Origin of the sequence: Stenotrophomonas sp. pho (assembly GCF_006228405.1) — a bacterium.
GTDB classification, from domain to species: domain Bacteria; phylum Pseudomonadota; class Gammaproteobacteria; order Xanthomonadales; family Xanthomonadaceae; genus Stenotrophomonas; species Stenotrophomonas sepilia.
Genome location: NZ_CP029759.1, coordinates 3,796,568 through 3,854,238, shown reverse-complemented (window position 1 = coordinate 3,854,238; position 57,671 = coordinate 3,796,568). Strand labels below are relative to the sequence as shown.

Genomic DNA, 57,671 nt, shown 5'->3' with positions numbered 1-57,671 from the left:
TGTATATTTCGCTCCCATCATTCCCGTCGTGTGCGTGGCAGGCCGGTCCGGTTACCACTCCCCGCTGGTGAGCGTTGCCTGCTGGCGCTTTCGGCCTGTATCAGCGCGATTTGAGATTCCTTCCCCTAAGAGCCTTTCCGTCATGTTGCTGAGCCGAATCCGACCCTTTGCACTGTCGCTGGCGATCGCCGCGACCGTGGCTGCCTGCGGCGGCCAACCCCAGGCCCCCGAGCAGGGCCCGGGTGACGTCACTGTGGTCACGCTGAAGTCCGAGACCGTGGGCCTGACCCGCGAACTGCCGGGCCGTACCAACGCCTACCTGGTCGCCGAAGTGCGCCCGCAGGTCAATGGCATCGTTGCCAAGCGCCTGTTCACCGAAGGTGGCATGGTCAAGGCCGGCGAGCCGCTGTACCAGATCGAGGACGCCAGCTACCGCGCCCAGGCCAACAGTGCCCGCGCCCAGCTGGCCCGCGCCGAGGCCACCGCCAACGCCGCCCGGCTGAGCGCCAAGCGCATCACCGAGCTGGCCAAGGTCGATGCGGTCAGCCAGCAGGACCTGGAAAATGCCGTGGCCGCGCAGAAGCAGGCCGAGGCGGATGTCGGTGCCGCGAAGGCATCGCTGGACGCAGCCAACGTCACCCTGGGCTACGCCCGCATCACCGCGCCGATCAGCGGCCGCATCGGCAAGTCCAGCGTCACCCAGGGTGCGCTGGTCAGTGCCGGCCAGGCCAATGCACTGGCTACCGTGCAGCAGCTGGACCCGATCTATGTCGACCTGACCCAGTCTTCGGCCGAGCTGCTGCAGCTGCGCCGCGAACTGGCCGCCGGCCGCCTGCAGGACAACCAGACCCTGCCGGTCAGCATCCTGATGGAAGACGGCAGCACCTTCGAGCACAAGGGCACGCTGGAGTTCTCCGAAGTCAGCGTCGATCCGACCACCGGCAGCTTCGGCCTGCGCGTGAAGGTGGACAACCCGGACGGCCTGCTGATGCCGGGCATGTACGTGCGTGCGGTGATCGGCGGCGGCGTGCGCAGTGATGCCGTGCTGGTGCCGATGCAGGGCATCGCCCGCGATCCGAAGGGCGATACCACGGCGATGGTGGTCGGCAAGGACAACAAGGTCGAAGTGCGCCCGGTCAAGGTCAGTCGCACGGTCGGCGACAAGTGGCTGGTCGAGGACGGCCTGAAGGCCGGTGACAAGGTCATCGTCGAAGGCCTGCAGAAGATCGGCCCCGGCATGCCGGTCAAGGCCACCGAAAAGGGCGACGCACCGGCCAAGCCGGCGGCCGATGCCCAGCCTGCCGCCCCGGCCGGCGACGCGAAGTAAGCGGAGAACCCCATGGCACGCTTTTTCATCGATCGACCCATCTTCGCGTGGGTGATCGCCATCATCATCATGCTCGCCGGCGGCCTGGCCCTGTTCAAGCTGCCGGTCTCGATGTACCCCAACGTCGCACCGCCGGCGGTGGAAATCAGCGCCACCTACCCGGGTGCATCGGCCAAGGTGGTCGAAGACTCGGTGACGCAGATCATCGAGCAGAACATGAAGGGCCTTGATGGCCTGATCTACTTCTCCTCCAACAGCTCGTCCAACGGCCAGGCCACCATCACCCTGACCTTCGAGAGCGGCACCAACCCGGACATCGCCCAGGTGCAGGTGCAGAACAAGCTGCAGCTGGCCATGCCGCTGCTGCCGCAGGAAGTGCAGCGGCAGGGCATCAACGTGGCCAAGTCCAGCTCGGGCTTCCTGAACGTCATCGCGTTCGTGTCCGAGAACGGCAGCATGGACGCCAACGACATCGCCGACTACGTCGGTTCCAATGTCGTCGACCGCCTCAGCCGCGTGCCGGGCGTGGGCAACATCCAGGTATTCGGTGGCAAGTACGCCATGCGCATCTGGTTGGACCCGAACAAGCTGCATACCTATGGCCTGTCCGTCGCGGAAGTGACTGCGGCGATCAAGGCGCAGAATGCCCAGGTGGCGATCGGCCAGCTCGGCGGTGCGCCGTCGGTGAAGGGCCAGCAGCTCAACGCCACCATCAACGCGCAGTCGCGCCTGCAGACCCCGGAACAGTTCCGCAACATCATCGTGCGCGGCGCGCAGGACGGTGCCGAGCTGCGCCTGGGTGATGTCGCCCGCGTCGAACTGGGTGCCGAGTCCTACGACTTCGTCACCCGCTACAACGGCCAGCCGGCCAGCGGCCTGGCGGTCACACTGGCCACCGGCGCCAATGCGCTGGATACCGCTGCCGGCGTGGATGCTGCGCTGGACGACATGAAGAGCTTCTTCCCGGCCGGATTGAAGGCCGAGATCCCGTACGACACCACCCCCTTCGTGCGCGTGTCGATCAAGGGCGTGGTGCAGACCCTGCTCGAAGCGATCGTGCTGGTGTTCGTGGTGATGTACCTGTTCCTGCAGAACTTCCGCGCCACCCTGATCCCGACCATCGCCGTGCCGGTGGTGCTGCTGGGTACCTTCGGCGTGCTGGCGATGCTGGGCTTTTCGGTGAACATGCTGACCATGTTCGCGATGGTGCTGGCGATCGGCCTGCTGGTGGACGACGCCATCGTGGTGGTGGAGAACGTCGAGCGCATCATGTCCGAGGAAGGACTGTCGCCGCTTGAAGCGACCCGCAAGTCGATGGGCCAGATCACCGGTGCGCTGGTGGGTATCGGCCTGGTGCTGTCGGCGGTGTTCGTGCCGATGGCCTTCATGAGCGGATCCACCGGCGTGATCTATCGGCAGTTCTCGGCCACGATTGTCTCTGCAATGGCGCTGTCGGTACTGGTGGCGATCGTGCTGACGCCGGCACTGTGCGCGACCATGCTCAAGCCGTTGAAGAAGGGCGAGCATCATGTTGCCCATCGCGGCCTGGCCGGTCGCTTCTTCAACGGTTTCAACCGCGGCTTCGACCGCACCAGCGAAAGTTACCAGCGTGGTGTGCGCGGCATCATCCATCGTCCGTGGCGCTTCATGGGCATCGTGGCGGCACTGTTCGTGCTGATGGGCGTGCTGTTCGTGCGCCTGCCCAGCTCGTTCCTGCCCAACGAAGACCAGGGCGTGCTGATGGCGCTGGTGCAGGCCCCGGTCGGCGCCACCCAGGAGCGCACGCTGGAATCGATCGCGGCACTGGAAAACCACTTCCTGCAGAACGAGAAGGATGCGGTGGATTCGGTGTTCTCCGTGCAGGGCTTCAGCTTCGCCGGCATGGGCCAGAACGCCGGCATGGCGTTCGTCAAGCTGAAGGACTGGAGCGAGCGTGACGCCAACAATGGCGTGATGCCGATCACCGGTCGTGCGATGGCAGCCCTGGGCCAGATCAAGGATGCCTTCATCTTCGCCTTCCCGCCGCCGGCCATTCCGGAACTGGGTACCGCCTCGGGCTATACCTTCTTCCTGAAGGACAACAGCGGCCAGGGCCACGAGGCACTGGTGGCCGCACGCAACCAGCTGCTCGGCCTGGCCGCCGGCAGCAAGAAGCTGGCCAACGTGCGCCCGAACGGCCAGGAGGACACGCCGCAGTTCCGCATCGACATCGACGCGGCCAAGGCGACCTCGCTGGGGCTGTCGATCGACCAGATCAACGGCACGCTGGCCGCTGCGTGGGGCAGCTCGTACATCGACGATTTCGTCGATCGTGGCCGCGTCAAGCGCGTGTTCGTGCAGGCCGACCAGCCGTTCCGCATGATCCCGGAGGACTTCGACCTCTGGTCCGTGAAGAACGACAAGGGCGAGATGGTGCCGTTCAGCGCGTTCGCCACCAAGCACTGGGATTACGGTTCGCCGCGCCTGGAGCGCTACAACGGTGTGTCGGCGATGGAAATCCAGGGCGAACCGGCCCCGGGTGTTGCCTCCGGCGATGCCATGGCCGAGATCGAGCAACTGGCCAAGCAGCTGCCCGCGGGCTTCGGCATCGAGTGGACGGCGATGTCCTACCAGGAACGCCAGGCGGGCTCGCAGACGCCGTTGCTGTACACGCTGTCGCTGATGATCGTGTTCCTGTGCCTGGCCGCGATGTACGAAAGCTGGAGCGTGCCGACGGCGGTGCTGCTGGCGGCCCCGCTGGGTATCCTCGGCGCAGTGCTGGCCAATACCTTCAAGGGCCTGGAGCGCGACATCTATTTCCAGGTGGCGATGCTGACCACGGTAGGCCTGACCAGCAAGAACGCGATCCTGATCGTCGAGTTCGCCAAGGAAAACCTGGAGAAGGGCGCGGGCCTGATCGAGGCGATCATGCATGCGGTGCGCGACCGCCTGCGCCCGATCGTGATGACCTCGCTGGCCTTCGGCATGGGCGTGGTACCGCTGGCGATCTCCACCGGTGCCGGCTCCGGCGCCAAGCAGGCGATCGGCACCGGCGTGCTCGGCGGCATGATCGTCGGCACCGTGCTCGGCGTGTTCTTCGTACCGCTGTTCTTCGTAGTGGTGCAGCGCGTGTTCAAGCGCAAATCCACGACGTGATCGAAACGGTAGTGCCGGCCGCTGGCCGGCACTACCTCCTGCCATCCGGCAGTACCGATGGAAGTCATTCCCATGAAAAGTGCATCCCTGTTCCTTTCCATTGCCGCCGCGCTCGCGCTGCCCGGCTGCTCCACTCTGGTGCCGAAGAACACCGCCGTCGCTCCGGCAATTCCGGCGCAGTGGCCGGCCGAGGCTGTACAGGGCCAGGCGGCCGATGTCGCCGCCGTAGGCTGGCGCGACTTCTTCACCGATGCGCGCCTGCAGCAGGTGATCGAGCAGTCGCTGCAGAACAACCGCGACCTGCGCGTGGCCGTGCTCAACGTTGAACGCGCGCGCGGCCAGTACCGCGTACAGCGCGCCGACCGCGTGCCCGGTGTGGCCGTCACCGGCCAGATGCAGCGCCAAGGCACCGACGCCGGCGTCACCGAGCAGTTCACCGCCGGTGTCGGCGTGGCCGAGTTCGAGCTGGACCTGTTCGGCCGCGTGCGCAACCTCAGCGAAGCGGCACTGCAGCAGTACTTTGCCGTAGCTGCCAATCGTCGCAACGCGCAGCTGAGCCTGGTGGCCGAGACAGCGACGGCGTGGCTGACCTACGGTGCCGATGCCCAGCGTCTGAAGATCGCCGATGCCACGCTGAAGACCTACGAGGATTCGTTGCGCCTGGCCGAGGCCCGCCACGAGCGTGGTGGTAGCTCGGCGCTGGAGCTGACCCAGACCCGCACGCTGGTGGAAACCGCGCGTACCGACGCCGCGCGCCTGCGTGGCCAGCTGGCCCAGGACCGCAACGCGCTGGCCCTGCTGGCCGGTGGCCAGTTGGATCCGGCGCTGCTGCCGGACGGCATCGAACCGCAGTTGCTGGCACTGGCGCCTCCGCCGGCCGGCCTGCCCAGCGATGTGCTGCTGCAGCGCCCGGACATCATGGCCGCCGAACACCAGCTGCTGGCCGCCAATGCCAACATCGGCGCGGCACGTGCCGCGTTCTTCCCGAGCATCTCGCTGACCGGCAGCATTGGCAGTGGCTCCAGCGAATTGTCCAGCCTGTTCGACAGCGGCACCCGCGTATGGAGTTTCCTGCCGAAGATCACCCTGCCGATCTTCCAGGGCGGCAAGCTGCGCGCCAACCTGGCCGTCGCCAACGCTGATCGTGATATCGCACTGGCGCAGTACGAGAAGTCGATCCAGGTGGGCTTCCGCGAAACCGCCGATGCGCTGGCGTTGAATGTCAGCCTGGATGAACAGGTGAGTTCACAGCAGCGCCTGGTGGAAGCGGCCGAACAGGCCAACCGCCTGTCGCAGGCACGTTACGACGCCGGCCTGGACAGCTTCGTGACCCTGCTGGACGCACGACGTACTGCCTACAACGCGCAGCAGACCCAGTTGCAGGCGCAGTTGGCCCAGCAGGCCAACCGCATCACCCTGTACAAGGTGCTGGGCGGCGGCTGGCACGAGCGCGGATGAAAGAAAGCCGGCCGGCGGCCGGCTCTACCTGGATGATCGATGGTAGTGCCGGCCGCTGGCCGGCATTGTCATTCCGGGGCCTGCTACACCGCTTCATCGTCGCGCCGCGCCGCATGGCAGGCACGGACGCGCGCCAGCGCATCGCCTGCTTCGCGGGCCATCTGCTCGTACTCGGCACGGATCTCTTCCAGGCGCGCTTCGTCCAGTTCTTCCAGATCCAGCAGTTCATTGTTGGCTTCGGCCGTCGCCCGGATCAGCTCGTCCAGCTTGATCTGCATCGCGGCAGTGTCGGCGTTCTGCGTGTGCTGGATCAGGAACACCATCAGGAAGGTGATGATGGTGGTGCCGGTATTGATCACCAGCTGCCAGGTGTCGTTGAAACCGAACACCGGGCCGGTGATGCCCCAGATCACAACGATCGCTACTGCAGCCAGGAAGGTCCACGGTGAGCCGGTGGCTGTCGCGGCCTTCTTGGCGATCGTATTGAACAGGTTGCGTGCTTTCATCGTCGTCGTGTGCCAACTCAGGTGACGAGGATGATCGGCAGTGACCCGTGCAGGTGCCGTGCAGCGCCGGTCAGGCGCGCATGCGCTGCAGTCGTGGCGCCTGCAGGCTGCGCACCGGGCTGCTCTGGTAGACGTGCTGCCAGCAACGGTCGACGAACTCACGGGCCTGGGCTTCGCTCAGCCGCGGCATGATCTGCAGGGCGTACTGGGTCTGGAACATCTCGTCACGTTCGGCCTCGCTGGCGCGCGGCTGGGTGATCAGCGAATCGCAGGCGAACTTGATCCACGGCACGTACGAGCCGAACGAGTTGTGCGGCAGTGCGCCTTCGGCATGCTGGCGGCGCCAGTGGTCAAGCTCGGCGTCTACGTTGATGACCGGAGGAATGGTGGGGACTTCAGCGTGCATGACAATCCAGTTCGGTTGAGTGGAAAGGGAGTGGGGGTTCATCGGAGTGTGGCGTATGTGGCGGTGCATGCCGCGTCAGCGGGATGTGGAGCCGGCGTGGCGATTGCCGATCAATTGCGCATGCTCGACCGCACCGAGGTCCTCGGCCATGTCGGCCATCGCATTGCACAGGCGCTCCTGGTCGAGCGGGTGGCGGCGGACCAGCTCCAGTTGCATGTGCTGATAGGCAGTCCAGAACAGCGCGCCGCGCCGGTGCAGTGCATATTGCTGCTGCAGGCGCTCGCGGATGGCATCGAGGATCGGGTCGGGCGGGGGACGTACGGCGTGCGCGCACATGGCTGGCTCCGCCGGGGAAAGGGACCCCGGTAACCCCACCCTAGGCGCCTCGGCCGGGTGGGGTGTTACCGCAGTGTATGCACGCAGCGCAGCTGACTGTGCACGGGTTCACGGCATCGGCCGCAAACGCTGCGGGCACTAGAACGTGCCCGCGCTGAAGCGTTCATTAAACGGGTTCAACGACACGTTGCACGGTGCTTATTCACCGATGTCTTCATTCCAGATCTCCGGATGCTGCGCAATGAAGCCACCCAGCAGGTCAACACATTCCTGGCTGTCGAGGTCGATCACGTTGACACCGTTCTCGCGCAGCCAGTCGATGCCGCCCTGGAACGTGCGCGATTCGCCCACCACCACGGTGCCGATGTTGAACTGGCGCACCAGACCCGAGCAGTACCAGCACGGCGCCAGGGTGGTGACCATGATGGTGTCCTGGTAGCGGCGCTGGCGGCCGGCCTTGCGGAAGGCGTCGGTTTCGCCGTGCACCGATGGGTCGCCTTCCTGCACGCGGCGGTTGTGGCCGCAGCCGAGCAGGCGGCCGTCGTTGTGGTACAGCGCCGCGCCGATCGGCACGCCGCCCTCGGCCAGGCCCTGGCGGGCTTCGGCGATGGCGGTCTGCAGCAGGGCCTGGTAGTCGGGCGTGGTGATCATGCGGGGGCTCCGGTCAGTCGTGGCCCGCCATGATACGGGCAGGGGGTGCCGCTGGCCCCCGGCGGTGCGATAATCGGGGCCATGAGCGAATCCCCCTACAAAGCCGGTACCACCCATTTCGGGTTCCGCGACGTCGCCGCCAAGGACAAGCAGAAGCTGGTCGGCCAGGTGTTCACCTCGGTCGCGCGCAACTACGACCTGATGAACGACCTGATGAGCCTGGGCGTGCACCGGGCGTGGAAGCGCTACTACGTGGCGACCGCGCAGGTGAAGCCGGGCGACCGCGTGCTCGATCTGGCCGGCGGCACCGGCGACATCGCCGCCCTGCTGAAGGAACGCGTCGGCGCCGAGGGCTCGGTGGTGCTGGGCGACATCAACGCCGGCATGCTGTCGGTCGGCCGCGACCGCCTGACCAACCGCGGCCTGGTGCTTGGCCTGGACTACGTGCAGTGCAACGCCGAAGCCCTGCCGTTCCCGGACAACAGCTTCGACCTGGTCACCATTGCCTTCGGCCTGCGCAACGTGACCGACAAGGACGCCGGCCTGCGCGAGATGTACCGCGTGCTGAAGGTGGGCGGCCAGGCCCGCGTGCTGGAGTTCTCCGAAGTCACTGCCGACTGGTTCAAGCCGATCTACGACTTCCACTCGTTCAAGATCCTGCCCAGGCTGGGCAAGTTGTTCGCCAACGATTCGGACAGCTACCAGTACCTGGCCGAGAGCATCCGCAAGCATCCGCCGCAGGACGAACTGAAGGCGATGATGGGGCAGGCCGGCTTCGAGCGCTGCCACTACAAGAACCTGACCGGCGGCATCGTCTCGATCCACTCCGGCTACAAGCTGTAGGCCCGGTGTTCCGGTAGTGCCGGCCGCTGGCCGGCACCTGCGCGGGCAACCACCGGGCGACGGGGTTGCCGGCCAGCGGCCGGCACTACCGGCGCTGTGCCCGCCATTACCCCGCACCGCGCAACGCCTGCCGGGCCCGAGGGAGGTACCATTGGGGTTTGATCCCCGTAACGGTCCCGATTCATGCGTAATCCGCTGATGCTCCTTCCGCTGGCCGTGGCCCTGGCCGCCGGCTGCTCCCAGGAGGCGGCCGCGCCCGCCGCCGCCCCGACTGCCGCAAAGGCCCCTGCCGCCCCGTGAACGCCGAGAACCGCAGCCACGACGAGAGCTCGTACGCCGAGCCGGACAAGGTCGTCATCAAGGACATCGCGCTGGATCTGAAGCTGGACTTCGACCAGAAGCAGATCGGCGGTACCGCCACCTACACCCTGGAATGGAAACAGAAGGACGCCAGGCAGCTGGTGCTCGACACCCGCGAGCTGACCGTGTCCAAGGTCGAGGCCGTTGCCGCCGACGGCGCGCGCAGCCCGCTGAAGTTCGAACTGGCCCCGGCCGACAAGGTGTTCGGCAGCAAGCTGACCATCGAGGCTGCGGAGCAGCCGGCCAAGGTGGAAGTGACCTACCACACCGCACCGACCGCCTCGGGCCTGCAGTGGCTGGCGCCGTCGATGACCGAGGGCAAGAAGCTGCCCTTCATGTTCAGCCAGTCGCAGGCCATCCATGCCCGTTCCTGGGTGCCGCTGCAGGATACCCCGAGCGTGCGCTTCACCTACAGCGCGCACGTGGTCTCGCGCCCGGACGTGATGGTGCTGATGAGCGCCGACAACGATCCGAAGGCCGCGCGTGATGGTGACTACACCTTCAAGATGCCGCAGCCGATTCCGTCCTACCTGCTGGCCATCGCCGCCGGCGACCTGGTGTTCGAGCCGATCTCCGGCCGCTCCGGCGTCTGGGCCGAGCCGACCATGGTCAACAAGGCCGCCAAGGAATTCGAAGACACCGAGAAGATGATCGGTGCCGCCGAGAAGCTGTACGGCGAATACCGCTGGGGCCGCTACGACATGCTGGTGCTGCCGCCGTCGTTCCCATTCGGTGGAATGGAGAACCCGCGCCTGACCTTCGCCACCCCGACCGTGATCGTCGGCGACAAGTCGCTGGTCTCGCTGGTCGCCCACGAACTGGCGCACAGCTGGTCGGGCAACCTGGTGACCAACGCCAGCTGGAAGGACATCTGGCTCAATGAAGGCTTCACCACCTACGTCCAGGGCCGCATCACCGAAGCTCTGTACGGCAAGGAAATGGCCGAGATGGAGAAGCAGATCGACCAGACCGACCTGCTGGCCGAAGTGAAGGACATGAGCCCGGCCGACCAGGCGCTGGCGCTGCCGCCGCTGAACGAGCGTGATCCCGACGAAGCCCTCAGCCAGGTGGCCTACGTCAAGGGTTCGTGGTTCCTGGAGTTCTTGGAACAGCGCTTCGGCCGCGAGACCTTCGATCCGTTCCTGCGTGGCTGGTTCGATGACCATGCCTTCCAGAGCGCGAACACCGACCAGTTCGTCGATTACATGAAGAAGAACCTGCTGCCGAAGAATCCGTCGGCCGTGACCGAGGCCGAACTGAAGGCATGGCTGGACGAGCCGGGTATCCCGGCGTTCGCGGCCAAGGCGCAGTCGCGCAACTTCAGCAGCGTCGATACCGCGCGCATCGCCTTCGCCAGCGCCGGCACCGTGCCGAGCAGCCAGGTCATCGCCGACTGGAGCACGCAGGAATGGGTGCGCTTCATCGATGGCCTGGGCGCGACCCAGCCGCTGGACAAGCTGGCCACGCTGGACAAGGCCTTCCACTTCACCGGCACCCCGAATGGCGAGATCGCCATGCGCTGGTACCCGCTGGCGATCCGCAGCGGCTACGAGCAGGCCAATGAAGGCGCGGCGGCATTCATCGAGCGCGTCGGCCGTCGCAAGCTGATCCTGCCGATCTACGCTGAACTGGTGAAGACCCCGAAGGGGCTGGAGCTGGCCAAGCAGGCCTTCGAAAAGGCCAAGCCGGGCTACCACCCGATCACCACCGCCTCGGTCCAGGACATGCTGGCCAAGGCTGAAGCCAAGTAAGCAGAAGCGCCGGGCATCCCCCGGCGCTTTTTTTTGTAGAGTCGAGCCATGCTCGACTGGTTTTTCAACAGCAGTCGAGCATGGCTCGACTCTACAGAAAAGCGAAAACACCAAGGACCTCCGCCATGAAACGACTGATCCTGCTCACCGCCTGCACCCTGGCGCTGGCCGCCTGCAGCAACCCCGAGGAAGAACGCAAGGCGCAGGAAGCCGCCGCAGCCGCCGTGCAGGCGCAGAAGGAGGCCAAGGCCGAAGACGTGGCCAAGCAGTACGACATGGCCGTGGCCGCGCAGGACTGGGAACGCGCGCGCCTGCACGGCGCCTCGCTGCTGGACCAGTACAAGGACACCGCCGCCGCCGAGCGCATCGCCGCGGGCTTCGACGAGGTCAAGGCCAAGGGCGATGCCGCGCGCGACCTGCGGCGCATGCAGGCGCTGTGGCAGTACAACCAGATCCCGGTGGGCAGCAAGGGCAACCAGGTTTCGGCGCAGATCTACAGCAAGGAACGGGTGGACGTGGATGGCAGCGGCGCCAAGCCGGTGCAGCTGGTGTTCCGCGATCATCCGGAGTGGAAGCGGCATGCCTACCTGGTGCTGCAGGCCGGCGATTTCCGTTGCCCGCAGTGCACGGTGAAAGTGACCGTGGACGACGGCAAGCCGGTGTCGATGGCCGCGTGGCGCCCGAAGACCGATGAAGCCATCGCCCTGTTCATCACCGATCAGAAAGCGCTGTGGAAACTGGCGCGCAAGGGCAAGTCGATCAGCATCGAGTTCCCGGTCAAGGCCGGAGGCACCCGTACGGCGGTGTTCGAGACCGGCGGCGTCGACGCCAGCCGCATGCCGCAGTGGTGGCAGTGATGGTCGCGACGGGCAGCGCGGTGCACGCGTTGTCCGCGATCCGGCACTGGGTGTTCGACATGGACGGCACGCTGACTGTAGCCGTGCATGATTTCGCCGCGATCCGCCGCGCACTGGAGATCGCCGCCGAGGAAGACATCCTCGACCATATCGCGGCGTTGCCGGATGCACCGGCGCAGGCCAAGCGTGAGTGGTTGCTGGATCACGAGCGCGCGCTGGCCGAGGACGCGCTGCCGGCGCCGGGTGCGGTGAAGCTGCTGCGCGCGCTGGCGGCGGCTGGCTGCCGGCTGGGCATCCTGACCCGCAATGATCATGCGCTGGCGAAGCTGACGCTGGAGGCGATCGGGGTCGGGGCGTTGTTCGACGATGCCGACATCATTGGTCGCGATGAAGCGGTGCCCAAGCCCTCGCCGGAGGGCCTGCAGCAGCATCTGCGGCGATGGGGCATCGGGCCTGCGCAGGCGGTGATGGTGGGTGACCACGCCTACGACCTGGAGTGCGGCCGTGCGGCCGGCACGCATACCGTGCTGGTCAACCTGCCAGAGAACCCTTGGCCGGGCCGCGCCGACTGGCATTTCGCCGATTGCCGCGCGCTGCTGGCCGCCTGGCAGGCCGCATGACCGGCGCGCGCAAGCCGAGCATGGGCTCGGCTCTACAGAGAGCAGGCAACGTGTCGGTCGGAAGTTCCGGTAGTGCCGGCCGCTGGCCGGCAGTGTCGACCCAGGTCGACACCTACCCACAGCATTCCCAGCAGCGCATCGGATGCAAAGCCCCCTTGTTGTTCAAGGGGGCGCGCCGAAGGCGCGGGATAAGGTGGAATGCGCGGGCAGTTCGGCTTACGCGCCCAGCGCGTAACCGAACTGCTGCTTGAACTGCTCGTTGAACTCATCGAAGGTGAAACGCTGGTTCTGCGTGCCCGGATGCTCGACCTTCAGTGCGCCCATCAGGTTGCCCATGCGGCCGATGGTCAGCCAGTCGTAGCCCTTCTGAATGCCGTAGATCAGGCCTGCGCGGAAGGCGTCGCCACAGCCGGTCGGGTCGACCACGCGGCGCTCGTGCGCCGGCGGGATGTCGTAGCTCTTTTCCGGAGTGTGGATGACCGCGCCCTTCGGGCCACGGGTGGTGATGTAGGCCTTGACCCGGCTGACGATCTCCTTCTCGTCCCAGCCGGTGCGCTCCTGCAGCAGGTTCGACTCGTAGTCGTTCACCACCACGTAGTCGGCCTGCTCGATGAAGGCGCGCAGTTCCGGGCCGTTGAACAGCGGCATGGCCTGGCCCGGGTCGAAGATGAACGGGATGCCGTCTTCGTGGAATTCCTGCGCGTTCTGGATCATGCCTTCGCGGCCGTCCGGGCCGACCAGGCCCAGGGTGACGCCCGGCACCCCACGCACGTGGTTCTCGTAGGAACGCATCATCGCGCCCGGGTGGAAGGCGGTGATCTGGTTGTTGTCGTGGTCGGTGGTGATGAATGCCTGCGGGGTGAACAGCTCATCGATCACGCGCACGCGCGACAGGTCGATGCCCAGGCCTTCGAAGTATTCGCGGTACGGGCCGAAGTCCGAGCCCACGGTGCCCATCGGGATCGGCTGGCCGCCCAGCAGGTGCAGGTTGTAGGCGATGTTGCCTGCGCAGCCGCCGAACTCGCGGCGCATGCGCGGCACCAGGAAGGACACGTTCAGGATGTGCACCTTGTCCGGCAGGATGTGATTCTTGAACTGGTCCGGGAACACCATGATGGTGTCGAAGGCAAGAGAACCACAGATCAGAGCGGACATCGATGTAAGCCTATGCGGTGAATTTTGGGGTGGGCCGGCCCGGTTCAGCGGGCAAGCAAACGGCGCCCTTGGGCGCCCGACGGCGCAAAGGTTACCCGCTGGTGCCGCTCAGGGCCAGAACCGGGTGAGACCCGATCAGGCCGAAAGCCTGTGAAGACGCGGGTTCAGCTAGTTTTTTCCTTGCTCGGCGGCAGGCGGGTTGCTAGGCTTGTCGGCCTCGATTTCTGCCCATTTTTTCGCCATCCCGCGGCGGGCACGACACCCCTCAGGACTCCTTCCTCAGATGTTCAAGAAACTCCGTGGCATGTTCTCCAACGACCTGTCCATCGACCTGGGCACGGCCAACACCCTCATCTACGTGCGCGGGCAGGGGATCGTGCTGAACGAGCCGTCGGTCGTGGCCGTGCGCCAGGACCGTGCCATCGGTGGCACCCGCTCGGTGGCAGCCGTCGGCGCCGAAGCCAAGCAGATGCTGGGCCGTACCCCGGGCCACATCACCACCATCCGCCCGATGAAGGACGGCGTCATCGCCGACTTCACCTATACCGAGGCGATGCTCAAGCACTTCATCAAGAAGGTGCACAAGTCGCGCGTGCTGCGCCCGAGCCCGCGCGTCCTGGTCTGCGTGCCGGCCGGCTCGACCCAGGTCGAGCGCCGCGCGATCAAGGAATCGGCCGAGGAAGCCGGTGCCCGTGACGTGTTCCTGATCGAAGAACCGATGGCCGCCGCGATCGGCGCCGGCATGCCGGTCACCGAAGCCCGTGGCTCGATGGTCATCGACATCGGCGGTGGCACCACCGAAGTGGCGGTCATCTCGCTCAACGGCATCGTCTATTCGGCCTCGGTCCGCATCGGCGGCGACCGCTTCGACGAGTCCATCACCAACTACGTGCGCCGCAACCACGGCATGCTGATCGGTGAAGCCACCGCCGAGCGCATCAAGGTCGAGCTGGGCTGCGCCTACCCGCAGGCGGAAGTGATCGAGATGGAAATCTCCGGCCGCAACCTCGCCGAGGGCGTGCCGAAGATGATCAAGATCAGCTCCAACGAAGTGCTCGAGGCCCTGCACGAACCGCTGTCGGGCATCGTCAGCGCGGTCAAGCTGGCGCTGGAGCAGACCCCGCCGGAACTGTGCGCCGACGTCGCCGAGCGCGGCATCGTGCTGACCGGTGGTGGCGCCCTGCTGCGCGACCTGGACCGCCTGATCTCCGAGGAGACCGGCCTGCACGTGCAGGTGGCCGACGACCCGCTGACCTGCGTGGCGCGCGGTGGCGGTCGTGCGCTGGAGTTGGTGGACATGCACGGCAACGAGTTCTTTGCGCCGGAATAAGCCGTCCCGGCCGTTCCTGCCCGCCGCGCCCTTCCGGGGTGCGGCCCGCCGTGATGGCGGGCCGGCACCGGCGGGGCGCCCGCGTGTTTCCCTTCCGCCTTCTGCCAGTTGAATCGTTGCCGTGCCGCCCTACGCCGGTCCTCCCGTCGCCTCCCGATCCGGTGATGCCGCCAGCCCCCTGCGGTTGCTGGCCTATCTCGCGTTGGCCATCACCCTGATCGTGCTCGATGACCAGGCTGGCTGGCTGGCACGCCTGCGCGAGCAGGCCAACAGCCTGGTACAGCCGGTGTGGGCACTGGCTGGCCTGCCCGGCAAGCTCGGCAACCAGGTCAAGGATTCCGCCGCCAGCCATACACAGCTGGTCACCGAAAACCGTGAACTGCGCAACCAGCTGCTGCTGGCCAACGCGCGCCTGACTCGCCTGCAGACCGCCGCGCTGGACAACGCCCAGCTGCGCGAACTGCTGAACGTGGCCGAGCGCAGTGGCCTGGACGTGCAGCTGGCGCCGATCCTGGACATCGACCTGGACCCGGTGAAGCAGCGCCTGGTGCTCGACGCAGGCAGCCGCGAGGGCGTGCACGTCGGCCAGGCGGTGATCGACGCCGGCGGCTTGATGGGGCAGGTGATCAGCGTCACCGGTGGCACCTCCACCGTGCTGCTGCTGACCGATCCCGACCACGCGGTGCCGGTCACCGTGGCCCGTAACGGCGTGCGCCTGATCGTCTATGGCCGCGGCGACACGCTGGAACTGCGCGACATCCCGCTCAGCGCCGGCGTGGAAGTGGGCGATGAGATCGTCACCTCCGGCCTCGGCGGGCGCTTCCCGGCCGGCTTCCCGGTCGGCACCATCACCGGCCTGCGCCCGGACGACACCCACGCCTTCCTGGTCGGCGAACTGAAGCCGGCGGCCCAGCTCGACCGCGGCCGCGACGTGCTGCTGCTGCGCCCGGGCGCGGCGATCCGCATTCCGCCGGAGCTGCGCCTGCAGCTGGAAGAAACCGCCCCGGGGGGCCCGGCCACCGGCGCCAGCGTGTCTGCGGGAGCCGCGCCAGCGGCAACGACGCCAGCTCGGGTCAGCTCCCCGGTAGCGCCGGTCGCTGGCCGGCAACAGCCCTCGTCGCAGACGAGGACTGTTGCCCCCGCATCCTCCCTTAACCCCGCGCCTCAACAAGAGGGGGCTCTCCCCCAGCTGGATCCACGGTAGTGCCGGCCGCTGGTCGGCAACCGACCACGCCGGAGGCCCAGCGATGAGCCGCCTGCGCGACAACCCGTGGGTGCTGCCGGCCAGCCTGGTGGTGGCGCTGCTGCTGGGCCTGCTGCCGCTGCCGGCGCTGCTGCAGCCGCTGCGCCCGTACTGGCTGGCGCTGGTGCTGGCGTACTGGGTGATCGAAGCTCCTGAGCGCGTCGGCCTGGGCATCGCCTTTGCCAGCGGCGTGGTGGCCGACCTGCTGTACGGCGGCGTGCTGGGCGAACAGGCACTGCGGCTGGTAATGCTGGCCTTCATCCTGCAACGCTTCCGTGCCCGCATCCGCTTCTTCCCGATGTCCCAGCAGATGCTGGCCATCGGCGGCCTGCTGTTCAACGATCGCATCGTCAGCGCGCTGGTCCACATCGTGGTGGATGAGCCGACCCTGCCCTGGTCGTACTGGTGGGCGCCTCTGCTGGGCATGGGCCTGTGGCCGCTGGTGTTCGTGCTGCTGGACGCGGTGCGCTTCGGCAAGCGCGGGCGCTGAGCCATGATCCCGCGCCGCCAGGTCAAGAACCCGCACGCCGAAGCCGAACAGTTCCGCCGCCGTGCGGCGCTGGGTTTCCTGGGCGTGCTGGTCTGCCTGCTGGGCCTGGGCGGCTGGTACTTCAAGCTGCAGGTGCTGGACCACGACGTGTACGCCACGCGCTCGGAAGCCAACCGCATCAAGCCGCGGCCGGTGGTGCCAGGGCGCGGCATGATCTACGACCGCAACGGTCGCCTGCTGGCCGAAAACGTGCCGGCCTTCCGCCTGGACGTCACTCCGGACAAGGTCAAGGACATGGATGCCACCCTGGAAGGGCTGGCGAAGATCATCAGCATCAGCCCGGAAGAGCTGGAAGCATTCAACAGGTCGCGCAAGGCGCGCCGCAAGTTCCTGCCGGTCACGCTGAAGCTGCGCATGAGCGACGAGGAGATGGCGCGCTTTGCCGTCGACCGCTGGCGTTTCCCGGGGGTCGAGCTGGAACCCTACCTGACCCGGCGCTATCCCTATGGCGATCTGTTCGCGCACATCATCGGCTACGTCGGCCGCGTTGATGACAAGGATCTGGAGATCCTCGGCGAAGGCAATGCCGCGCTGACCCACATCGGCAAGTCCGGCCTGGAACGCTATTACGAGCAGCAGCTGCGCGGCAAGGTCGGCTACGAGCAGGTCGAGACCAACGTGCAGGGTCGCGCGATCCGCACCATCGGCCGCGTCGCCGCGCAGTCCGGTGCCGACCTGCGGCTGTCGATCGACGCCGACCTGCAGCGCGCGATGGTGGCCGCGTTCGGCGACCAGGAGGGTTCGGCGGTGGCGATGGATCCGCGCACTGGCGAAGTGCTGGCGATGGTCAGCCTGCCGTCCTACGACCCCAACCTGTTCGTCAACGGCATTTCCCATGCCGACTTCAAGGCCTTGAACGAAAACCCGTCGCGGCCACAGTTCAACCGCCTGGTGCTCGGTGGCGTCGCTCCCGGTTCCACGCTGAAGCCGCTGATCGGCCTGGCGGGACTGGACTCCGGCGTGCGCCGCCCGGAAGACAAGGTGCTCTCCACCGGCATGTTCTACCTGCCGGGCACCTCGCGCGGCTGGGGTGACGCCCACCGTGGCGGCCACGGCTGGACTGATCTGCGCAAGTCCATCGCCGAGTCGGTCAACACCTATTACTACAAGCTGGCGCTGGACCTGGGCATCGAGCGCTTCGACCATTACATGGAGTACTACGGCTTCGGCCAGCCGACCGGCATCGACCTCACCGGCGAGATCGGCGGCATCCTGCCGTCGCCCGCCTACAAGCGGAAGAGCCGCAAGGAAGCCTGGTATCCCGGCGATACGGTCAACATCAGCATCGGCCAGGGTGACTGGAAGGTCACCCCGCTGCAGCTGGCGCGCGGCGTCAGCGGCCTGGCCGACGGCCAGCTGCGCACCCCGCACCTGGTGATCCAGCAGCGCGAAGGCTTCGACAGCGACTGGACGGCGATGCCGCCCGGCGAGAGCAAGCCGGTCAGCCCCAATCCCAACAACGTGCAGGCCGTGCGCGAGGGCATGATGGCAACCATGCGGCCCGGCGGCAGCGGCTGGCGCGTGGCCGTCGGTGCGCCGTACGTGATGGCCGGCAAGACCGGTACCGCACAGGTCATCAGCCGCAAGGGCACCGCCGCCGTGAATCCGAAGAGCCTGCCGATGCATCTGCGTCACCGCGCACTGTTCGTCGGCTTTGCGCCGGCGGACAGCCCGGTCATCGCAATTGCGGTGGCAGTGGAAGGTGGTGGCTATGGTGGTTCGGCCGCGGCGCCGATCGCACGCAAGGTGTTCGACGCTTACCTGTTGGGCAAGATGCCCGAAGGCATGCAGCCGCTGGACAGCGAGCGCGGCACCACCGCCATCGGCGCCACCGCGTTCGACAACGAAGACGCGGGCGCGCGCCAGGCCGGTGACCTCGCCGCTGCACAGGTGGGAGAGCATCCGGTGCTGATTGGTGCACCCGCACCCGAGCCGGCGCCTGCGCCGCAGCCGGGTGCGCCGGCCGCCGCGCTGCCAGCCACGCCGCGCCCGGCCCCTGCGGAGCCTGCACGATGAGAGTGTTCCTGCGCTGGGCCGGCGACATGCTGCGCCGCTTTTTCAGCACGCTGGACTGGGTGCTGTGCCTGGCCCTGGGCGCGCTGATGGTGATTGGCCTGGCGACCCTGAAGAGCGCTGGTGGCGACAGCCTGGTGATGGCGCAGGGCGCGCGTTTCGCGGTGGGCATGGCCGCACTGTGGGGCATCTCGCGGGTGCCGATCCTGCGCATCCGCTCGGCCACGCCGATGATCTACGCGATCTCGATGATCCCGCTGCTGGCGGTGTTCGTGCTGGGCACCGGTAAATATGGCCGGCAGTGGCTGGACCTGAAATTCTTCTACCTGCAGCCGGCCGAGCTGCTGAAGGTGAGCCTGCCGATGATGGTGGCGTGGTACCTGCACAAGATGCCGCTGCCGCCGCGCTTCAGTACCGTGCTCGTGGCCTTGATCATCATCGGCGTACCCACCGGCCTGGTGATGCTGCAGCCGGACTTCGGTACTGGCGTGCTGATCGCCGCCAGCGGCGTGTTCGTGCTGCTGCTGGCGGGCCTGCCGTGGTGGTGGGTTGGGCTGGGCGTGGGCGGTGTGGCTGCGGTCGCGCCGGTGGCCTGGTTCTGGTTGCTGCGGCCGTACCAGAAGGACCGCATCATGATGTTCCTGGACCCGGAGATGGACGCGCTTGGCGCCGGCTGGAACATCATCCAGTCGAAGATCGCCATCGGTTCCGGCGGCTTCGATGGCAAGGGCTGGGGCGAAGGCTCGCAGTCGCACCTGAACTTCATTCCCGAGCAGACCACCGACTTCGCGTTCTCGGTGCTGAGCGAGGAATTCGGCTGGATCGGCGTGGCCACCGTGCTGGCGCTGTACCTGGTGGTGATCGGGCGTTGCCTGTGGATCGCCAGCCAGTCACGCGATTCCTATTCGCGCCTGCTGGCGGGTGCCACCGGCCTGGCGTTCTTCGTCTACGTGCTGGTGAATGGCGGGATGATTTCCGGCCTGCTGCCGGTGGTAGGCGTGCCGATGCCGCTGATCAGCTACGGTGGTACTTCGGCGGTGTCGCTGCTGGCCGGTTTCGGGCTGGTGATGGCGGTGCGCAGCCACAATCCAGTGCACGGCGGCTACGGTTGAGTCCGGCGTCGGGGTCAGATCCCTTTTTCCACAGGAAAAAGGGATCTGACCCCGCAGCTCGGCTACGGAGAGCAGGAGCACCCTGACAGCTTCACGCAAGCCCCCGTTGCTACCGTGCCCGCGTGAAATGGAAACGACTGCCTGGCGGCTGCCGTGAGGCGCTGCGCACGATCGATCTGCCGTTGCTGGGCGCGTTGTTGATCCTGATGGGCGCCGGCCTGGCGGTGCTGCACAGCGTGTCCGGCCCGGTGGCCGGGCAGGCGGCACGCTTTGCCGGTGGCCTGTTGGCGATGTGGCTGCTGTCGCGTGTTTCGCTGCTGCGATTGCGTGCGTGGACCCCTGCGATCTACGCGCTGTCGATGCTGCCGCTGATGGCGGTGTACGTCATCGGCACCGGCAAGTACGGGCAGCGCTGGCTGAACCTCGGCGTGTTCTACCTGCAGCCGTCCGAGCTGCTCAAGCTCAGCCTGCCGCTGATGATGGCGTGGTACCTGCATCGGCAACCACTGCCGCCCTCGCCGCGCACGGTATTGACCGCCGCGCTGCTGATCGGCGTGCCGGCGGTGTTGATCCTCATGCAGCCCAACCTCGGCACCGCCACGTTGGTCACTGCCAGTGGCGTGTTCGCGTTGTTGCTGGCTGGCTTGCACTGGGGCTGGTTGGCGACCGGGGCGGCAGGGCTGGCAGTGGCTGCACCCCTGGCGTGGTTCGGCTTGCTGCGGCAATACCAGAAGGATCGTGTGCTGACCTTCCTCGACCCGGCGGCCGACCCGCTTGGTACCGGCTGGAACATCCTGCAATCGCGCATCGCGATCGGTTCCGGGGCTGGCAAGGACGTGGCTGGGGGCAGGGCACACAGGCCACGCTCGATTTCCTGCCCGAGTACACCACCGACTTTGCGTTCTCGGTGCTGGCCGAAGAGTTTGGCTGGATCGGCGTGGCGACGCTGTTCGCGCTGTACCTGTTCGTGGTGGGGCGTTGCCTGTGGATTGCGGTGCACGCGCGCGACACGCACGCGCGATTGCTGGCCGGTAGCCTGGGGCTGGCGTTCTTCGTCTACGTGCTGGTGAACGGCGGAATGATTTCCGGCCTGCTGCCGGTGGTGGGCATTCCGATGCCGCTGATCAGTTATGGCGGGACCTCGGCGGTTTCGCTGTTGGCCGGCATCGGGCTGGTGATGGCGGTACGCGGGCATCGGCCCGTGCACGGGGGATAGCGTTTCCAGCCAACGGCGCAGCCCCCTCGTGGGTGGTGTCTGGGTGGTCGCGGAAAGCAGAAGCGGCGGGTGGGCCGGTCGGGTTGGGTACGCGGGGGACGCCGTGAATCCGTCCCTGGAGGCTTGGCAGCCGCATCCATGCGGCTGACTGATCTGGCCCCCGTCAGCGGACGCCAAGAAGCGATACTTTGATCGCACTTGGAGGTCCCTTATGTCCCGTATCACCCGTCGTAGCTATACCGATGAGTTCAAGCACCAAGCCGTGGAGTTGGCCGAGTCGCTCGGGCCTGCCGCAGCAGCCCGTCAGCTGGAGATGTCGGTCAAGACGCTGGCAAATTGGCTTGACGCGGTCCGTGCTGGCCGGTCTCTGACCTCTGAGGCTCGCAGGCCAACCACCGACCTGGAAAGCGAGATCAGCCGCCTTCGGGCCGAGAACGCCAATCTGAAGATGGAGCGGGAAATCCTAAAAAAAGCGGCGGCGTTCTTTGCCAGAGAGTCCAAGTGAGGTACGCCTTCGTCGCCAGTCAAAGGACTCACTACCCGACCAGGTTGTTGTGTCGGGTTCTTGGGGTTTCTGTCTCTGGATTCCATGATTACCTGCGTCGGCAATGTGCCCAAGCGTGCGATGCCGATTCGGCCCTGCGTACCGAGCTTCGGGCCATTCATGTGACCAGCAAGCGCAGTTATGGGCGACGTCGGCTGGTCAGGGCCTTACGAGCCAGGAATCATCCAGTCGGCCACAAGCGCGTGGCACGGTTAATGGCCGAGGAGCGAATCCAGGGCAAGACCAAAGGCCGATTCCGACCCAAGTCCTCCGGCGGCTCATCTCAGCTCGCCCCCAACCTGCTGGATCGGCAATTTGCCCCCGGAACCGGACCGACGGCGTGGGTCGGGGATATCACGTATGTCCCCACCCGCCAGGGATGGCTGCATCTGGCCGTGGTCATCAGCGTCCAGACCCGGCAGGTGCTGGGCTACAGCGTTTCCAAGCGTCTGACTGAAGAGCTGGTGGTGAAAGCATTTGCCAATGCCTGGGCTCTGCATCCACAACGACCCGGCCTGATCTTCCATTCAGATCGTGGTGGGCAGTACTGGGGGAACGAGTTTCGCCAGCTGCTGCAGTCCCATGACGTGGTCCAAAGCATGAGCCGGCCTGGCAATTGCTGGGACAACGCGGTGGCCGAGAGCTTCTTTGCGACGCTCAAGACAGAAGAGGCTGCCGAGCCTTACGCCAGTAGGGAACAAGCCAGCCAGTGCATCGCTGCTTACATCCACGGCTTCTACAATCCAGCCCGGCTACACTCGGCGCTGGGCTACCACTCGCCTAACAACTACGCCCGGCAGCTCCGGGCTGCCGCCTGAAACGGCTTCATGGCGTCCGTTTTCAGGGGGCCAGATCAGACACCCCCGCGTACCCAACCCGACCGCCCTCTGACAGATTTTGGCGGTCTGCCACCCACGGAGAAGCAAGAGAAAATCAAAAGCGGGTCACGGCGCTGCGCTTGCTCGTGAGCCGAGCATGGCTCGGCTCCGCACAAGGCAATGAAGCGACCCGCCAAACCGCTTTTGCTTTTGATCTTCTCTTTTCTTCTCCGTGGGTGAACGCGCCCGAAAACTGTCAGCGGCCGGGTGGGTGGGCAGTGCGGGGTGTCCGCGGCATGGATGCCGCGGCCAAGCCCCCATGGATGGGTTCACGGCGTCCCCGCACTGCCCACCCACCCGGTCAGCTCTCAGCAATCCGGCTTTCTGCGACCACCCAGACACCACCCACGAGGGGCTGCGCCGTTGGCCGGAGACTTCCTGGCGCTGCGCAATGCCCGTTGTGGAAGCGTTCTCACAACAATGCGACGCAACACGCTCTCCGACCAAAGTCCGCGAAAAACGTTATCTGGTTCACATTTTTACACTGCGTTGATCTTGATCAATGGACTTGTCGTAATCGGCCTGCACAATGGCGGCCCGTTCGGCACGGCGCGCCGTCAATCGATGCAGCGCGAGGGGCGTCGGGCGGGAGCAGTACTGATCCAACGGGTACAGGGAGCGCGGGGAACTGCCACTGGGGAGCGGCAGCCGCGCAGGTACCGACCGGATCCGGTCGCCGGTTGCGTCTGCGGGGATGGGGACGCAACCGGCCACCTCTATCTGAATGGGGAAGCTCGATCACGACGTCTTCACATTTCCCGCTGAACGCGGGCAAATCGTTGTGATTCATGGTGTTAGGGGTTTTAATTCATCCATGACCTGCTAACCTGCGACGATGATTCGACGCACTCTGGCCTGCATGCTCACCCTCGGCCTGGTCGCCTGCGCGACCCAGCCGAAGTCCCCACCGTCTTCGCCCCAGGCCAGCAGTACGCCGCGCCAGCCCGCCACCAAGGCCCACGGCCCGGCCGAAGCCGCTCCCGAAGCGGCCGCTGCTACAGCGCCGCCGGTCGATCTCACTCCGGTGCCGTTCGAGGTCGCACGGGCCCGCTTTGTTGCCGATACGGCCAAGCGCTATGGGCTGAAGCCGGAGCAGATCAGCAGCGTGCTCGATCAGGCGCAGGTGCGCCAGCCGATCATCGCCGCCATGTCGCGCCCGGCCGAACGGGTCAAACCGTGGAACGAATACCGGCCGATGTTCATCAGCAAGGCACGCATTGATGGCGGCCGCGCGTTCCTGGCCCAGCATCGTGCCGAACTGGATCGCGTGCAGCAGCGCACCGGCGTGCCGGCCGAAGTGATCGTGGCGATCATCGGCGTGGAGACCAGTTACGGGAAAAATGCCGGCAATCACCGCGTGCTCGATGCGCTGTACACGCTGGCGTTCTACTACCCGCGCAGTGGCGACCCGGCCAAGCTGGAACGCGAAGTGCGCCGCGAGCTGTTCTTCCGCGATGAGCTGGCCAAGCTGTTCGAGCTGGGCCGTGAGGAAAAGCTGGACATCACCACGCTCAAGGGCAGCTATGCCGGTGCGATGGGCATGGGCCAGTTCATGCCGTCCAGCTATCTCGATTACGCCGTGGACGGTAATGGCGATGGCCGTCGCGACCTGTTCACCAGCTACGACGATGTGTTCTCGTCCATCGCCAATTATTTCGTGAAGAAGGGCGGCTGGGTCCGTGGTGGCCAGGTGGCCGTACCGGCCACGCTGGCGCCGGGTCGCGAGGAGTTCAACCCGACCGAATGGATGCCGACCTGGTCGCTGGCCGACCTGGCGCAGCGCGGCTACCAGCCCAGCGCTGCGGTGCAGCCGGGCGCCACCGCAACGCCGATCACGCTTGAGGGCAGCACCGGCAAGCAGTACTGGCTGGGCTTCCAGAATTACTACGCGATCACCCGCTACAACCTCTCGAAGATGTACGCGATGGCCGTGTTCCAGTTGTCGCAGGCCATCGCCGGACAGGAGCTGCCCCCGGCATGAACATCAGATGGCTGGTCCCGAGCTTGATCGTCCTCGCGCTGGCTGCCTGCAGCAGTGCGCCGAAGAAGCCGGCCACGACCGGCCACGGTGGCAAGCCCAGCGGCACGGTGGTGCAGGGTCGCGGCTCGCGCCCGGCGCATTGCCCGGAGGGCTCGCCCTATGCTGCGGCCAAGGAAGACCCGAACACGCGCGGCAACTACACCGCCGGGGGGCTGTACAAGCCAGGCGTGCGTGACAGCACCCCGGACTACATTCCCAACGTCGCCTGCATTCCCGAGCCGGAAGTGACCGCCGAAGAGCGTTCGGCCATCGGCAACAAGTCGCCGTACGTGGTGCTGGGCAAGTCGTACAAGGTGCTCGACGACACCCGCAACTATGTCGAGCGCGGTACGGCCTCGTACTACGGCGCCAAGTTCCACGGCCGCCTGACCTCCAACCGCGAGGTCTACGACATGTACCAGTTCACCGCCGCGCACAAGACGCTGCCGCTGCCCAGCTTCGCCCGCGTCACCAACCTGGACAACGGCGAGTCGGTGATCGTGCGCGTCAACGACCGTGGCCCGTTCCATGATGGCCGCGTGGTCGACCTCAGTTATGCCGCCGCGGTGCGGCTGGGCATCACCCAGCGCGGTACCGGCAACGTGGAAGTGCGTGCGCTGCAACCGGGCGAGAGCAACCTGCTGGCCCAAAAGCCGTCGCGCCGCGAGCGCCGTGCCGCCGAAACGGCTGTCGCGGCGGCCAGTACGCGCCCGGTAACGGCTGCGCGTGCCACCGCCGACAGCGACATTGATCGCCTGGTCAAGCGCCTGCCGGCCGACGCCATGCCTGCGCGTGGCCAGCCGGCCACCATCCAGGGCGTGGCCAGCGCCGTGCCGGACGTGGCGGTCAGCAGCCTGCCGCCGAGCGCACCGCCGGCGCGCAGCGCCCCTGTGGCACCGGTTGCCGTCGCCAGCGCCGCGCCGCGCGCGGTCACGCCGGCGCCGGCGCGTACAACGCCGGCCACACCGACCGCCCCCAGCCTGTCGCAGCAGGTAGTGGGCGCGGTGATGGTGCAGGTCGCCAGCTTCTCCAGCCGCGACAATGCCAACCGCGCAATGGGCCAGCTCAACGCCGCCGGCATCGTCGGCGCGACCATCAGCGACATCGCCGCCGGTGGCCGCACCCTGTTCCGCCTGCGCGTTCCCGCCAGCGACCATGCCAGTGCCGCGGAACTTGTCGGCCGCATTGCCGGTCTGGGCCTGGGTTCGCCGCAGATCGTCAAGGATTGACCCACCCGGGCCGGTGCTGCCGGCCCATGCTGCCCCGGCCTTACAATGGCCACTACGTTCCACCCTCCATTCCTGGCCGTCCCCTGGAGCCTGCTGTCCAATGAATTTCCGTTCCGCCGCCACCGCCCTGGCCGCCACCCTGGTGGTGGGCCTGGCTTCCGCCCAGACCCCGCTGCCGACCCCGGCCACGCCGGCGCCCGCCGCCGCTGCCGACCCGGTCACCGTTGCCACCCCGCCGGCGCCGGTGCCGAGCGTATCCAAGGCCTGGGTGCTGATGGACTACGCCACCGGCCAGGTGCTGGCCGGCGAGAACATCCACGAGCAGCTGGCCCCGGCCAGCATCACCAAGGTGATGACGTCCTACGTGATCGCCGCCGAGGTCAAGAACGGCAAGGTCCGTGCGGATGACCAGGTGATGATGAGCGAACGCGCCTGGCGCGAAGGCGGCGCGGGTACCGACGGCAGCTACAGCGGCTTCCCGGTCAACCAGACCGCACGCCTGGAAGACATGGAAAAGGGCATGGCGATCCAGTCCGGCAATGACGCCGCGATCGCCCTGGCCGAGCACGTGGCCGGCAGCGAAGAAGCCTTTGCGTCGCTGATGAACAGCTACGCCGCCAAGATCGGCATGAAGAACTCCCACTTCGTCAACGCCCACGGCCTGACCGCCGAAGGCCACCACAGCACCGCCTACGACCTGGCGCTGCTGGGCCGCGCGATGGTGCGTGATTACCCGGAAACCTACGCGTACAACAAGATCAAGGAATTCCAGGTCGGCAACATCAAGCAACCGAACCGCAACCTGCTGTTGTGGCGCGACGGCAGCGTGGACGGCATCAAGACCGGCCACACCTCCGAAGCCGGGTACTGCCTGATGAGTTCGGCGCAGCGTGGCGACCAGCGCCTGATCGCCGTGGTATTGGGGGGGAGTCGGAAAAGCAGCGTGCCGATGACAGCCTGGCGCTGCTGAACTGGGGCTTCCGCTTCTTCGAGACCCACCGTCTGTATGAACCGGGCAAGGCCGTGGCCGAGCACAAGGTCTGGAAGGGCACCACCGACAAGGTGCAGCTGGGGGTGGCCCAGCCGATGCTGGTGAGCGTGCCGCGCGGCCGCTACAACGACCTGAAGCCGAGCATCGATGTGCCCAAGACCCTGGAAGCACCGTTCACCGCCGGCCAGAAGATCGGCACCGTGAAGGTCACCCTGGATGGCAAGGTCGTCGCCGAAGCGCCGCTGGTGGCCGTGGCCGCCGTTGAGCAGGCCGGCTTCTTCAAGCGCCTGTGGGACAGCTTCTGGATGTGGTGGGAATCGGAATGATCCACGCCCCGGCGTGGTGAACGAAAAGGCCGGCGAATGCCGGCCTTTTTCTTTGCCTGTATCGACGCTGTCGGGCCGGGTCCGGCGCGTGGAATTGGTACACGTCCGATGGGTTTGCCGGCGTGTCAGGTCGAGCATGTACGCAACAGGACTGCCGGGCACTGCGGCTTTCCGTCCCATTCCACAGGAGTACATGCCAATGACCATTCGCACGCTGATATCCGTGATTTCTCCAAAGACGCGTTGCACTGCGCGCCGCACCCCGCTGGCATTGGCGTTGGCAGGTGCCTTGATGCTGCCAGCAGCTCTGGCTGCAGCAGCGGACAGGGGGGACTGCGCCAATGAAGCAACCGATGCGGAGCGAGAGCGCTGCACCAGTGACCAGGGGGTGACGTGGTCGAGTGTGCTTGCCACCAAGGTTGAACTGGGCGATGACGCCGTAGCGGGGGCGCGCGCGACATTGCCATCGGCAATTCAGCAAGGACGGACAGCTTACTTTCGCCGGGCACTGATTCGCCGGACTACTCGATTGCGATCGGACCCGGTGCGCAGGTCGTGGGTGGAGGATCGCTGGCTATGGGCGGGGGCGCGAGCGTGCTCGGGGCCCCAACCACCAAGATGAAGGCAGTAGCCCTGGGCAATGCCAGTACTGTTTCGGCCGAAGGTGGCGTAGCGGTGGGCTACGATGCGACCGCCAGCCACAGTAACAGCGTCGCCTTGGGAGCCGGGGCGACCACCAATGCGGCCAACACGGTATCGGTGGGCAATGGCGTTGACAACCGCCGCATCACCAACATGGCTGACGGTGTGATCGCTGCAGGCAGTGCCGATGCCATCACCGGTGCGCAGCTGTTCTCGACCAATGAGCGCGTTGGGCGGGTGGAGAGTGACATCGACACGATCAAGGACGATGCCTCGAAGCTGGGTGCCCAGGTGGGTTCGCTGGAGAGCGACGTTGGCGGATTGCAGACGCGCATGTCCGGCGCAGAAGGCTCGCTGAAGACGCTGAGTGATGACGTCGCGGGCCTTGCTGACGGCTCCTCCGGCATCGTCACCCATGATTCCGGTACGGGCGTGGTGAGCGTGGCTGCCGGCAAGGGCGGTACTGTGGTGGATTTCGCAGGCGGGGATGGCTACCGGCGCCTGAGCGGCGTGGCCAACGGCGTCAACGAAGATGACGTGGTGACCATCGCGCAGCTGCGGGCGGCTGGCGCGATTGATCCCGTCAGTGGTGAGACGCTGAGCGTGCTCACTTACGACGATGCAAGTCTGTCCCGGGCCTCGCTCGGCGGAACGGGTGGCACGGTGCTGGACAAGGTCGCCGCCGGCCAGATTGGCCAGTTCAGCATGGAAGCCGTCAATGGCAGCCAGCTGTGGCAGATGAATGCCAACTGGGAAGCCCAATGGCGACAGATGGACGACCGGCTGGGTTCGATCGAGCGTGGGATCGAGGATGGTTCCATTGGTGGCCCGGGGACCGGAAATCCCGGCACGGGCAATCCGGGTGTCTCCCCCGGTACCGGTGAGGGATCGGTGGCCATTGGCGAAGGGAGCGATGCTTCCGGCAAGGGCGCGATCGGCCTTGGCAATGGAAGCGCGGCGTCCGGCGTGGGCGCAGTGGCCGTGGGCGAGGGTAGTGTGGCCTCGGGTACGGGCTCGGTGGCCATGGGCGAAGGCGCCAGTGCGACGGGCAACAATTCGGTTGCTGTCGGTGCCGGATCTACGGCTGACCGCGACAGTGAGTTCTCGGTGGGCTCCCAAGGCAATGAGCGCGTCGTCAGCAATGTCGCGGCCGGCGTACGCCCGACCGATGCGGTGAACGTGCAGCAGATGGATGATCGTTTCAAGGCCGAGCGTGAGTACACCGATGGCCGCTTCAACGCGATGGACACGCGGCTTGACCGCATGGGGGCGATCAGCGCGGCCTATGCGGGCATGGCAATCAACACCGCCGGTTTGAGCGGCGACAACCGCGTGGGTGCGGGTGTCGGTTCGCAGAACGGGCGTTCGGCGTTGGCCGTGGGTTACCAGCGGATACTGGGCGAGAAGAAGAACGTCTCGGTGTCCTTGGGTGGCGCCTTCAGTGGTAGTGACCAGAGCGTTTCTGCCGGCGCGGGTTTCAGCTGGTAGGCACGCGAGGTGTCCGCCGGGCAACACCCGGCGGAACCGAGGCTGGGCCTACAGCGCACGACTGATGGTGAAGCTGCCGAACACCGGCGCCTCGCGCTGGCCGTTGAATTCGCGCGTGCTGTGGTAGCGCGCGGCAGCGAACTTCCAGCGGCCGTACATCACCGCCACGCCGTACCCGCCGTAGGCCACCACATGACGCTTGTCCACGCTGTGACTGTTGCGGAAGGTGTTGCCATCCAGGGTGATATCGCGGATCACCCAGGCAGCGTCCGAGGTCGCGAACAGGTGCCAGGACCACCCACCGGGGCGGCCGCTGCGGGTCGGCGCCGTGTTCTCACCGGCCGGGCGCAACGGCGTGCTGCCGAAGTCGTCCGGCAGCTTCCAGCCAAAGCGCACTTCACCGCCGAAATTGGCCTTGGTTTCCAGGTTGCCGATCGACCCGCCGTAGTGGCTGATCGCGTCCCAACCCCAACCGTCGGCATTGACGCTGGCATCGCCCGGCCAGCGGCGCATGCGCTCATGGGTCAGCATGAACAGTGGTTCGTTGTGCAGCTGGTTGTCCCAACCCTTGAATTTTTCGTCGCCCAGCACGTCGTGCACGGCATTCTGCACCTGCTTGCCCTGTGCCCAGGGGCCGACCACGCCCAGTGTCAGCTGGGTGGTCTGCAGGCGGTCGCCGCTGCGCGCATTGAAACCGAAGTTCGCGATCAGCACGCCGGCGTAAGGGCGGTCGTCCTCGATCAGGTCCCTGCGAGTGAAATCGGTCGGGGTGAAGATCCCCTGGCCGATGCTGAAGATCATGTTCTGCTGTTCGAACTTGCCCGGATGCAGCCCTTCCAGGTACCGGTTCACCCAGCGCGCCATGCGCGGCAGGCAGGGGTCGTCGGTGTAATCGACCAGATTGGGGGAGACCAGGGTCAACAGCGCACCGTTGGTATAGCCCTGATCCTGGTGGCGGCCGCCGAACAGGTCGTTGTCGACGCGGAAATTGACCTGCGGCGGGTGGTCGCGCATGGCGTCCGGGCCACATTGTTCGGCCGCCTGGGCGGCAAGGGGGAGGGCAGAGGCCAGCAGGCCGGCGAGCCCGAGAGCTGCGACACTACGCATGGATGGAATGCTCATGGGGAAGGGGGCGGTTTTCAGTCGTTTTCTGCAACGCTACGGTACTCGTGCCCGCGCGTCGGAACGAGCACGTCCGGATCACTTGTCTGTTCCGAAAACAACATTGTCCGGCGGGCACAATTTGTTACCCGCGTACGCGCCGCAGGCCGGGCGTGAAGGCGGTCGCGGGCCGCCCGTACGATGTTCGCGCTGGTGATGGTCAGGAGATTGCAGTCAGCTGCCGTTGGGCCTCAGGCCCGTCCCTTTGGGCCGCCTGCAACGCAGCAGACCGCCGGTGCGGTCCTGGCGTTGATGAATACTCTTGGGTTTGTTGCCCTGCGGCCCGATAATGGGGCCATGGAAATCAAGTCCGACAACCCCGACCACGGCTTCCAGTTCCCCGGCCAGTTCGAGCTCAGCGCCATGGGCCCGGCCAACCGCGGCCTGGAGCATGAGCTTCCCCGCCTGTTGCTGGCCGCCGGCATCGATGTGGTGAACGAACGCATCAGCTGGAAGCACTCCTCCAACGGCAAGTACGTGTCCGTCCGCATCGTGTTCAAGGCCGAGAGCCGCGAACAGTACGACCTGGCGCACCAGGCGCTGCGTGACCACCCGGAAGTGAAGTGGACGCTGTAGCCGACTCCTGCCCGGCCGAAGCCGCCCCGGAGGACCGTGCGCCGCGTCCGGCGCTGGTCCGTGACCTCGGCCGACAGCTGTATGAACCGGTGTGGCGCGCCATGCAGCGCTTCACCGACCAGCGCAGCGACGCCGATGCCGACGAGCTGTGGGTGGTCGAGCACGATCCGGTGTTCACCCTGGGCCAGGCCGGCAAGGACGAGCATGTGCTGGCGCCGGGCGACATCCCCGTGCTGCACGTGGACCGCGGCGGCCAGGTGACCTATCACGGTCCCGGCCAGATCGTGATCTATCCGTTGCTGCGCCTGCCACGGCTGGGTATCGGTGTGCGCGACTACGTGTGTCGCATCGAGCAGGCGCTCATCGATACCCTGGCCGAGTGGAACATCGGCGCCGAACGCCGCGAGGGCGCCCCAGGCGTCTACGTCGGTGGTGCCAAGATTGCCGCACTCGGCATCCGTGTGCGCCGCGGCTGCACCTTCCATGGGCTGGCCTTCAACGTGGCCATGGACCTGGAACCCTTCCACCGCATCAATCCCTGTGGCTATCAGGGGTTGCAGGTGACCTCGGTGCTGGACTTGGGCGGCCCCTCCGGGATGGAGGCCGTCAAGCCAGTGCTGCTGGACCACCTGGCCCGCCAGTTTGGCCTGCTGCTGCAGCACACGCCCGAACTGCCCGATCTTTCTGCGGCCGCCTGACCGCCCCCCGGAACTGCCATGACTGAAACCACCGCCCGTTCCATTCCCCTGCAGATCGTGCAGGGCGATTCTCCGTCCACCGCGCCGTTGCAGGCCGGGGTCAAGCAGCTGGGCGGTGACAAGATCAACCGTTCGCCGGTGCAGTTCGCCGATGCGCCGGTACTGCGCAAGCCGTCCTGGATCCGCGTGCGCATTCCTTCGGGCAATGCCGTGCAGAACCTGAAGGCCAAGCTGCGCGAGAACCGCCTGGTGACGGTCTGCGAGGAAGCCAGCTGCCCGAACATCCATGAGTGCTTCGGCCACGGCACCGCCACCTTCATGATCCTCGGCGAGGTCTGCACCCGGCGCTGCTCGTTCTGCGACGTCGCCCACGGCCGCCCGAAGCCGCCGGATGCCAACGAACCGGCCAGCCTCGGCCAGACCGTGGCCGACATGGGCCTGAAGTACGTGGTGGTGACCAGCGTCGACCGCGATGACCTGCGCGACGGCGGTGCCCAGCACTTCGTCGACTGCATCACCGCCATCCGCGAAAAGTCGCCGGGTACCCGCATCGAAGTGCTGACCCCGGACTTCCGCGGCAAGGGCCGCATGGAACGTGCGCTGGAGATCCTGGCGCAGAACCCGCCGGATGTGTTCAACCACAACATCGAGACCGTGCCGGACCTGTACCGCAACGTGCGCCCGGGTGCGGACTACCAGTGGTCGCTGAACCTGCTGAAGAACTTCAAGGCGCAGCACCCGGACGTGCCAACCAAGAGCGGCATCATGCTGGGCCTGGGCGAGGACTTCGAACAGATCAAGGCCACGATGCGTGACCTGCGCGCGCACGATGTGGACATGATCACCATCGGACAGTACCTGCAGCCGACCGCGCACCATCACCCGGTGCTGAAGTACTGGACCCCCGACGACTACAAGGCACTGGAAGACTACGGTTACGAGCTGGGCTTCAGCCACGTGGCGTCCGGCCCGATGGTGCGCTCGTCGTACCACGCCGACGTTCAGGCCAAGGGCGCAGGGGTTTCCTGACACCCTCCCGGTGGGTGGGAGCTGCTTCTCCTGTGGGTGCGGACCGTTGGTCCGCACACCTCTGCCTGCGGTAGAGCCGAGCCCATGCTCGGCTGCTTGCTGCCGGCCAGCCGAGCATGGGCTCGGCTCTACATGCATTCACAATTTGCTACACCGGCCCCGCTAGGCTGGTTTTCCACCGAGCGCGGCCGGGTGACAAACCCGGCAACTTTCGGCACTGTCGGGGTGTCTGAACACCCTGCAGTCTCCCCCTTGGCAAGGCGCCTTCGAGCACGTCAATGAAATTCAAAGCCCCCGCATTCCTGATGGCCCTGGCGCTGGTCGCGCCGCTGGCGCTGGCGGCCAAGGCCGACTCGCCTGCATTGCCCGCTGCGGCGACTGCCGATCAGGTGACCACCTCCAAGCTGGTGTATGGCCTGTTGTCCGACAGTCGTTACGCCTACCGCCCGCGTGCGCTGGACGAGGCCACCTCCAAGGACGTGTTCAAGCGCTATCTGGAGACGCTGGACGGCGCCAAGCAGTATTTCACCCAGGCCGACGTGGCGCGCTTCGCGCCCTTCGAAGCCAACATCTCCTCGGCCATCCGTGGCGGCGAACTGGAACCGGCGTTCCAGGTGTTCGCGGTCTACAAGCAGCGTGTCGGCGAACGTGTGGCCTTTGCGCGCAAGCTGCTCAAGCAGGAGCCGGACTTCACCACCGACGAGCGCTTCGAGTACGACCGCAAGAAGGTGCCGTGGGCGGCCAGCAGCGCCGAGCTGGATGAGCTGTGGCGCAAGTCGGTGAAGAACGACTGGCTGCGCCTGAAGCTGGCAGGCAAGAAGCCGGACGATATCCGCAAGACGCTGGACAAGCGCTACGCGACGCTGGAAAAGTCGGTCAACGAGCTGAAGGGCGAAGACGTCTTCCAGTTCTTCATGAATTCGTACACCAGCGCGGTTGATCCGCACACCGATTACTTCACCCCGCGCACGGCCGAGAACTTCAACCAGGCGATGTCGCTGTCGCTGGAAGGCATCGGTGCGCAGCTGCAGCGCCAGGACGACGTGGTGGTGATCCGCGAGATCATCGCCGGCGGCCCGGCTGCGGTGGACGGCACGCTGAAGCCGGGTGACCGCATCGTTGGCGTTGGCCAGGGCAAGTCTGGCCAGGTCGAGGACGTGATCGGCTGGCGCATCGACGATGTGGTCGCCAAGATCCGCGGCGCCAAGGACACCCAGGTCAAGCTGGAGTTCATTCCGGCTGCCGAAGGTGCCGATGGCAAGCACCACACCCTGGTGCTGACCCGGCAGAAGGTGCGCCTGGCCGAACAGGCCGCCAAGGGCGAGACCATGACCATTCCGGCCGCCAACGGCGAGCCGGCACGGAAGATTGGTGTGATCAAGCTGCCGACCTTCTACCAGGATTTCGAAGGCCGCCGCCGCAACGCCGCCGACTATGCCTCGGCCACCCGCGACGTGGCCAAGCTGCTGGCTGGTTTCAAGAACGACAAGCTGGACGGCGTGGTGCTGGACCTGCGCAACAACGGCGGCGGTTCGCTGGATGAAGCCATCGAACTGACCGGCCTGTTCATCGAGCAGGGCCCGGTGGTGCAGGTGCGCGAGTCCGGTGGCCGCGTCACCGTCAACAGCGACCGCAACCAGGGCGTGGCGTGGGATGGCCCGCTGGCGGTGCTGATCAACCGCGGTTCGGCTTCGGCCTCGGAGATCTTCGCTGGTGCGATCCAGGATTATGGTCGTGGCCTGGTGATCGGTGAAACCAGCTTCGGCAAGGGCACCGTGCAGAACATCGTCGACCTCGACCGCTGGCCGAGTGGCGAGACCCAGCGCTTCGGCCAGGTCAAGCTGACCATCGCCCAGTTCTTCCGCATCAGCGGCAGCAGCACCCAGCACAAGGGCGTGGTGCCGGACCTGGCCTTCCCGGCCAGCGTCGATGCCACCGAGTTCGGCGAGAGCACCTACGATAACGCCCTGCCGTGGACCCGCATCGCCGCCGTGCCGCACACCCAGTACGGCAACTTCGCGCCGCTGCTGCCGAAGCTGGAGGCCCGCCACGACGCGCGAATCGCCACCGACAAGGAATTCCAGTGGTGGAACGAGGACGTGCAGCAGTTCCGGACCGAGGCGGCGAAGAAGTACATCTCGCTCAACGAGGCCACCCGTCGCGCCGAACGCGAGCGCCAGGACGCCCAGCGCAAGGAACGCCAGCTGCAGCGCAAGGAGCTGGGCCTGGCCCTGGACCCGCTGGCCGATGACAGCAGTGATGATGGCCTGACCGGCAACGAGCGCGACATCGTGAAGGATGCCGCCCGCGAAAAGGCTGCCGAAAAGCGTCCGGACCCGCTGCTGCGCGAGTCGGCCTCGATCCTGGCCGACGCGGTGAACCTGCTGGCCAATGACCGTCCGCTGTCGGCCCAGGTGCTGCCGCAGTCCACCGGCGCGGGGCGTTGGGCGGACTGAGCCGGAGACGGCGCGCGACATTCGCAGGGGCCGGCATTGCCGGCCCCTTCTTGTTTGGGAAGCCCATTCCCGGTCGCGCCGGGCCATGTCCGGACCAGTGAAGTGCCGCAAACGACTTGATCCCCTCCGTCCCCTTTTACGTGCATGAACCGGGAGCAACGTGGGGGCCATATCGACCTGCCGCACACGGGGGCGGGACTACCCTTGGTGCTTCCGTTCTCGCAGGAGTACCCATGCGGGCCTCCCGTCTTTCCAGCGCTGCCGTGGCGTGCGCCAGCGCCTTGATCCTTTCGGCCTGTGGTGGCCGCGCCGCCGACAGCACCGTGCTGCGCGAGTCTTTCGATTCCGGCGATACCTTCTCGCGCACCGTTGAGGGACGCCCCCGTGAAGCCTGCGAGGCCGCGCGCCGCACGCTGCTCAGCCAAGGCTATGCCATCGCCCGTTCCGATGATGCGCAGGTGGAGGGCAACAAGAACTTCCAGCCGCGCGAGGATGACCATGAGCAGCTGGTGCTGCGCATCTCCTGCGCCCCGCGCGGCAGCCAGACGCTGGTGTTCGTCAGTGCCGTGCAGGACCGCTACGCGCTGAAGAAGAGCCCGACCTCGGCCAGTGTCGGTGTGGGTGCGCTGGGCTCGGTGTCGCTGCCGTTCGGCAGCAACGACGACTCGCTGGTGAAGGTGGCCAGCAGCACGGTCACGGATGCCGAGTTCTATCGTCGCTTCTTCCAGCGCCTGCAGCAGTATCTGCCGGCCGCGGCGGGCACGCCATCGCCATCGCCGGCAGCGGCGCCGGAACCCGCACCGGCGGTTACGGACCAGGGCTGAGTGTGCGCGGCAGGTGGCTGATTGCAGCCCTGCTGCTGGCGCCCGCGTGGGTCGTGGCATCGCCATCCCCGGACTGTACGCAGGGCCTGCTGCAGCGGTTGGGGTGGCGCTTCGAAGAAGCGTCCCTCACTGCGCCGCAGGTGCGCGGTGGTCCCGTATGTACGCGTGCCTCGCTGGCTGATTCACAGGCGGCCGGCGACCTGCAGGTGCGGTGGCCGACGGCGTTGCCCGCTGCTGCTCGGCACGCACTTCTGCAGCAGCTGCTGGATGACCCCGCCACCGTCTGCGCCTATGCCTTTGAGCTGGGGGCGGCCACGCGGCGCGCGACTTCGGCATTGCAGGGCAATCCCACGTTCCGCTTCTCCGGCCCGCAGCTGGGATGGATCGGCTTCGGATTGCAGGGCGCACCGGCACAGGGTTGGCAGCGTACACGCAGTTTCGGTCGTGGCTTCGTGCCCCGCGCGGGCAACAGCCATGCGCTGGAGGCGTTCTACAGCGGTGCCGTGCGTGCCGAATGCGGTGTCGGCCGCCAGGTCGCACAGCTGGCCACCCAGCGAGAGCTGTATGGCGATGCTGCGTTCGACACAGGGTTCGCAGCGGAGGAACTGTCGATCGGCACCTTCCTCGCGCTGCACGACACCGACAGCATCCTGCTCGGCGCGCATGCGGGCGACTTCTTCGCCGATGGCAAGGCGGTGCGCACCTCGGCGATGGGGCGGCAGGCGTTCGTGGGCGTGCCCGGTTTCATCGAACATGTGTACGACAAAGGCACGCTGGACGACCTGAGCAACCAGGCCGAGAACTTCGTGGTGGTCGAGGTGGGCGAGGGCGCTGCGCAGGCGCTGGCACTGCACGCTGGCCTGGCCTGGTACGACCAGCGCAATGCCGAGCTCTGGAAACTGGCGCAGGACATCCCGCGCATCGGCCAGCGCTATTTCGAGCGCCTGCTGTTCGAGCGCGATCCACAGCTGCGCGCGCGCCTGGCACCGCGCTACCACGCGGCTCTGGTGCGCATGGATCAGCTGCTGGACGATCCGTTCTACCAGCAGTTCGTGATCTACGTGCATCCGCGCGGTATACGTCCTATCGGCTACCACATCGTCCGCCTGCTCGATCGCAACCCGAGAACGCCGTTTTCGATCGACCTAGCGGTGCACAATCTGCATACCACGCTCTACCGGCGTTGGCGCGAGGCGCAGCTGCGCCACTGCGCGGCTACCGGCAGGCCAGGCAGCCTGACCCTAGACCCCAACTGAAGGTGAAACAATGGATATTGCAATGATCGGCCTCGGCCGCATGGGCGCCAACATGGCCCAGCGCCTGCATCGCGGCGGCCACCGCGTGGTCGGCTACGACCCGGGCGAAAGTGCGCGCCAGCGTGCTGCAGAGGCCGGCCTGGAGGTGGTTGATTCGCTGGCCGCCGCCGTGGCCGCGCTGCCGGTGCCGCGCGTGGTGTGGCTGATGGTGCCGGCGGGTGAAACCGTCGACCAGACGCTGGGACAGCTGACCCCGCACCTGGCCGAGGGTGACATCGTCATCGACGGCGGCAACTCCAACTACCAGGACTCGATCCGTCGCGCCAAGGCGCTGGCGGAGGACGATCTGGGCTACGTCGACTGTGGCACCAGCGGCGGCGTGTGGGGCCTGCAGGAAGGCTACAGCCTGATGGTCGGTGGCGAAGCGTCGGTGGTGGAGCAGATCGCACCGCTGCTGCGCACGCTGGCTCCGGCGGAGGATCGCGGCTGGGCGCGTGTTGGTCCATCCGGCGCCGGCCATTTCACCAAGATGGTCCACAACGGCATCGAGTACGGGATGATGCAGGCCTATGCCGAAGGCTTCGCGCTGATGGAGCGCAAGCAGGAGATGGCGCTGGACCTGGCCCAGGTAGCCGAAGTCTGGCGCCACGGCAGCGTGGTGCGTTCGTGGCTGCTGGACCTGAGTGCCGAAGCCCTCAAGCGCAATCCGTCGCTGGATGGCATCGCGCCATACGTGGAGGATTCCGGGGAAGGCCGCTGGACCGTGGCCGAAGCCATCGCGCTGGACGTGCCGGCACCGGTGATCACGTTGTCGCTGCTGGAACGCCTGCGTTCGCGGGAATCCAATTCGTTCACCGACCGCCTGCTGTCGGCGATGCGCAATGAATTCGGCGGCCACGCCATCAAGAAGTCGTAAGCACTGCGGTGGGGTCAGAGCCCTTCGGCGTTGCCGAAGGGATCCGACCCCGGGCAGATCAGGGTCGGATCCCTTTCCGCAGGAAAGGGTTCTGACCCCATGCAGCCAGTCGAGCATGGCTCGACTCTACAAAAGCCGTCTCCGATCGTTGCCACGTCATCCACGCATGGCGTGGATCTACTGGTCAGTCCAACGCGATCCGCCGCCCTTCGCGCGCGCTGTCCATGCCGGCCTGCAGCAGCCGCATCAACTGCAATGCCTGCATCGGGCTGACCGTCGCTTCGCCGTCGCCGTGCATCGCCGCTGCGAACTGCGCATACAACCGACGATAGTCGCCGGGCAGGTTGTCGACGGTGCTGCGCAGAACATTGTCTTCTGCATCACAGTGCACCAGTTCGCCATGCCGGGGATCGATGCCCCATCCGGGCGCACCCGGCGCTACGCCGCGGCGCAGCTGGGCCTCCTGCACATCCAGGCCGTACTTGATCCAGCTGGCCTTGCTGCCATGCACGCTGAAGTGCGGGGCAGGGGCAGCCACCAGCGAACCGGCATGCACGATGGCGCGATGCCGTGGGTAGTGCAGTACGGCGTGGAAGTAGTCGATGCCGGCGCCACCTTGGCGCTGCACGGCCAGATCCGCATCGATGGCGTCGGGCCAGCCGAACAGCACCAGCATCTGGTCCAGCAGGTGCGGGCCGAGGTCGTACCACAGGCCACTGCCTGGCCCGTCCTGTTCGCGCCAACGGTCGCGCACCTGCGGCCGGTAGCGGTCGAAATGCGCATGGCATTCGGCCACCTCGCCCAGCGTGCCTTCGGACAGCAGCGCCTGCAGCGTGAGGAAGTCGGCATCGAAGCGCCGGTTCTGGAACACGGTGGCGATGCGGCCGGCGTCGCGTGCTGCGGCCAGTACTGTTTCCGCTTCGGCCACATCCAGCGCAAAGGGTTTGTCGACCAGCACGTGCTTGCCGGCGGCCAGCGCGGCCATCGCCAGCGGCGCGTGCTGTTCGTTCGGCGTGGCGATCACCACCGCATCCACCGCTGGATCGTCGAACACGTCCTGTGGCGTTGCACGCACGTGTACGTTGCTGAACGTGCGCAGCAACGTGTCGCGCTGCGAGCTGACGATGCTGTGCAGGACAAGGCCGGGCGTGTGCTGGATCAGAGGGGCATGGAAGACGCGGCCGGCGAGGCCGTAGCCGATCAGGGCCAGGTGCAGGTCGGGGCGCATGGCAGAGCTCCGGCAGGGGGGAAGGGCAGGGTAAACGACAGATGCGGACAGCCCAAAACTGAACCGTTGCCGTTGGAAACGCTTCGATTCACGGCGGCATGACCACGACGCCACGCCTGCTCCACGTGCGCTTGTCCAGACTGGCAGCACATCCCGAAGGAGAACGACACGATGAGCAATACCACTCGCACGCTGATTGCTTCTGCCCTGACGCTGGGCCTGGCACTGTCCTCCTCGGCCGCATTCGCCAAGGACCCGGCCGCGAAGAGCCCGCCGACCACCAGCGCACATCCGGCTACCCACGCGGATCGCCATGATTCCAACGAACCGGTGACCGACAGCTGGATCACCACCAAGGTGAAGGCGGACCTGCTGACCAGCAGCAACGTCCCGGGCACCGAGATCAAGGTGGAAACGGTGAACGGCGTGGTCAGCCTGAGCGGCACCGTGGCCACCCAGGCCGAGAAGGACAAGGCGGTCACCACCGCCAAGGGCATCAAGGGCGTGACCCGCGTCGATGCCGCCGCATTGAAGGTCAGCGCTGCCGCCAAGCGCTGAACCGGTTGGGCGTCCCGCGTGGGGCGCCCGCTGACCTGTAGACCCGAGCCATGCTCGGCTGGCACTCCAAGGCAGCCGAGCATGGGCTTGGCCCTACAGGTCTGATTGCCAACCCGTTCAGCCGACCGCGCTGGAAATTCCAGAGTTGTGACCGCCTGCGCTATATTGCCGGTTCCGCCGCAACCGGGCTCGACCCGGCCAACGCGTCGCGGCAGAGCTGACGAGGAACTATGGCGCTGGTTTTCAGTGACGACATCTGGGACCGCTGGCGGTTGCCGGCCTTGGCGCTGGCCGCCGCCGCGATCATCGTGGTGCCGTGGTTGACCCTGCGTAAACTGCAGCAGGACAGCGAACAAGCGATGGCCTGGGTCAACCACACCCAGGCCGTGGGCGTGGCACTGCAGCAACTGCAGGCCGATGTGCGCGATGTCGAATCGGCCGCGTTGACCCTGTCCAAGGGCGTGGATGCCCCCGGCCTGCGCGAACGCATGGCCCGGGCCGATGAAATTCCCGGGCGCCTGGCCGAACTGGGCCGGATGACCCGCGACAATCCCGACCAGCTGATCCGCATCGGTCGGATCGAATCGATGCTGGAAGGCCGCATGGCACTTGCCCGCGAGTTGGCCAGGTCCGAACCGAACAGCGACCAGCGCGAGCTGGTGCAGGACCTGAGTACGCGCTATCCCATCCGCGGGCTGGTGGAAGAACTGCAGGCCAGCGAGCAGAAGCTGCTGGCGCTGCGCGCCGAGCAGGCGGCACGCCAGCGCAAGCAGACCGAACTGGTGTCGTGGAGTTCGCTGGTGATCCAGCTGGCGCTGCTCGGCCTGGTGCTGTGGCTGCTGCAGCGGCAGATCGGCCGTCGCCTGCATGCGGAGCGGCAATCGCTGCGCTCGGCTGCACGTGCGGCGTCGGTGCTGCAGACCGTGCGCGAACCGATCGTGCTGCTCGACCGCGACCTGCGCGTGCAGCTGCACAATCCAGCATTCGCTGAGCTGTACGGCCTGCAGGACGAGCGCGCCGACGGCCTGCTGCTGGAAAACGTTGGCGACAACGCATGGCAGGACCCGGTGGTCCGGCAGCGCCTGGCCGACGTACTGTCGCGCGGTCGCGAACTGTGGGACTTCGAGCACGAGCAGCGCACCGCCGACGGCATGGTGCGCTACATGCTGCTCAACGCGCGGCGCATGCCGCTGCCCGACAGCGATGACGAGGTGGTGCTGCTGACCATCAGCGACGTCACCATGCAGCGCGCAGTGCAGCTGCGCGTCGAAGAGCTGAACCGCCAGCTGGAAGGAAAGGTTGCGCAGGTGTCCGAGGTCAACCGCGAGCTGGAGGCCTTCAGCTATTCGGTCTCGCATGACCTGCGTGCACCGCTGCGCCACGTGGCAGGATTCTCCGACAAGCTGTCGCGCCACCTCGGCGACCAGGCTGATGACAAGAGCCGCCACTATCTGGACGTGATTTCCAGTTCGGCCCGGCGCATGGCAGCGTTGATCGACGACCTGCTGGTCTACTCGCGACTTGGCCGTGCGGCGATGCGGCAGCAGGCGGTGGACATGCAGTCGCTGGTGGCCGACACCCGCGCCATGCTCGATTCCAACCTGCAGGCCGAGGCCGAGAACAGCGGCCATGCGCACCAGGTGGAGTGGAGCATCGCGCCGCTGCCGATCGTGGTGGGCGACGAAAACATGATCCGCCAAGTCTGGCTCAACCTGCTCGGCAACGCAGTGAAGTACTCGGGCAACCGCGAACCGGCGAAGATCCGCGTTGACTACCAGCAGCAGCCCGACGGCGGCCATCAGTTCACGGTCAGCGACAATGGTGCAGGCTTTGACATGGCCTACGCCGGCAAGCTGTTCGGTGTGTTCCAGCGCCTGCACAAGGCCAGTGACTACCCGGGGACCGGCATCGGCCTGGCCAGCGTGCGCCGCGTGCTGACCCGCCATGGTGGCCGTATCTGGGCCGAGGCCGAACCGGACGTCGGCGCTGCTTTCCACTTCTACCTGCCCCCCGCGACCGACGCGGACAAACAAGGTCCCTCTGCATGACGACTCTGCGCACCATTCTTCTCGCCGAAGACAGCCCGGCGGATGCCGAAATGGCGATCGACGCCCTGGAAGAAGCGCGTCTGGCCAATCCCATCGTGCACGTCGAGGACGGCGTGGAAGTGATGGACTACCTGCTGCGCCGCGGCGCCTTCGCCAACCGCGAGGAAGGCTTGCCGGCGGTGCTGCTGCTGGACATCAAGATGCCGCGCATGGATGGCCTGGAAGTGCTGCGGCAGATCCGCGAGCACGAAGAACTCAAGCGCCTGCCGGTGGTGATCCTGTCGTCTTCGCGCGAGGAAAGTGACCTGGCCCGCAGCTGGGACATGGGCGTGAACGCCTACGTGGTCAAGCCGGTGGACGTGGACCAGTTCTTCGGCGCGGTGCAGACGCTGGGCAAGTTCTGGGCATTGATCAACCAGGCACCGGAACTCGAGTGAGCCCATGCCCCTGACCGGTCCCGCCCTGGGGGCGCTGCGCATCCTGCTGGTGGAAGACTCACCGGAAGATGCCGAGCTGATGTCCGAACAGATGCTCGACGCGGGCCTGGAGGCCCGCTTCGAGCGTGTGGAGAGCGAGGCGGAACTGCGCCAGGCACTGGCTGTGTTCCAGCCGGACATCGTGCTGTCCGACCTGAGCATGCCGGGGTTCTCCGGTGACGACGCGCTGCGCATCGTGCGCGAGACCTCACCGGAGGTGCCCTTCATCTTCGTCTCCGGCACGATGGGTGAGGAGAATGCGGTAGCGGCGCTGCAGAAGGGCGCCAACGACTACATCATCAAGCACCAGCCTGCGCGCCTGCCTTCGGCGGTCGCGCGTGCGATCCGCGATGCACGCAGTGCGGTCGAGCGCGCACGCGTGGAAACCGAACTGATGCGTGCGCAGCGCCTGGAAAGCCTGTCTCTGCTTGCCGCCGGGCTCAGCCACGACCTGCGCAACATCCTGCAGCCGTTGCTGATCATGCCGGACCTGCTGAAGGCCCGCACCGAGGATCCGCAGCTGCACCACCTGGCCGACGTCATCGCCGAGTGTGGCCGCCGCGGCCATGAGATGGCCGAGTCGATGCTGTCGTTCGTGCGTGGTTCGCGCAAGCCGAGCGAGCGCATCGAGATCGACGGCCTGTTCGACGCGGTGGCGCTGCTGTTGCGCAGCAACGTGCCCGATGCCGTGCGCCTGGAACTGCAGGTGCTGGACGAAGGCCTGGTGGTCGACGCCAACTACACCGAACTGCAGCAGGTAATGCTGAACCTGGCGCTCAACGCGATCCAGGCGATGCCCAACGGTGGCCGCCTGAGCCTGACCGCCAGCCATGCCGGGCAGCGCGATGGCGTGGACTGGATGCAGATCTGCGTGTCCGACGAAGGCATCGGCATGGATGCGGACACGCTGTCGCACCTGTTCAATCCCTTCTTCACCACCAAGGCCGATGGCACCGGCCTGGGTCTGATTTCCTGCAAGCGCATCGTCGAAGGCGCCGGCGGCAGCATCCATGTCAGCAGCCAGCCGGGGCAGGGCACCTGCTTCGAGCTGCGCTTGCCGATGCACGAAGCCAGCGACGGCAGCGAGCCGATCGAGCAGCTGGTGGCCCTGGGCAGTGGCCAGTCGATCCTGGTGGTCGACGGCGAAGCTACGCGCCTGTCGCTGCTCGGCAACGCGCTGTCCAGCCAGGGGTATCAGCTGCAGCTGGCCTCTGATGGCCCGGCGGCGCTGCGCTGGATGCAGCAGGAGGCGATGCCGGCGCTGGTGATTGCAGACGCCGGCTCAAAGCTGCTGCCGGCCAGCCAGCTGCTGGGCGAGATGGCTGCGCTGGGCTATCGCGGCCCGGCGCTGGTGCTGGAGGATGCGGCGGTGGCGGTGCCTGCCGATGCCTTCCCGGCCGGCGTGGACGTCCATATACTGCGCAAGCCGCTGCAGATGCAACAGGTGTTCCGCGCAGTGGCCGAGGCGCTGGGCTGACAAAGGGTAGTGCCGGCCGCTGGCCGGCATCCCCGTGCGGTGGGATCATTGCGGTTGCCGGCCAGCGGCCGGCACTACCGGTCCAGCGTTTCCCAGGGGAACCGCGGCAGGGCGTCCACCGCCTGTTCCAGGCGCCGTGACCAGTTCTGGTGGATATCGGCGTACAGCGCTGAATCCGCGCCCAGCCGCAGTTGCTGGCCGATGCGCAGTTCACCGTCGCGCAGCAGCGCCAGGTCGATCGGCAGGCCTACCGACAGATTGGAACGGATGGTGGAGTCCAACGAGACGATCGCCGTGCGGGCGGCATCCTCCAGGCGCGTGGCGGGGCTGAGGATGCGGTCGAGGATCGGCTTGCCGTACTTGGATTCACCGATCTGCAGGTAGGGCGTCTCCGGTGAGGCGGCGATGGCGTTGCCGAGCGGGTAGATCATGTACAGCCCAGGCCGCTCACCGGCAATCTGGCCGCCGAAGATCAGCGTGGCCTGGGTATTGACCCCATCGTGGCCATGTTCACTGTGGCTGCTGTGCACCTGGCTGTCCACCAGCAACTGGCCAACGTACGCGGCGGCCTCGAAAAGGTGAGTCATGTCGCGCAGGTTGGGTGAGCGCCGCTCGTCGGCATCGCGCCCCAGGCGCGACACCAGCAACTGGGTGGTGGCCAGGTTGCCAGCCGCCATCAGCACGTAGGCTGCCTGGCCGGGATATTCGAACACGTGCAGCTTGCGATGCACGCGTACATCGTCCAGCGAGGCATTGGTCCGGGTGTCGGCAGCGAAGACCAGGCCCTCGTCCACCTCGATTCCAACGCAATAGGTCATGTCGGTGCCCTATCATGTGCGTCCCGGATTGTAGGCAGGCCGCCGTGACGACGGCATGTCCACGCCCCCATCGCTGCCACCTGAACCGCATGACGACCGTGCTCCTGAGCCTGGGCAGCAATGTCCAGCCCCGCCGCTACCTCCACGCCGCGGTGGCGGCCCTGCGCGAGCGCTTCGGCGCGCTGCAGGTCTCGCCGGCCTACCGTACCGCCGCGGTCGGCTTCGACGGCCCGGCCTTCCTCAACAACGCGGTGGCGATCGAGACGGACTTGCCGCTGCAGGAACTGGACGACTGGCTGCATGCGCTGGAAGACGCGCACGGCCGCGACCGCAGCGGGCCGCGCTTCTCCGACCGCACCCTGGATATCGACGTGGTGTTCTACGGCGACCTGGTGGTGGAAGGTCCCGGCCACCTGCGCATTCCCCGTCCCGAACTGAAGCATGCCTTCGTGCTGAAGCCGCTGGCCGACATCGCGCCAGACTTCATCGATCCGGTCAGCGGGCTGGACCTGGCCACGCTGTGGCGCGCGCACGCGCAGTTTGGCGAGGCGTTCGAGGTGGTTGACCTTGAGTGATGGGGTCAGATCCCTTTTCCCGGCGGGAAAAGGGATCTGACCCTGTTGTGGATCCCGGCAGCGCCTCAACTTACCGTGCGCCCGCCATCCACGCGCAATGTGTGGCCGGTGACGAAGCTGGCTTCGGCCACCAGCCAGTACACCGCTTCGGCAATCTCCTCGACCGTACCGATCCGCGCCAAAGGCGTGCGCGCCAGCAGCGCCTCGCGGGCGAAATCGTCCTTGCCCTGTTCGGGCCACAGGATCGCGCCGGGCGCCACCGCATTGACCCGCACTTTCGGCGCCAGCTCCAGCGCCAACGAACGGGTGGCCATCTCCAGCGCGGCCTTGGCCATCGTGTAGGCGATGTGGTCGCGCATCGGATCGGTGCCGTGCAGGTCGGTCAGGTTGACGATGCAGCCCTGCTGGCGGCGCAGGTAGGGCGCGGCCGCCTGTGACAGCAGCAGTGGCGCGCGCGCATTGACCGCATACAGCTCGTCCATCGCCTCGGCCGTGACCTGGCCGAGCGGGGTGGCATAGAAGTTGGAGGCGTTGTTGACCAGCGCGTCCAGGCGGCCGAAGTGGGTAACGGCCTGTTCCACCAGGTCGGGCAGGGCGTCGGCGTCACGCAGGTCGGCCTGCAGCGCAAGCACGCTGCCCGGCCGCACATTGTCGAAATCGAACGCGGCCTGCTGCAGTTCGGCGCTGGAGGTGTTGGCATGCAGTACCACCGACCAGCCACAGGCGTGGAACTGGCGGGCGATGGCCGCACCGATCCGGCGCGCGCTGCCGGTGATCAGGACCACGGGGTGGGTATCGCTCATCGAGGGTCCTCCAAGGCTCGGCTATCCTGTGCACCATTGTCACCGCATTCGAAGACGCCATGCAGCCCACCTTCCCCTGCCCGAAGCCGATGCCCTGGCCCACAGCGACCAGCTGGCGGCCGCCCTGCGTGCCGAAATCCTTGCGCAGGGCGGGGCGATGCCGTTCTCGCGCTTCATGGAGCTGTGCCTGTACACCCCCGGCTGGGGCTACTACAGCGCCGGCGCCAGCAAGTTCGGTGGCAGCGGCGACTTCACCACCGCACCCGAGCTCGGCAGCCTGTTCGCCGGCAGCGTGGCCAATGCGCTGGCGCCGGTGTTCGCGCAGCTGGGCGCGCAGGCCCGCATGCTGGAACTGGGGGGCGGTACCGGCGCATTCGCCGAGGCCGTGCTGCTGCGCCTGGCCGAACTGGACGCGCTGCCGTCGCGCTACGCCATCCTCGAACCCAGCGCCGACCTGCGCGAGCGCCAGCAGCAGCGCCTGCAGCAGAACCTGCCGGCCGAGTTGGCCGCGCGCGTGGACTGGATCGACCGCCCGTTCGAGGAGGAGTGGGAGGGCGTGGTGTTCGCCAACGAGGTGATCGACGCGCTGCCGACCCCGCGCTTCCTGATCCGGGACGGCGAGGTCTACGAGGAAACCGTCGAGCTTGATGGCGAAGGCAACTTCATCCGTGGCGCGCAGCCCGCTGACATCCTGCTCAACGGTGCGGTGCGCCACATCGAGCGTTACCTGGAAAAGCCCTTTGCCGACGGTTACCGCTCCGAGGTGCTGCCGCAGCTGCCGTACTGGCTGCAGGCAGTGGCTGGCGGCCTGCAGCGTGGTGCGATGCTGTTTGTCGATTACGGCTACAGCCGCAGCGAGTTCTACCAGCACGACCGCGACGATGGCACGGTCCGCGCGTTCTACCGCCACCACGTGCATAACGACGTGCATCGTTGGCCCGGCCTGCAGGACATCACCGCGTCGGTGGATTTCACCGCGATGGCCGAGGCGGGCATGCACGGTGGTTTCGAATTGGCGGGGTACTGCAGCCAGGCCAGTTTCCTGCTCGGCAACGGCCTGGACCAGGTGCTGCTGCTGGCCGAAGAGCGTACGGATGAGGTCGGCCGCATCCAGCTGCGTGACCAGGTGAAGAAGCTGACCCTGCCGACCGAGATGGGCGAGCGCTTCCAGGCCATCGGCCTGCAGCGTGGTGTCGATTTCGAGCCGGCGTTCGAACTGGGCGACCTGAGCTGGCGCCTGTGAGCAATGCGTTGCCGCTGATCAAGCCGCTGCGGCGGCAGCGGCTGTGGACCGCGCTTTGGACATTGGCGGTGTTGCTGGTGATCGTGGTCTGCCTGATCCCACCACCGCCGATCCCGCTGCCGGAAAACAGCGACAAGGGCGAGCACTTCCTCGCCTACTTCATCCTGGCCGGCAGCGCGGTGCAGCTGTTCCGGCCGGGGCGCCCGCTGCTGTGGGTGGGCGTGGGGCTGGTGCTGATGGGCGTCGGCATCGAGTTCGCGCAGGGTGCGCTGACCAGCAACCGCACTGCTGACCCGATGGATGCGCTGGCCAACACGATCGGCGTGCTGGCCGGCATGGCCACGGCGCTGACCCCGTTGTGCGATCTGCTGATGCGCTGGCGGGGCTGAGGTTCCTGTAGAGCCGAGCCCGTGCTCGGCTCCCTCCCGAAAGGCAGCCGAGCATGGGCTCGGCTCTACAGTAGATCCACGCCATGCGTGGATGGATTGCGCCAGGACAGGCTTGCGGTTACTTCTTCAGCGTGACCTCATCCAGCACCCACATCGCCGGGCGCGTATCGCCGGTGAAGTTGATGCACAGGTCACCCGTGCCCTGCGTGCCCTTCGGCAGCGCCGCACGCAGGGTCACGAAGCCACCGGCATCGGGCGTGGCCGGCAGCGGTACCTGAGCCAGCACCTTGCCCGTGCAATCACCGCGGCGGATCAGCATTTCGCCATGTGCGCTCCGGGCCTTTTCGAAGCGACGCTTGGGTTCATCGTGGGCCAGCTGGAAGTAGTACGGAATGCGGCCCGCGCGGACCTCCACGCTGCCGATGCCGTCCAGCTGCGCCTGCGGCCAGCGCCAGCATGGCTGGAAGATGTCGACGTTGAACACCGCACGCGTTCCCTCGCGCGGGCCGTCGTCTTCCAGGCGCAGCACCAGCCCCTTCTTGCCCACGCAGCTGAGCAGCGCATCGCTGCGGCGGCTGAGCAGCGACTGCGCGGTGAACGTGGCGATGGTCGGCTTCGCGGCCAGCATCTGGCCCTGGTAGAACGCGGCGGCCTGCACGGTGGTCGGCAGCGTCGCGGTCAGCGGCTGCTGGTACAACGGCGACTGCCCGGTCACCGGCTGGCCATCGGTGCTGTAGCGCACTTCATAGCCCAGCGGGTTGGCCAGCGATAGGGTCACGGAGTTTTTCGCGCGATCATCGGTGTAGTCCACGCCCACTTCGAACGGGGTCTGCGCGTAGGCCAGGCCCCAGGCACGGTAGCGCTGCAGCTGCGCGGGCAGGCGCGCGAGGAAATCGCGGAAGTCGCGATGTTCCGGCGTACTCCAGCCGGTCTCGGCCACGGCGGCCAGGCGCGGGAACAGGTTGTGCTGCAGGCGCGCGTAGGTGCGCGTGTGCTCGGTAAACATGTTGGCCTGCAGGCCGAGAATGTGCTGGCGCTTGTCGGCCGCCAGCTCGGCCGGCACCGGCTCGAAGTTGTACAGCTTGCCGAGGTTGACCTGGGTCGGGCGGCCCGGCGGTTCATTCGGCGAGGCCGTCTGCAGGTAATCCAGGTACAGGTACCCCACCGGCGACATGACCACGTCATGGCCGGCACTGGCTGCAGCCAGGCCACCTTCGGTGCCCTGCCACGACATCACCGTGGCCTGCGGTGGTAGGCCGCCTTCGAGGATTTCGTCCCAGCCGATCAGGCGCCGGTCGTGCTGCTCCAGGAAGGTCTCCAGGCGCTTGATGATGTGGCTCTGCATGGCCATTTCATCCTTGATGCCCAGCGCACGCATGCGCTGCTGCACCTGTTTCGAGGCTTCCCACTGGTCCTTGACCGCCTCGTCGCCGCCGACGTGCACGTACTTCGCAGGGAACAGCGCGATCACTTCTTCCAGTACGTTCTCGAGGAAGGTGACGGTGCTGTCCTCCACGTTGAACAGGTTCGGGAACACGCCCCATTCGCTGATCGGCTTCAGCGGGGTGTTGATCGAACCCAGTTCCGGGTACGCGGCGATCGCCGCGGTGGCATGGCCGGGCACATCGATTTCTGGAATCACCTGGATATGCAGCCTGGCGGCATAGGCGATCACTTCGCGGATCTGCTCCTGCGTGTAGAAGCCGCAGTAAGGATGCTCCTTGCCACTGGCCAGATCGATGCCACTGTCGCCGGCCGGCAGGCGGCAGCTGCCCACCTCGGTCAGCTTCGGGTAGCGCTTGATCTCCATGCGCCAGCCCTGGTCATCGGTGAGGTGCCAATGGAAGGTATTGAGCTTGTGCGCGGCCATGGCATCGAGCACATGCTTGATCTCGTCCAGGCTCTGGAAGTGCCGCGCCGAGTCGAGCATGAAACCGCGCCAGCCGAAGCGCGGCGCGTCCTGGATCTGCACCGCCGGCAGCACGCCGTTGCTGCCACCCGTGGCCAGCTGGGCAAGCGTGGTTGCGCCGTAGAACAGGCCGGTTTCGTTGCCGGCCTGCACCAGCACGCCCTGCGCGGTGCTTTCCAGCGTGTAGCTCTCACCACTGTCGCGGAAGGTCGGGATGATCTGGAAGCGGATGCTGCCCGACGTGCCTGCCGCCTTGCCTTGGGCCGGCGTAAGGCGCGGACCGCCGCTGCGGGCCAGCAGGTCGGCGAACTGGGTGGCGACGCGCTGCGCGGCTTCGCCTTCGGCGTGCAGCGCGGTATCGGCGCGTACGGTGATGCCGCTACCCAGGCCGGGCTGCACCGTGGCCGGGGCGGGAATCAGCATCAGGCTGCCGGCACGCAGCTGCGGACCCGGTGCTTCAGCGGCCGGCGTGGGATCGGCGGCGAGTGCGGGCAGTGCCGGCAACAGGGCGAGCAGGCTGCCCAGCAGCACTGCGCTGCGCATCCGGGCGCGGGAAGGCTTGACCATCGGAACGACTCCTTGGAACGGTGCGATGAACGCTATACATGAAAAACGCCGGACCCGGAATGACCCAGGCCCGGCGTGCGTGCACGACTCGGCGATGTTGCTGCCACTGGATCAGTACTTGAAGCGGAAGTTGAGGTAGTACTGGCGACCGTTGCTGTAGAACGAGGTCGGGATGGCCGCGGTCTGGTAGTACTTGTAGGTCGGGTTGTTGAGGTTCAGGCCATCCAGGCTGATGCTCAGCCAATCGGTGGCCTTGTAGCTCAGCGATGCCGACAGCGTGCCGAAATCATCCTGGTAATACGGGTTGGTGCCCGACAGGCTGATCAGGAACGAGGAACGGCGGGTGTAGCTGACCCGGGCGCCAAAACGCTCGTTCTCGAAGTAGGCACCCACGTTGTAGGTGTTCTTCGAGGTGCCCAGCAGGTTGTGCGAACCATCCGACCAGGTGTGCGAGGTGGTGCCGTTGGCGTAGGTGTAGTTGGCATTGATGCCGAAGTACTCGCCGATCGGCTGCTCGTAGGCCACTTCCACGCCGGTGACCTTGCCGTCGGCATTGATCGGGGTGGAGATCTGGTAGGTCTCAAGCTGGTTGGTCAGTTCGCTGTAGAGCTGGCGCGAGACCACGTCGAAGGCGATGTAGTCCTTCAGCTTCATGTGGTACGCACCCACCGACAGCAGGCCGCGCGGCATGAAGTACCACTCCAGGTTGGCATCCAGGTTGGTCGACAGGGTCGGCTTGAGGTTCGGATTGCCGCCGCCGCCGGTGCGGTTCAGGTCCGAGCCGTACGAGGACGCGCCCAGTGCCGAGTAGTCCGGCAGGGTCTGGGTCTGCGAGGCGGCGACACGCAGCACCAGCGAGTCGTCCAGGTCGAACTTGATGTTGGCGCTGGGCAGGACACGGTTGCGCTTGTTCTGGAAGGCCAGGCGCTCCCACATGCCGAACAGGCTGCTGACATCGGCATCTGCGGCCTTGCTGACGGCGTTGTAGGTGTCGATGTCCTGCTTGATGTTGACGTAGCGCAGGCCGACGTTGCCGCTCCACCAGTCGCCGCGGAAGTTGGCCTGCACGTAGCCGGCGAAGTTCTTTTCCTTCACCTTCCACTCGGCGCCATAGTTGTGGCGACCGGTCGGGCCGTCATTGCCGGCCAGCCAGGTGGAGTTGTTGGTCACCGCGTCCTTCAGCGCGCCCGGGGTGAAGTACCACAGGTTGCGCGGGAAAGTGCCGCCGATGTCACCGGCAAAGCCGCTGGGATAGTTGGCCGTGGCACCGTTCTTCAGCGCGCTCCAGATGTCACCCGGGGTTGCACCTTCCGGCGACAGCGCTTCGCGCTTGTGGTCGGCGAAACGCAGGCCGAAGTCGATCGAGCTCAGTACGCCGCCATCATTGAAGTACTGGTTGAAGTCGAGCGTGGCCCACTTCTCCTTGTCTTCAGCGGTGACCTGCTGGTTGCCCCAGGTGCCGAAGCTGGTCACGCCGTTGGGCGAGAGGTCGCCGCCGACGTTCCAGTCGATCGGCGAGCCATTGCCGTGGGTGGCCCAGCTGGCGCCGCCGCCGTTGGCCAGGGTGACCTCGGCGATGTACTGGCGCGGCGTCTCGCCGGTGCCCTTGGTGCTGCCGGCCTGGAACGTGGCGGTCAGGCTGTCGCTGATCTGCCAGTCGGCATCGAAGGTGACATAGCTCGACTTGGCCTTCGACTCGCGGTAGATCATGTCGTACACCGCATAGTCGGTGCCCGGCACGCCCCTGTAGCTGGCGTTGGTCAGCACGCCGTCCTTGACCACATAGCCCGGATCCGGCGCCTGCGACTTGGCGAAGCTGTTGCCGAACATCATGAAGTTGCGGTTGTAGTTGTTGGCCTTCAGCTCGGAGCTGAAACCACTCAGGCCCAGGGTGAGGCTGTCGCTCGGCTTGAACTGCAACGAGACCAGGCCGCCCTTGCGCTCGCGGGTCTGCTCAAACAGGGTCGAACCCAGCAGGCCCGGCACATTGACGCCGATCAGGTCCGGATTGGTCTTGGCGACCGGATCGCCGGCGCCGATCTTGAAGAAGCCGCCCGGGATTTCCTGTGCTTCACGGCGCAGCTCGCGCTTCTGGCTGAAGCCCTGCACCATCACGCCGAAGGTGCCTTCCTCGTTCTTGTAGTTGAACAGTGCCGAGTACTGCGGGTCGTTCGACTTGGCCTGGTCCGAGCGCACCATGCCGATCGAGCCTTCCGCGGTGAACGGCTTGGAGAACTCCAGCGGCTTGCGGGTGATGATGTTGACGGTACCGGTGGTACCGCCGTCCTGCAGGTTGGCCTGCGAGGACTTGTTCACTTCCACCGAGCTGACCAGTTCCGACGGCAGCAGCGAGTAGCTGACGCTGCGGCCGACGTTGTTGCCCTGGCTGAGCACGAACCAGTCGGCCGAGCCGACGGTGTGGCCGTTGATCAGGGTCTGGGTCAGGCTCGGGCTGGTGCCGCGCAGGCTGACACGGTCGGCTTCATCGAAGCCACCTTCGTCGGCGCTGGACGAGCTGATGTTCACGCCGGGCAGGCGCTGCAGGGTATCGGCAACGTTGTGCGCGGGCAGCTTGCCCACGTCTTCGGCGGTGACCACTTCCACGCGCGCATTGGCTTCGCGCTTGGTGTCCAGCGACTTCTCCATCGAGCCACGGATGCCGGTAACGGTCACGGTGTCCAGATCGGTGGCGGTCGGGGCCGCCTGCTGCGCGTGCGCACTGAAGGCGATGCAGCTGACGATGGCGGCCGAAAGCAGGGTCTTGCGGGTGTTCATGATGTCTCTCCTCATCACTCGATTGGGTGCCGGCGGCGGTGTTCGGTTACGGTTGCGATGACATGCGCGGGGCGGCGGCGAAGTCCCGTGCGTTGGCGTGCCACGTACTGCGTGCTGCGATTGCGTTGAAGCCTGTTGCGGTGTCAGGCGGCCGACTGCTGCAGGTACCAGCTGGCAGCGCCAACCACGCCCAGCTGGCCGTGCTCGACGACCTTTACCGGGATGCGTGCCAGCGCTTCGCCCATCGGCCCCTTCTGCAGGTAGCGTTCGACGAAGGTGCTGGCGTGCAGGTATTCGCGGATCTGCGGCAGGATGCCGCCGGCCAGGTAGACACCACCGTGGGCGCCGTAGAACAGCGCCATGTCGCCGATGGTGCTGCCGAGCAGGCCACAGAACACATCCAGCGCCTGGCGCGCATGCGCATCGGTATCGGCCATGGCCGCAGCGGTGACTGCGTCGGGGCTTGCCAGGGTCGGCGCCTGCCCCTGCAGCGCGCACACCGCACGGTACAGGTTCATCAGGCCGGGGCCGGAGATCGCATGCTCGATCGACACGTGCGCGCGGTCGCGCTGCATGTGGCGGACGATGGCCATTTCCAGTTCGGTGCTGGCCGCCAGGGTCGGCTGGCCGGCTTCGGTGGGCAGGACCACCGGGCCGTGCGCGGTGGGGATCCACAGCGCTGCACCGAGGCCGGTGCCGGGGCCGACCACCAGGGTCGGGCCACGCGCGGCGGTCTCCGGCCCGCACAGGTGCAACACGCCACTGGCGTCCACCTGCGCGGCGGCGTAGGCCACCGCTTCGAAATCGTTGACGATGTAGACCCGCTGCAGGCCGACCTCGGCTTCCACCTGGCGCGCCGACAGCGGCCACGGCAGGTTGGCGGTGATCACCGTGCCGTCTTCGCGGGCATAGCCGGCGCTGGCGACCACGCAATGCGTGGGCCGCGGGCCTTCGCCCAGGAAGTCGGACAGGATCGCGCTGAGGCCGGCATGGTCGGCATTGCGGTACTTGCGGTACTCCAGCACCTGCACCGGATGGGTGGCGTCACCGCTGGCCTGGACCCGGGCCACGCGCACATGGGTGCCACCGACGTCGGCGGCCAGGAACGAGGGCGCGACGCGGGACAGGACATGCGACGGGGCGGGGTGGCTGGCGATCACGCGGGCTCCTGCTGCAGGTGGGCCGGCCCGGGGATCGGGGGCGGCGATTGGGGCGGAGTCTGTAACCGCGCTGACAACGATGTCAACGAGTTCGTGACACTTTCGTTGCTGCGTCGCAACGAATGCGGCGCGCAGTAAACGTTTACACGGTGTGAGTGCGGGTTTCACGTGGGAACCATTGGTGCACGGGGCTCTAGGCCTGCCGCGCATTCAGCGGGGCGTACCGCGGCGGACTTGCGCAGTGCAGCACGAGGTTCAGGCAGGCGTGCATGGAAGTTGACAAACCGCCGTTGTCCATCGAAAGAATGTGACAACGTTGTTCCCAGCCACTCTCCGACGCCGCGTTCTGCGGCCGTCGCCGCAGGAGCCCTCCTGATGTCCGCCGTCCCCGCTGCAAGCGCGCGCCCGAACGTGGCCACCTCCATCGCCATCGTTGGCGTGTTGTTCTTCCTGATCGGCTTCTTCACCTGGCTCAACGGCCCGCTGATCACCTTCGTCAAGTTGGCCTTCGAACTCAGCGAGGTCGGTGCCTTCCTGGTGCTGATGGTGTTCTACCTGTCCTATTTCTTCCTGGCCCTGCCGGCGTCCTGGATCCTTCGCCGCACCGGCATGAAGAAGGGCCTGAGCCTGAGCCTGCTGGTGATGGCCGGGGGGGCCGCGCTGTTCGGTGAATTCGCCACCCAGCGCTGGTACCCGGGCGCGCTCGGCGGTCTGTTCGTGATCGGCAGCGGCCTCGCCCTGCTGCAGACCGCGATCAACCCCTACATCTCGATCCTCGGCCCGATTGAAACGGCGGCACGCCGCATCGCGCTGATGGGCATCTGCAACAAGATCGCCGGCATGCTGGCGCCGGTGCTGATCGGCACCCTGGTGCTGCACGGCATCGGCGATCTGGACAAGCAGGTGCAGGCCGCCGACGCGGTCACCAAGGTCGCGCTGCTCAACGAATTCGCCGCCAAGATCCATGCGCCGTACCTGGCGATGGCCGCGCTGCTGGTGGTGCTGGCGGTGGCCGTGCTGTTCTCGCCTCTGCCGGAGATCAAGTCCTCCGAAGCCAATGCAACGCCGTCAGGTGCACCGGGAACGGCCGAGCGCCGCAGCATCTTCCAGTTCCCGCATCTGTGGCTGGGCGTGCTGTGCCTGTTCGTGTACGTAGGCGTGGAAGTCATGGCCGGTGATGCGATCGGAACCTACGGTCACGGTTTCGGCTTGCCGCTGGACCAGACCAAGATGTTCACCTCGCTGACGCTGGGTGCGATGTTGGCCGGCTACGTGGTCGGCCTGCTGGCGATCCCCGGCCTGGTCTCGCAGTCGCGCTACCTGACCATTTCGGCAGTGATGGGCGTGGTGTTCTGCCTGGGCGCCTGGGCCACCCACGGCTACGTCTCGGTGGCCTTCGTGGCCCTGCTGGGCTTCGCCAACGCCATGATGTGGCCGGCCATCTTCCCGCTGGCGATCCGCGGCCTGGGCCGCTTCACCGAGACCGGCTCGGCCCTGCTGGTGATGGGCATCGCCGGCGGCGCGATCATTCCGCAGCTGTTCGCCGTGCTCAAGCAGCACATCGACTTCCAGCTGGTGTTCGTGCTGCTGATGGTGCCGTGCTACCTGTACATCCTGTTCTACTCGGTGATCGGCCATCGTGCCGGCCTGCCGCAGGACAAGGCCTGATCGGCGATGATGGACTGCAGCCAACCCCAGGGAAAACCCATGCGCAGAGCGACCATCAAGGACGTTGCGGAGAAGGCCAAGGTCTCGCTGAAGACGGTCTCGCGGGTGATCAACAATGAGCCCTCGGTGATGCAGGCCACCCGTGCGCGGGTGCTGCATGCCATCGCCGAGCTCGACTACGAGCCCGATCCGTCCGCGCGCAACCTGCGCAGCGGCACTACCTTCGTGATCGGGCTGGTCTACGACAACCCGAACCCGTACCACATCATCGGCGTGCAGAACGGCGTGCTGGCCGCGTGCCGCGAGACCGGTTTCGGCCTGCAGATCCATCCCTGTGATTCGAGCTCGCCGTTGCTGGCCGATGAACTGGCCGACTGGGTGCAGCGCTCGCGGCTGGCCGGGCTGGTGTTGACCGCACCGATGTCCGAGCGCCGAGACCTGATCCAGGCGCTGACCGCGCGTGGCATCAAGCTGGTGCGCATCATCGCCGCCACCGAAGACCCGGCCGACGGCGCCTGCGTGTTCGTCGACGACCGCGAGGCGGCCTACGAGATCACCGAGCACCTGATCCAGCTCGGTCACCAGCGCATCGGTTTCCTCTGGGGCGGCAGCTCGCACCGCTCCTCGGGCGAACGCTATGCCGGCTACGAAGCGGCGCTGAAGGACTACGGCATGACCGTGGACAAGCACCTGGTGGTGCAGGGCGATTACACCTTCGACGATGGTTTCCGTGGGGCGCGCCGCCTGCTGGCGCTGCGCGAACCGCCCACCGCCATCTTCGGTTCCAACGACGAAATCGCTGCCGGCGTGCTGGCCGCCGCCAAGTCGGCCGGCATGAACGTGCCCTACGACCTGTCCATCGCCGGTTTCGAGGACAGCCCGTTCTCGCGCCAGTCGTGGCCACCGCTGACCACCGCCAAGCAGGCCACCGAGGACATCGCCCGCCACGCCGCGCGCCTGCTGATCGCACAACTGCGCAGCGACGCCTACGACGATGCGCCGGCACCGCTGCACAACCAGGGCTTCGTGCCGCAGCTGGTGGTGCGCGGCTCGACCGCGCCGATGCGCCCGGCCGGCGCACGCCCCCTTCCTTCCGATCCTGCCTGAGCCCGCCATGTCGCTGTCAGACCCCACGTCCACCCTGATGTTCGCCGAGGCCGCCGAAGCGGCCGACGTGGTTGCCCGCCAGTTCTCGCGCAACCACGCCACCCTGGAAACCCTGGCCGCCAGCCTGCGCGCGGCGCCGCCGCCGTTCGTGGTCACCTGTGCACGCGGCAGCTCCGACCATGCCGCCACCTACGGCAAGTACCTGCTGGAAACCCAGCTGGGCCTGGTGGTTGCGTCGGCCTCGCCGTCGGTGGGGTCGGTCTATGCCGCACCGCTGCAGCTGCGCGGTGCGCTGTTCATCGTCATTTCGCAGTCGGGCAAGAGCCCGGACCTGCTGCGCAACGCCGAGGCGGCCAAGGCCGCTGGCGCACGCGTGATCGCGCTGGTCAACGTCGAGGATTCGCCGCTGGCGCAGCTGGCCGACACGGTCATTCCGCTGCATGCCGGTGCCGAAAAGAGCGTGGCGGCGACCAAGAGCTACCTGGCCTCGCTGGCTGCACTGCTGCAGCTGGCCGCCTACTGGAAGCAGGACAGCAGCCTGCGCAACGCGCTGGACCTGCTGCCGGACGCGATGCGTGAAGCCTGGCAGTGCGACTGGAGTGCGGTGACCGAAGGCCTGGTCGAGGCCACCAACCTGTTCGTGCTCGGCCGTGGCCTGGGCTTGGGCGCGGCGCAGGAAGCGGCGCTGAAGTTCAAGGAAACCTGCAGCCTGCACGCCGAAGCCTACAGCTCGGCCGAAGTGAAGCATGGCCCGATGGCGCTGGTCGACCGCGGCTTCCCGGTGCTGGCCTTCGCCCAGCCCGACGAAACCGGCGCCGGCACCCGCGCGGTGGTCGAGGAATTTTCTGCACGGGGCGCGCAGGTGTGGCTGGCCGGGGCCGGCGGCAACCTGCCGGTGGCGGCCGCACCGCACCCGCTGTGCGCACCGCTGCTGACCGTGCAGAGCTTCTATCGCGCGATCAATGCG

44 protein-coding genes and 5 pseudogenes (1 of these 49 cut by a window edge) are annotated in these 57,671 nt (G+C 66.6%); 37 read left to right on the top strand and 12 right to left on the bottom strand.

Annotation, left to right across the window (positions count from 1 at the left end; genetic code table 11):
* Positions 1–142 precede the first annotated feature (142 nt).
* The 3 genes from smeD to smeF are packed head-to-tail and all read left to right on the top strand — an operon-like array spanning position 143 to position 5,920.
* Positions 143–1,327 carry a multidrug efflux RND transporter periplasmic adaptor subunit SmeD gene (gene smeD, locus DL544_RS17905; protein WP_005419428.1) on the top strand — a complete coding sequence of 395 codons (1,185 nt, stop codon included), beginning with the start codon at positions 143–145 and terminating at the stop codon, positions 1,325–1,327.
* 12 nt (positions 1,328–1,339) lie between these two features.
* Positions 1,340–4,462, top strand: coding sequence for a multidrug efflux RND transporter permease subunit SmeE (gene smeE, locus DL544_RS17900; protein ID WP_065186223.1), 3,123 nt, complete (start codon positions 1,340–1,342; stop codon positions 4,460–4,462).
* A 57-nt stretch (positions 4,463–4,519) separates the two neighbouring features.
* Positions 4,520–5,920: a multidrug efflux RND transporter outer membrane subunit SmeF gene (gene smeF, locus DL544_RS17895; protein ID WP_139727684.1), complete on the top strand. Its 1,401-nt coding sequence runs from the start codon at positions 4,520–4,522 to the stop codon at positions 5,918–5,920.
* 83 nt (positions 5,921–6,003) lie between these two features.
* Here the strand turns inward: smeF and DL544_RS17890 are convergent, their stop codons facing one another.
* From DL544_RS17890 to DL544_RS17875, 4 genes are all read right to left on the bottom strand, one after another.
* A complete protein-coding gene (locus DL544_RS17890; protein WP_065186225.1) occupies positions 6,004–6,426 on the bottom strand; it encodes a low affinity iron permease family protein in 423 nt (140 codons plus the stop codon).
* A gap of 70 nt (positions 6,427–6,496) precedes the next feature.
* Positions 6,497–6,832, bottom strand: coding sequence for a hypothetical protein (locus DL544_RS17885; RefSeq protein WP_005411085.1), 336 nt, complete (start codon positions 6,830–6,832; stop codon positions 6,497–6,499).
* Between the two features lie 75 nt (positions 6,833–6,907).
* Positions 6,908–7,168 (bottom strand): hypothetical protein, encoded by a 261-nt coding sequence (locus DL544_RS17880; protein WP_065186226.1) that lies wholly within the window; start codon positions 7,166–7,168, stop codon positions 6,908–6,910.
* A gap of 198 nt (positions 7,169–7,366) precedes the next feature.
* A complete protein-coding gene (locus tag DL544_RS17875) occupies positions 7,367–7,819 on the bottom strand; it encodes a nucleoside deaminase (RefSeq protein ID WP_005411083.1) in 453 nt (150 codons plus the stop codon).
* A gap of 81 nt (positions 7,820–7,900) precedes the next feature.
* Between DL544_RS17875 and ubiE the strand changes: the two genes are divergently transcribed.
* From ubiE to DL544_RS17855, 4 genes and pseudogenes are all read left to right on the top strand, one after another.
* A complete protein-coding gene (gene ubiE / locus DL544_RS17870) occupies positions 7,901–8,662 on the top strand; it encodes a bifunctional demethylmenaquinone methyltransferase/2-methoxy-6-polyprenyl-1,4-benzoquinol methylase UbiE (protein WP_005419407.1) in 762 nt (253 codons plus the stop codon).
* A gap of 183 nt (positions 8,663–8,845) precedes the next feature.
* Positions 8,846–10,773: pseudogene (locus DL544_RS17865) on the top strand (M1 family metallopeptidase).
* Positions 10,774–10,898: 125 nt separating this feature from the next.
* Complete coding sequence (locus DL544_RS17860) at positions 10,899–11,630, top strand: hypothetical protein (RefSeq protein ID WP_005419405.1); 732 nt, start codon at positions 10,899–10,901, stop codon at positions 11,628–11,630.
* Positions 11,630–12,250: an HAD family hydrolase gene (locus DL544_RS17855; protein WP_005419404.1), complete on the top strand. Its 621-nt coding sequence runs from the start codon at positions 11,630–11,632 to the stop codon at positions 12,248–12,250. The genes DL544_RS17860 and DL544_RS17855 overlap by 1 nt, the downstream gene beginning before the upstream one ends.
* Positions 12,251–12,466: 216 nt before the next feature.
* Here DL544_RS17855 and DL544_RS17850 read toward each other — a convergent pair whose 3' ends face one another.
* Entirely contained in the window at positions 12,467–13,405 is a 939-nt protein-coding gene (locus DL544_RS17850) for a carbohydrate kinase family protein (RefSeq protein ID WP_005419403.1), read from the bottom strand.
* Between the two features lie 283 nt (positions 13,406–13,688).
* Here DL544_RS17850 and DL544_RS17845 point away from each other — a divergent pair, with 283 nt between their 5' ends.
* The 13 genes and pseudogenes from DL544_RS17845 to DL544_RS17790 all read left to right on the top strand — a co-directional run bounded on the left by DL544_RS17845 (position 13,689) and on the right by DL544_RS17790 (position 28,987).
* Positions 13,689–14,735 carry a rod shape-determining protein gene (locus DL544_RS17845; RefSeq protein ID WP_005419402.1) on the top strand — a complete coding sequence of 349 codons (1,047 nt, stop codon included), beginning with the start codon at positions 13,689–13,691 and terminating at the stop codon, positions 14,733–14,735.
* Positions 14,736–14,856: 121 nt separating this feature from the next.
* Positions 14,857–15,986 (top strand): annotated as a pseudogene (gene mreC / locus DL544_RS17840) (rod shape-determining protein MreC).
* Positions 15,983–16,468, top strand: coding sequence for a rod shape-determining protein MreD (gene mreD, locus DL544_RS17835; protein ID WP_005419400.1), 486 nt, complete (start codon positions 15,983–15,985; stop codon positions 16,466–16,468). Before mreC ends, mreD begins: the two are co-directional and overlap by 4 nt.
* 3 nt (positions 16,469–16,471) lie before the next feature.
* Positions 16,472–18,544, top strand: a complete 2,073-nt coding sequence (gene mrdA / locus DL544_RS17830) for a penicillin-binding protein 2 (protein ID WP_065196487.1) — start codon at positions 16,472–16,474, stop codon at positions 18,542–18,544.
* Positions 18,541–19,653 (top strand): rod shape-determining protein RodA, encoded by a 1,113-nt coding sequence (gene rodA / locus DL544_RS17825; protein ID WP_139727682.1) that lies wholly within the window; start codon positions 18,541–18,543, stop codon positions 19,651–19,653. Before mrdA ends, rodA (DL544_RS17825) begins: the two co-directional genes overlap by 4 nt.
* 122 nt (positions 19,654–19,775) lie before the next feature.
* Positions 19,776–20,869: pseudogene (gene rodA, locus DL544_RS17820) on the top strand (rod shape-determining protein RodA).
* Between the two features lie 211 nt (positions 20,870–21,080).
* On the top strand, positions 21,081–21,374 hold the full coding sequence (locus DL544_RS17815) for a transposase (protein ID WP_032954795.1): 294 nt from the start codon (positions 21,081–21,083) through the stop codon (positions 21,372–21,374).
* On the top strand, positions 21,371–22,231 hold the full coding sequence (locus DL544_RS17810; RefSeq protein ID WP_065185370.1) for an IS3 family transposase: 861 nt from the start codon (positions 21,371–21,373) through the stop codon (positions 22,229–22,231). The genes DL544_RS17815 and DL544_RS17810 overlap by 4 nt, the downstream gene beginning before the upstream one ends.
* A gap of 895 nt (positions 22,232–23,126) precedes the next feature.
* A complete protein-coding gene (gene mltB, locus DL544_RS17805; protein WP_005419390.1) occupies positions 23,127–24,272 on the top strand; it encodes a lytic murein transglycosylase B in 1,146 nt (381 codons plus the stop codon).
* Positions 24,269–25,540, top strand: coding sequence for a septal ring lytic transglycosylase RlpA family protein (locus DL544_RS17800; RefSeq protein WP_065186229.1), 1,272 nt, complete (start codon positions 24,269–24,271; stop codon positions 25,538–25,540). Before mltB ends, DL544_RS17800 begins: the two co-directional genes overlap by 4 nt.
* 100 nt (positions 25,541–25,640) lie before the next feature.
* Positions 25,641–26,857, top strand: a pseudogene (locus DL544_RS17795) (D-alanyl-D-alanine carboxypeptidase family protein).
* A 459-nt stretch (positions 26,858–27,316) separates the two neighbouring features.
* Positions 27,317–27,439 (top strand): annotated as a pseudogene (locus DL544_RS22570) (hypothetical protein); the annotation flags it as partial.
* A 36-nt stretch (positions 27,440–27,475) separates the two neighbouring features.
* Positions 27,476–28,987, top strand: a complete 1,512-nt coding sequence (locus tag DL544_RS17790; RefSeq protein WP_164263044.1) for a YadA family autotransporter adhesin — start codon at positions 27,476–27,478, stop codon at positions 28,985–28,987.
* Positions 28,988–29,035: 48 nt separating this feature from the next.
* Here the strand turns inward: DL544_RS17790 and DL544_RS17785 are convergent, their stop codons facing one another.
* Positions 29,036–30,094 carry a lipid A deacylase LpxR family protein gene (locus tag DL544_RS17785; protein WP_080375075.1) on the bottom strand — a complete coding sequence of 353 codons (1,059 nt, stop codon included), beginning with the start codon at positions 30,092–30,094 and terminating at the stop codon, positions 29,036–29,038.
* 351 nt (positions 30,095–30,445) lie between these two features.
* Here DL544_RS17785 and DL544_RS17780 point away from each other — a divergent pair, with 351 nt between their 5' ends.
* From DL544_RS17780 to gnd, 7 genes are all read left to right on the top strand, one after another.
* Positions 30,446–30,724 carry a YbeD family protein gene (locus DL544_RS17780; RefSeq protein WP_005411067.1) on the top strand — a complete coding sequence of 93 codons (279 nt, stop codon included), beginning with the start codon at positions 30,446–30,448 and terminating at the stop codon, positions 30,722–30,724.
* Entirely contained in the window at positions 30,712–31,422 is a 711-nt protein-coding gene (lipB, locus tag DL544_RS17775; protein WP_134955846.1) for a lipoyl(octanoyl) transferase LipB, read from the top strand. The genes DL544_RS17780 and lipB overlap by 13 nt, the downstream gene beginning before the upstream one ends.
* Before the next feature lie 18 nt (positions 31,423–31,440).
* Positions 31,441–32,451, top strand: a complete 1,011-nt coding sequence (lipA, locus tag DL544_RS17770) for a lipoyl synthase (RefSeq protein WP_005419370.1) — start codon at positions 31,441–31,443, stop codon at positions 32,449–32,451.
* A 278-nt stretch (positions 32,452–32,729) separates the two neighbouring features.
* Positions 32,730–34,907 (top strand): carboxy terminal-processing peptidase, encoded by a 2,178-nt coding sequence (locus DL544_RS17765; RefSeq protein WP_005419368.1) that lies wholly within the window; start codon positions 32,730–32,732, stop codon positions 34,905–34,907.
* 233 nt (positions 34,908–35,140) lie between these two features.
* Positions 35,141–35,731, top strand: coding sequence for a DUF2242 domain-containing protein (locus tag DL544_RS17760; protein WP_065178039.1), 591 nt, complete (start codon positions 35,141–35,143; stop codon positions 35,729–35,731).
* A gap of 17 nt (positions 35,732–35,748) precedes the next feature.
* Complete coding sequence (locus DL544_RS17755; RefSeq protein ID WP_065178070.1) at positions 35,749–36,987, top strand: hypothetical protein; 1,239 nt, start codon at positions 35,749–35,751, stop codon at positions 36,985–36,987.
* A 10-nt stretch (positions 36,988–36,997) separates the two neighbouring features.
* Positions 36,998–37,903, top strand: coding sequence for a phosphogluconate dehydrogenase (NAD(+)-dependent, decarboxylating) (gnd, locus tag DL544_RS17750; protein WP_005419362.1), 906 nt, complete (start codon positions 36,998–37,000; stop codon positions 37,901–37,903).
* A gap of 184 nt (positions 37,904–38,087) precedes the next feature.
* Here gnd and DL544_RS17745 read toward each other — a convergent pair whose 3' ends face one another.
* On the bottom strand, positions 38,088–39,131 hold the full coding sequence (locus DL544_RS17745; protein WP_139727680.1) for an oxidoreductase: 1,044 nt from the start codon (positions 39,129–39,131) through the stop codon (positions 38,088–38,090).
* A 171-nt stretch (positions 39,132–39,302) separates the two neighbouring features.
* On the opposite strand from DL544_RS17745, the gene DL544_RS17740 reads away from it, so the two are divergent.
* From DL544_RS17740 to DL544_RS17725, 4 genes are all read left to right on the top strand, one after another.
* Positions 39,303–39,689: a BON domain-containing protein gene (locus DL544_RS17740; RefSeq protein WP_053498227.1), complete on the top strand. Its 387-nt coding sequence runs from the start codon at positions 39,303–39,305 to the stop codon at positions 39,687–39,689.
* Positions 39,690–39,919: 230 nt separating this feature from the next.
* Entirely contained in the window at positions 39,920–41,737 is a 1,818-nt protein-coding gene (locus DL544_RS17735; protein WP_005419357.1) for a sensor histidine kinase, read from the top strand.
* Positions 41,734–42,174: a response regulator gene (locus tag DL544_RS17730; RefSeq protein WP_005411057.1), complete on the top strand. Its 441-nt coding sequence runs from the start codon at positions 41,734–41,736 to the stop codon at positions 42,172–42,174. The genes DL544_RS17735 and DL544_RS17730 overlap by 4 nt, the downstream gene beginning before the upstream one ends.
* A gap of 4 nt (positions 42,175–42,178) precedes the next feature.
* Positions 42,179–43,690: a hybrid sensor histidine kinase/response regulator gene (locus DL544_RS17725; protein WP_139727678.1), complete on the top strand. Its 1,512-nt coding sequence runs from the start codon at positions 42,179–42,181 to the stop codon at positions 43,688–43,690.
* 74 nt (positions 43,691–43,764) lie between these two features.
* Here DL544_RS17725 and DL544_RS17720 read toward each other — a convergent pair whose 3' ends face one another.
* Entirely contained in the window at positions 43,765–44,508 is a 744-nt protein-coding gene (locus DL544_RS17720; RefSeq protein ID WP_065178043.1) for a proteasome-type protease, read from the bottom strand.
* Between the two features lie 89 nt (positions 44,509–44,597).
* Between DL544_RS17720 and folK the strand changes: the two genes are divergently transcribed.
* Positions 44,598–45,083, top strand: a complete 486-nt coding sequence (gene folK, locus DL544_RS17715; protein WP_005419350.1) for a 2-amino-4-hydroxy-6-hydroxymethyldihydropteridine diphosphokinase — start codon at positions 44,598–44,600, stop codon at positions 45,081–45,083.
* A 65-nt stretch (positions 45,084–45,148) separates the two neighbouring features.
* Here the strand turns inward: folK and DL544_RS17710 are convergent, their stop codons facing one another.
* Positions 45,149–45,886, bottom strand: a complete 738-nt coding sequence (locus DL544_RS17710) for a pteridine reductase (RefSeq protein WP_005419347.1) — start codon at positions 45,884–45,886, stop codon at positions 45,149–45,151.
* Positions 45,887–45,914: 28 nt separating this feature from the next.
* Between DL544_RS17710 and DL544_RS17705 the strand changes: the two genes are divergently transcribed.
* Together DL544_RS17705 and DL544_RS17700 are read left to right on the top strand one after the other, a co-directional pair.
* Complete coding sequence (locus DL544_RS17705) at positions 45,915–47,129, top strand: SAM-dependent methyltransferase (RefSeq protein WP_255312993.1); 1,215 nt, start codon at positions 45,915–45,917, stop codon at positions 47,127–47,129.
* Positions 47,126–47,518, top strand: coding sequence for a VanZ family protein (locus DL544_RS17700; RefSeq protein WP_139727676.1), 393 nt, complete (start codon positions 47,126–47,128; stop codon positions 47,516–47,518). Before DL544_RS17705 ends, DL544_RS17700 begins: the two co-directional genes overlap by 4 nt.
* Positions 47,519–47,636: 118 nt before the next feature.
* Here the strand turns inward: DL544_RS17700 and DL544_RS17695 are convergent, their stop codons facing one another.
* From DL544_RS17695 to DL544_RS17685, 3 genes are all read right to left on the bottom strand, one after another.
* Positions 47,637–49,994, bottom strand: coding sequence for a family 20 glycosylhydrolase (locus DL544_RS17695; RefSeq protein ID WP_139727674.1), 2,358 nt, complete (start codon positions 49,992–49,994; stop codon positions 47,637–47,639).
* 111 nt (positions 49,995–50,105) lie between these two features.
* Positions 50,106–52,769: a TonB-dependent receptor gene (locus tag DL544_RS17690; RefSeq protein ID WP_139727672.1), complete on the bottom strand. Its 2,664-nt coding sequence runs from the start codon at positions 52,767–52,769 to the stop codon at positions 50,106–50,108.
* A 143-nt stretch (positions 52,770–52,912) separates the two neighbouring features.
* Positions 52,913–53,929 carry a glucokinase family protein gene (locus DL544_RS17685; protein WP_139727670.1) on the bottom strand — a complete coding sequence of 339 codons (1,017 nt, stop codon included), beginning with the start codon at positions 53,927–53,929 and terminating at the stop codon, positions 52,913–52,915.
* Positions 53,930–54,304: 375 nt separating this feature from the next.
* Between DL544_RS17685 and DL544_RS17680 the strand changes: the two genes are divergently transcribed.
* The 3 genes in view from DL544_RS17680 to DL544_RS17670 are tightly spaced (at most 39 nt apart) and all read left to right on the top strand, a layout consistent with a single transcriptional unit that may run on beyond the window.
* Positions 54,305–55,597 (top strand): sugar MFS transporter, encoded by a 1,293-nt coding sequence (locus tag DL544_RS17680; protein WP_005419333.1) that lies wholly within the window; start codon positions 54,305–54,307, stop codon positions 55,595–55,597.
* Between the two features lie 39 nt (positions 55,598–55,636).
* A complete protein-coding gene (locus DL544_RS17675; RefSeq protein ID WP_139727668.1) occupies positions 55,637–56,704 on the top strand; it encodes a LacI family DNA-binding transcriptional regulator in 1,068 nt (355 codons plus the stop codon).
* 7 nt (positions 56,705–56,711) lie between these two features.
* A protein-coding gene (locus DL544_RS17670) for an SIS domain-containing protein (protein ID WP_005419331.1) crosses the window boundary here: on the top strand, positions 56,712–57,671 show its 5' portion. Its footprint extends 69 nt past the window's final position; 960 of the gene's 1,029 nt are visible here — the first part of the coding sequence; its start codon is at positions 56,712–56,714; its stop codon lies beyond the right edge, outside the window.

What these genes read in the sequence shown, in the direction of transcription:
- DL544_RS17890 (WP_065186225.1), bottom strand. Translation starts at nt 6,426, where the DNA reads ATGAAAGCACGCAACCTGTTCAATACGATCGCCAAGAAGGCCGCGACA.
- DL544_RS17785 (WP_080375075.1), bottom strand. Translation starts at nt 30,094, where the DNA reads ATGCGTAGTGTCGCAGCTCTCGGGCTCGCCGGCCTGCTGGCCTCTGCC.
- DL544_RS17855 (WP_005419404.1), top strand. Translation starts at nt 11,630, where the DNA reads ATGGTCGCGACGGGCAGCGCGGTGCACGCGTTGTCCGCGATCCGGCAC.
- DL544_RS17800 (WP_065186229.1), top strand. Translation starts at nt 24,269, where the DNA reads ATGAACATCAGATGGCTGGTCCCGAGCTTGATCGTCCTCGCGCTGGCT.
- folK (WP_005419350.1), top strand. Translation starts at nt 44,598, where the DNA reads ATGACGACCGTGCTCCTGAGCCTGGGCAGCAATGTCCAGCCCCGCCGC.
- DL544_RS17845 (WP_005419402.1), top strand. Translation starts at nt 13,689, where the DNA reads ATGTTCAAGAAACTCCGTGGCATGTTCTCCAACGACCTGTCCATCGAC.
- DL544_RS17720 (WP_065178043.1), bottom strand. Translation starts at nt 44,508, where the DNA reads ATGACCTATTGCGTTGGAATCGAGGTGGACGAGGGCCTGGTCTTCGCT.
- DL544_RS17740 (WP_053498227.1), top strand. Translation starts at nt 39,303, where the DNA reads ATGAGCAATACCACTCGCACGCTGATTGCTTCTGCCCTGACGCTGGGC.
- DL544_RS17860 (WP_005419405.1), top strand. Translation starts at nt 10,899, where the DNA reads ATGAAACGACTGATCCTGCTCACCGCCTGCACCCTGGCGCTGGCCGCC.
- smeD (WP_005419428.1), top strand. Translation starts at nt 143, where the DNA reads ATGTTGCTGAGCCGAATCCGACCCTTTGCACTGTCGCTGGCGATCGCC.
- DL544_RS17760 (WP_065178039.1), top strand. Translation starts at nt 35,141, where the DNA reads ATGCGGGCCTCCCGTCTTTCCAGCGCTGCCGTGGCGTGCGCCAGCGCC.
- DL544_RS17745 (WP_139727680.1), bottom strand. Translation starts at nt 39,131, where the DNA reads ATGCGCCCCGACCTGCACCTGGCCCTGATCGGCTACGGCCTCGCCGGC.
- DL544_RS17765 (WP_005419368.1), top strand. Translation starts at nt 32,730, where the DNA reads ATGAAATTCAAAGCCCCCGCATTCCTGATGGCCCTGGCGCTGGTCGCG.
- gnd (WP_005419362.1), top strand. Translation starts at nt 36,998, where the DNA reads ATGGATATTGCAATGATCGGCCTCGGCCGCATGGGCGCCAACATGGCC.
- DL544_RS17690 (WP_139727672.1), bottom strand. Translation starts at nt 52,769, where the DNA reads ATGAACACCCGCAAGACCCTGCTTTCGGCCGCCATCGTCAGCTGCATC.
- DL544_RS17780 (WP_005411067.1), top strand. Translation starts at nt 30,446, where the DNA reads ATGGAAATCAAGTCCGACAACCCCGACCACGGCTTCCAGTTCCCCGGC.
- DL544_RS17695 (WP_139727674.1), bottom strand. Translation starts at nt 49,994, where the DNA reads ATGGTCAAGCCTTCCCGCGCCCGGATGCGCAGCGCAGTGCTGCTGGGC.
- DL544_RS17730 (WP_005411057.1), top strand. Translation starts at nt 41,734, where the DNA reads ATGACGACTCTGCGCACCATTCTTCTCGCCGAAGACAGCCCGGCGGAT.
- smeE (WP_065186223.1), top strand. Translation starts at nt 1,340, where the DNA reads ATGGCACGCTTTTTCATCGATCGACCCATCTTCGCGTGGGTGATCGCC.
- mrdA (WP_065196487.1), top strand. Translation starts at nt 16,472, where the DNA reads ATGATCCCGCGCCGCCAGGTCAAGAACCCGCACGCCGAAGCCGAACAG.
- smeF (WP_139727684.1), top strand. Translation starts at nt 4,520, where the DNA reads ATGGAAGTCATTCCCATGAAAAGTGCATCCCTGTTCCTTTCCATTGCC.
- DL544_RS17790 (WP_164263044.1), top strand. Translation starts at nt 27,476, where the DNA reads ATGAAGGCAGTAGCCCTGGGCAATGCCAGTACTGTTTCGGCCGAAGGT.
- DL544_RS17815 (WP_032954795.1), top strand. Translation starts at nt 21,081, where the DNA reads ATGTCCCGTATCACCCGTCGTAGCTATACCGATGAGTTCAAGCACCAA.
- DL544_RS17725 (WP_139727678.1), top strand. Translation starts at nt 42,179, where the DNA reads ATGCCCCTGACCGGTCCCGCCCTGGGGGCGCTGCGCATCCTGCTGGTG.
- DL544_RS17875 (WP_005411083.1), bottom strand. Translation starts at nt 7,819, where the DNA reads ATGATCACCACGCCCGACTACCAGGCCCTGCTGCAGACCGCCATCGCC.
- mreD (WP_005419400.1), top strand. Translation starts at nt 15,983, where the DNA reads ATGAGCCGCCTGCGCGACAACCCGTGGGTGCTGCCGGCCAGCCTGGTG.
- DL544_RS17885 (WP_005411085.1), bottom strand. Translation starts at nt 6,832, where the DNA reads ATGCACGCTGAAGTCCCCACCATTCCTCCGGTCATCAACGTAGACGCC.
- mltB (WP_005419390.1), top strand. Translation starts at nt 23,127, where the DNA reads ATGATTCGACGCACTCTGGCCTGCATGCTCACCCTCGGCCTGGTCGCC.
- lipA (WP_005419370.1), top strand. Translation starts at nt 31,441, where the DNA reads ATGACTGAAACCACCGCCCGTTCCATTCCCCTGCAGATCGTGCAGGGC.
- DL544_RS17880 (WP_065186226.1), bottom strand. Translation starts at nt 7,168, where the DNA reads ATGTGCGCGCACGCCGTACGTCCCCCGCCCGACCCGATCCTCGATGCC.
- DL544_RS17850 (WP_005419403.1), bottom strand. Translation starts at nt 13,405, where the DNA reads ATGTCCGCTCTGATCTGTGGTTCTCTTGCCTTCGACACCATCATGGTG.
- rodA (WP_139727682.1), top strand. Translation starts at nt 18,541, where the DNA reads ATGAGAGTGTTCCTGCGCTGGGCCGGCGACATGCTGCGCCGCTTTTTC.
- DL544_RS17680 (WP_005419333.1), top strand. Translation starts at nt 54,305, where the DNA reads ATGTCCGCCGTCCCCGCTGCAAGCGCGCGCCCGAACGTGGCCACCTCC.
- DL544_RS17675 (WP_139727668.1), top strand. Translation starts at nt 55,637, where the DNA reads ATGCGCAGAGCGACCATCAAGGACGTTGCGGAGAAGGCCAAGGTCTCG.
- DL544_RS17735 (WP_005419357.1), top strand. Translation starts at nt 39,920, where the DNA reads ATGGCGCTGGTTTTCAGTGACGACATCTGGGACCGCTGGCGGTTGCCG.
- DL544_RS17710 (WP_005419347.1), bottom strand. Translation starts at nt 45,886, where the DNA reads ATGAGCGATACCCACCCCGTGGTCCTGATCACCGGCAGCGCGCGCCGG.
- ubiE (WP_005419407.1), top strand. Translation starts at nt 7,901, where the DNA reads ATGAGCGAATCCCCCTACAAAGCCGGTACCACCCATTTCGGGTTCCGC.